At 41.9% G+C, this 42595-nt stretch carries 22 protein-coding genes, 1 tRNA gene and 1 pseudogene (1 of these 24 only partly in view); 20 read left to right on the top strand and 4 right to left on the bottom strand.

The features are described 5' to 3' along the window. Positions 1-196: pseudogene (locus tag A9970_RS17530) on the bottom strand (hypothetical protein); the annotation flags it as partial. Positions 197-482: 286 nt separating this feature from the next. Between A9970_RS17530 and A9970_RS17525 the strand changes: the two are divergent. The 9 genes from A9970_RS17525 to A9970_RS17485 all read left to right on the top strand — a co-directional run bounded on the left by A9970_RS17525 (position 483) and on the right by A9970_RS17485 (position 16439). Next, positions 483-1493, top strand: a complete 1011-nt coding sequence (locus A9970_RS17525) for a LacI family DNA-binding transcriptional regulator (protein WP_182983228.1) — start codon at positions 483-485, stop codon at positions 1491-1493. A 195-nt stretch (positions 1494-1688) separates the two neighbouring features. Next, on the top strand, positions 1689-4274 hold the full coding sequence (locus tag A9970_RS17520) for an alpha-amylase family glycosyl hydrolase (RefSeq protein ID WP_182983227.1): 2586 nt from the start codon (positions 1689-1691) through the stop codon (positions 4272-4274). Between the two features lie 11 nt (positions 4275-4285). Then, on the top strand, positions 4286-7255 hold the full coding sequence (locus A9970_RS17515) for a SusC/RagA family TonB-linked outer membrane protein (RefSeq protein ID WP_182983226.1): 2970 nt from the start codon (positions 4286-4288) through the stop codon (positions 7253-7255). An 11-nt stretch (positions 7256-7266) separates the two neighbouring features. Continuing rightward, on the top strand, positions 7267-8862 hold the full coding sequence (locus tag A9970_RS17510) for a RagB/SusD family nutrient uptake outer membrane protein (protein ID WP_182983225.1): 1596 nt from the start codon (positions 7267-7269) through the stop codon (positions 8860-8862). Positions 8863-9028: 166 nt separating this feature from the next. Beyond that, on the top strand, positions 9029-10048 hold the full coding sequence (locus A9970_RS17505) for a SusE domain-containing protein (protein ID WP_182983224.1): 1020 nt from the start codon (positions 9029-9031) through the stop codon (positions 10046-10048). A 6-nt stretch (positions 10049-10054) separates the two neighbouring features. Continuing rightward, the gene (locus A9970_RS17500) at positions 10055-11914 is read left to right on the top strand and encodes a glycoside hydrolase family 13 protein (protein WP_182983223.1); all 1860 of its coding nucleotides are present in this window, start codon (positions 10055-10057) and stop codon (positions 11912-11914) included. 33 nt (positions 11915-11947) lie between these two features. After that, a complete protein-coding gene (pgmB, locus tag A9970_RS17495) occupies positions 11948-12595 on the top strand; it encodes a beta-phosphoglucomutase (RefSeq protein WP_182983222.1) in 648 nt (215 codons plus the stop codon). Between the two features lie 108 nt (positions 12596-12703). Further along, the gene (locus A9970_RS17490; RefSeq protein WP_182983221.1) at positions 12704-15013 is read left to right on the top strand and encodes a family 65 glycosyl hydrolase domain-containing protein; all 2310 of its coding nucleotides are present in this window, start codon (positions 12704-12706) and stop codon (positions 15011-15013) included. A 100-nt stretch (positions 15014-15113) separates the two neighbouring features. Continuing rightward, positions 15114-16439, top strand: coding sequence for an MFS transporter (locus A9970_RS17485; RefSeq protein ID WP_182983220.1), 1326 nt, complete (start codon positions 15114-15116; stop codon positions 16437-16439). A 225-nt stretch (positions 16440-16664) separates the two neighbouring features. Here the strand turns inward: A9970_RS17485 and A9970_RS17480 are convergent, their stop codons facing one another. Further along, positions 16665-20621: a two-component regulator propeller domain-containing protein gene (locus A9970_RS17480; RefSeq protein ID WP_259655427.1), complete on the bottom strand. Its 3957-nt coding sequence runs from the start codon at positions 20619-20621 to the stop codon at positions 16665-16667. 434 nt (positions 20622-21055) lie between these two features. On the opposite strand from A9970_RS17480, the gene A9970_RS17475 reads away from it, so the two are divergent. The 9 genes from A9970_RS17475 (at position 21056) to A9970_RS17435 (ending at position 40527) form a co-directional block, all read left to right on the top strand. After that, positions 21056-24040 (top strand): SusC/RagA family TonB-linked outer membrane protein, encoded by a 2985-nt coding sequence (locus tag A9970_RS17475; protein WP_153845044.1) that lies wholly within the window; start codon positions 21056-21058, stop codon positions 24038-24040. 184 nt (positions 24041-24224) lie between these two features. Next, positions 24225-25796: a RagB/SusD family nutrient uptake outer membrane protein gene (locus tag A9970_RS17470; protein WP_075994688.1), complete on the top strand. Its 1572-nt coding sequence runs from the start codon at positions 24225-24227 to the stop codon at positions 25794-25796. A 422-nt stretch (positions 25797-26218) separates the two neighbouring features. Continuing rightward, complete coding sequence (locus A9970_RS17465) at positions 26219-26746, top strand: RNA polymerase sigma factor (protein ID WP_075991636.1); 528 nt, start codon at positions 26219-26221, stop codon at positions 26744-26746. A 66-nt stretch (positions 26747-26812) separates the two neighbouring features. After that, the gene (locus tag A9970_RS17460) at positions 26813-27850 is read left to right on the top strand and encodes a FecR family protein (RefSeq protein WP_182983219.1); all 1038 of its coding nucleotides are present in this window, start codon (positions 26813-26815) and stop codon (positions 27848-27850) included. 4 nt (positions 27851-27854) lie between these two features. Next, entirely contained in the window at positions 27855-30953 is a 3099-nt protein-coding gene (locus A9970_RS17455) for a TonB-dependent receptor (protein WP_120336755.1), read from the top strand. Between the two features lie 26 nt (positions 30954-30979). Beyond that, on the top strand, positions 30980-32548 hold the full coding sequence (locus A9970_RS17450) for a RagB/SusD family nutrient uptake outer membrane protein (RefSeq protein WP_198386053.1): 1569 nt from the start codon (positions 30980-30982) through the stop codon (positions 32546-32548). A 72-nt stretch (positions 32549-32620) separates the two neighbouring features. Continuing rightward, positions 32621-34105, top strand: coding sequence for an aryl-sulfate sulfotransferase (locus tag A9970_RS17445; RefSeq protein WP_182983218.1), 1485 nt, complete (start codon positions 32621-32623; stop codon positions 34103-34105). Positions 34106-34267: 162 nt separating this feature from the next. After that, a complete protein-coding gene (locus A9970_RS17440; RefSeq protein WP_182983217.1) occupies positions 34268-37273 on the top strand; it encodes a glycoside hydrolase domain-containing protein in 3006 nt (1001 codons plus the stop codon). A 194-nt stretch (positions 37274-37467) separates the two neighbouring features. Then, positions 37468-40527 carry a DUF5107 domain-containing protein gene (locus A9970_RS17435; RefSeq protein WP_182983216.1) on the top strand — a complete coding sequence of 1020 codons (3060 nt, stop codon included), beginning with the start codon at positions 37468-37470 and terminating at the stop codon, positions 40525-40527. A gap of 46 nt (positions 40528-40573) precedes the next feature. Here A9970_RS17435 and A9970_RS17430 read toward each other — a convergent pair. Then, a tRNA-Pro gene (locus A9970_RS17430) sits at positions 40574-40647 on the bottom strand. A 160-nt stretch (positions 40648-40807) separates the two neighbouring features. Next, complete coding sequence (locus A9970_RS17425) at positions 40808-41371, bottom strand: porin family protein (protein WP_088160652.1); 564 nt, start codon at positions 41369-41371, stop codon at positions 40808-40810. Positions 41372-41726: 355 nt separating this feature from the next. On the opposite strand from A9970_RS17425, the gene A9970_RS17420 reads away from it, so the two are divergent. Next, entirely contained in the window at positions 41727-42260 is a 534-nt protein-coding gene (locus tag A9970_RS17420) for an RNA polymerase sigma-70 factor (protein WP_182983215.1), read from the top strand. Next, positions 42257-42595: the beginning of a FecR family protein gene (locus tag A9970_RS17415; RefSeq protein WP_182983214.1), read on the top strand. The gene runs 630 nt beyond the window's last position; only the first 339 of its 969 coding nucleotides appear in the window; the start codon lies at positions 42257-42259; the stop codon falls past the right edge of the window. Before A9970_RS17420 ends, A9970_RS17415 begins: the two co-directional genes overlap by 4 nt.

The raw sequence follows: 42595 nt of genomic DNA, 5'->3' as shown, positions 1-42595 counted from the left end.
GCTCCAGATTGCTTTCCCACTGCTGGTACCATTTCATAAAATACCGCGGAGTGGCTTCCCCCGGAAGATTGTACTTCTGGGCAAGTTGCGAATAACTCAGCTTGCCCGCAAGGTATTCTCTGGAAACGAGGATTTTGAAGCTATCGCTGTAAACTTGCTGTCCCCCTGATTTACGTTTTGTCATACGCTTTTTCATAATATTAAATTTAAGATTTTAATATTCGGTTTTTGTAAACCTTTTTCAGGAATGGACAATATAAAACAAGTTTTTCTGTTAACGGAAAGCGGATGAAAGCAAGCATATTGGAATGATCATTTACACGATTTGATCACTAGATCGCTTTTCTTATCGGGAGATAAAAAAAACATGGCCCGCTGATTTAAAACAAAGAGGACAAAAAGAAAATTTGCTATTCTGGATAGATAATTGCTTTATTTGTATCCAACAATTATTACATTCGAACAGCAAAGGGAATCTTGATATGTCGCAATTAACAATAGTAGATCTGGCCAAAAAGCTCGGCTTGTCAAAATCGACCGTTTCCCGTGCATTTCGGGATAACGTGGACATTAATCCAGCGACAAAAGCTCGGATTCTGGCTATGGCCGAAGAAATCGGTTTTTCGCCGAATGTTTATGCAAGTAGTCTAAAGGCAAATAAAAGTCTGACCATTGCGATTATTATTCCCGAATTTGGCAATAAATTTTTCTCGCAAGCCATCAAAGGAATTGAAGCTGTGGCGCGTTCCAAGGGCTATCATACCTTAATTTATGTGACGGATCATCTGGTGCAAAATGAAGCCTCAATCGTACGTTCACTTTCTAATGGGCGGGTGGATGGCGTTATCATTTCGGCTTCGGGTGAGGGTAAAGACCATTCGCATTTACAACTTTTGGCAGAGCGGGGCATTCCGGTCATGTTTTTTGACCGTGCATACGACGATTGGAAGGGGGGGTATATTACGGGTAATGACTTTGATTCGGCTTACCTGGCAACCAAACACCTGATCGATAATGCCTGTAAACGGATCGCTTACCTCGCGATTAATCCGAATGTCTCCATCGGTAAGGTACGTAAAGATGGCTACGAAAAGGCCTTGCAGGAAGTGGCGATTCCGATCAGACCGGAGCTTATTTTGGATACGGTCAATGATGCTGATCAGAATATGAAAGATATCGCCGACTTGATCGAACAGGAGAAACCCGATGCCATATTTGCCTCGGTAGAACGTCTTGCTATTTCGAGTATACGAGTCGCCAAGCAGCTCGCAATTCGTATTCCTGAAGATCTTAAAATTATTTGTTTTTCTTGTTTGGATATCGCCGATCTGATTGACCCGGCACTGAGCGTAGTGAAACAACCAGCCTATGAAATGGGGCAATTAGTAACAAAATACCTATTGGATAAGATGGAAGACCCCGAAAATAGTAAGTTTGCTAATTCGGTTTACCTTGATTCCCAGCTTATTTTTCAAAAATCTAGCCTGAAATAAGAAAAAAAATATTTGTTTTTTGTAATCCCATTATTTAGCTTTGATTACTTTCGGGAACATTCCCGAAAGTATTTAAATAATCAATTTTTATAAAATATTGGATAGGGAAATCCAGCAAATCGCCACAAGCGATTTCTTTTTACCTTGATTTCGGGAACGTTCCCAATTTCAGATTCCAAGTAAAGCTAATTATCGATGGGGAAGCATATCTCTCGTTTAATAGGGTATCTCTGGGTGATTGTCCTATTATCATCATGTGCAAATAAGAAAGATATCGTGGATGTCGAGCAACCTCCTGTTATTGAACAGCAGGGATCTGGTTTGCTCAATCTTTCCGCCCCATTTATCTATTGGGATCAGGAAATTACGTTGCAATTTGATCTTTCGAAAGGAAATGCGGCTTTAAAAGGTAGTACTACCGACCTTTACCTACACGCCGGATTGATTCCTGTGAATGGGGGCAGCTGGCAACATGTAGCAACAGATTGGTCAAAGAATGACAATGCTTATAAACTTAAATTTGTTTCTGCTGGTTTATATTCATTCACATTTATCCCCTCCAAATTTTTTAACCTGACTAATGGCGGAGAATTTGGTCAGATGGCACTTTTAGTCCGCAATGGTGACGGGTCGCTGGTCCAACGAAACAAAAATAATTCAGATCTATTTCTTCCTCTTGTAACGAGCAATACACAGGCCATTCGTTTTGTTTCGCCTACGCTGCAACCCACAGATCCAATTACCCTGGAGCAGATGTACACCGTTGGAGATAATCTGAAGCTAAAAGTACAGGCAACGCAGTCCGGAAAAATCAGTATCTGGGACAATGGTTTATTGCTTGTTGAATCTTCTGCTGGGCTGTCATTAGAAAAATCGCTCAGCCTACAGAGCAATGGCCTGCACGAGCTTGAAGCACGTCTTGAGGCTGGGGGCAAAATATATTTCAGTAAAGCACAGTTATTTGTGCAATCAAAACCTGCCATCGCTGCACTCCCGATAGGCATCAATGCAAACGGAACAACCATAAACAGGGAAAAAGGAGAGGTCAGTTTTGCGCTCACAGCGCCATTAAAAACGAGTGTGTATGTCTTGGGCGATTTTAATAACTATAAAGCATTACCAGCCTATGCGATGAGCCAGACACCGGATGGCAAAACCTGGTGGGTTACCGTATCGAATCTGGATTTCTCTAAAAAACAGACTTATCAGTTTTTGGTGGACGGTCAGCTGAATATCGCCGACCCCTATGCTGAGCTGATTCTTGATCCGCAAAACGACGCGGCACTCGGACTGACCGCGGCGGCTGTACCCGCTTATCCCGCTGCTGCGCAGGGAGTAGTTGGCGTATTGGATCTCCCAGCCAAGTCTTACTCATGGAAAACCACGCTATTTAATAAGCCAGCTCAAGGTGATTTAGTTATTTACGAACTCTTGGTCCGTGATTTTGTCAAACAACATCAATATACCACATTGAAAGACTCTTTGCCTTATTTAAAAAGGCTGGGTGTAAATGCGGTAGAGCTTATGCCTGTACAGGAATCGGAAGGGAATTCGACCTGGGGGTATAATCCTTCTTTCCACCGCGCTTTGGATAAATATTACGGCTTAAAAAACGACTTGAAAGCATACGTAGATGCTTGTCATGAAAATGGTATTGCCGTGATTTTGGATGTTGTTTTTAATCATGCTTTTGGTCAATCCCCGCTAGTACAGCTTTATTTTGAGCAGGGCAACGTCGCTGGCAATAGCCCTTGGTTCAATACGGTTGCCAAGCATCCGTTCAATGTTGGCTTCGACTTTAACCATGAAAGTAGTTATACACAGACTTTTGTCAAGGATGTTTTGACCTATTGGATGCAGGAGTACAAGATTGATGGGTTCCGATTTGACTTGTCTAAAGGGTTTACACAGAAAAATTCGGGTACCTCAGAAAGTGATTTAAGTGCATGGAATGCTTACGATGCGTCACGTGTGGCTATCTTGAAGCAATACCAGCAGCATATTCGCAGCATCGATCCCTCGTGTTATATTATTCTCGAACATCTTGGCGGAGATCAGGAAGAGGCCGAACTTGCGCAATCGGGGATGTTGCTATGGAACAACATGAATGCGGTCTTCAATGAGGCCGCAATGGGCTGGAATGCCAACAACGGCTCGGATTTAGGCAGATTATTCCCTTCGAGCCACGGCATGACACAACCCTCGTTTGTGTCTTATATGGAAAGCCATGACGAACAGCGGTTGCTGTTCAAATGCCTGAATTACGGCAATTCATCAGGTACCTATAACATCAAGGACCTCAGCACCGCATTAAAACGTATGGAACAGGCCGCCGTGTTTTTATTGGCTTCGCCCGGACCTAAGATGATCTGGCAGTTTGGTGAATACGGCTATGATGTGTCTATCGATGAAAATGGGCGCACAGGCGAAAAACCATTGTTGTGGAGTTATCTACAACAAGATGATCGCAAAAAGCTCTTTGAGACCTATGCCAAACTCACACGTTTCAAAACCAAAAATAGCATTTTCCAAAACGGGACGATTATCACATCGGCTATGAAAGATGCCGTTAAATATTTTGTTCTCGAAAAGGAGGGACAACAAGTAGGGGTACTTGGCAATTTTGGGGTAGAAAGTGTGGACTTTGCCTTGCCGGCAGCTTTGCAGGGGCAGTGGGTCGATAATTTTACGGGAAAAGAGCTCAATTGGTCAGGCCAGTCAAAATTGAGTCTCCTACCTGGGCAGTACCAATTGATAAGCAAAACAAAACTAAATAAATAAACAGTTATTTTATGAACAAACAGCTATCACGTCCATTTTGGGCTCTGAGCATGCTACTCGGTGTAAGTGCTTCGGCATTCGCGCAACAGGCAACGCTAAAAGGGCGAGTAATGGACCAGAAGGGGAGTTCCTTGGTCGGTGCTACACTGCGCTTCGAGGAGATTAAAAAATCACTGTCTACCAATGCGAATGGGGATTTTAGCTTGGATAGACTACAAATAGGGAAATTACGTCTGAAAGTAAGTATGGTCGGATACGCGACCCTGGATACCTTGATCCAGGTCAACGATGGACAGCATCCGTTAAACCTTTACCTTAAATCCAATACCAGTGCACTGGAAGAGGTTGTGGTGATTGGTTATGGTACACAAAAGAAAAGTGAACTGACGGGTTCAATCAGTACAGTATCTGCAAAAGATTTTCAAAAAGGACAGATCTCCTCGCCGGAGCAACTCATTATGGGCAAAGTTCCAGGCGTACAGATTACAACAAGTGGGGGGCAGCCGGGCGCAGGAAGCACCATCCGTATCCGTACCGGAGCTTCATTGAACGCCAGTAACGATCCGTTAATTGTCGTAGATGGAATTCCATTGGCAGGTGGTTCTGTATCTGGGGTAGCTAACCCATTAAGTTTGATTAACCCAAATGATATCGAGACATTTACAATCTTGAAAGATGCCAATGCAACAGCCATCTATGGTTCGCGGGCGTCGAATGGGGTTATTTTGATCACGACAAAAAAAGGCAGTCGCTCAGGAACACAGATCAACTTCTCTACACAGAATTCATTGGCTACCGTAGCCAATAAAGTAAAGTTGCTCAACGCCGATCAAATCCGCGATTATGTCAATACAAATGGTAGTGACGCCATGAAAAAGTTGTTGGGAACAGCAAATACCGACTGGCAGGATGTGATTTATGGCAATGCATTTACAACGGATAATAACGTTAACATTGCTTCCAAAGCGGGCAATATGCCTTACCGTATCGCTGCGGGCTATATGAACCAGGATGGGGTATTGAAAAATGATAACTTAAAACGAACTACTGCTGCATTGGCATTAACGCCAAAATTTCTGGATAACCATCTTTCATTGGATGTAAATGTTCGTGGTACCTGGTCAAAATCGAAATTTGCGACGCAAGACGCAATCGGAGCTGCCATTCAGTTCGACCCGACCCAACCTGTCTATGTGGATGATAAAAATAGTTTTGGTGGGTATTATGAGTGGATTCAGGGGGGGAAACCTAATCCCAATGCACCACGAAATCCTTTAGCCTTGTTGGATTTACGCAAAGATAATGGCGATGTGTTTAGAAGTATCGGAAATGCAAAGGTGGATTATAGTTTTCATTTCCTGCCGGAGTTGCATGCCAACTTAAACGTTGGATACGATCTGGCGCGTTCGAAAGGGAACACATTTACACCTGCGATAGCTGCACGTAATTTTAATGAAGGGGGTGAAAGAACTCAGTATAAAACCGATATCAACAATAAAACGCTGGAGTTTTATTTAAAGTATGATAAGGAATTACCTACAATCAAAAGTACGATAGACGCGACATTGGGCTATGGCTACTATAAAAATAGCAGTAAGGTTTATAATTTTAACCGTACAAATGCGGAAGGTGATAAGATCCTAAATGAACCAACGCGACCTTTTGATAAACCCGAAAACCTGTTGATCTCTTATTATGGGCGTCTGATTTATACCTATGACAATCGGTATGTTCTGTCGGGAACCTTGCGGTCGGATGGTTCTTCCCGTTTTAGTCCTGATAACCGTTGGGGATATTTTCCTTCTGTCGGATTTACCTGGCGCACCAAAAATGAAGGCTTTTTAAAAGATATAGCTGCAGTATCCGAACTGAAGCTCCGTCTAAGTTATGGAAAAACCGGGCAGCAAGATGGCATCGCTAACTATTCTTATTTGCCTAATTATACCATCAGCGGCAACGAGTCGATGTATCGCTTTGGTGATGAATACTACTATTTAAATTCACCTGTGGCCTACGATAAAGACATTCGTTGGGAAAATACAACAACCTATAATGCCGGCGTTGATTTTGGCTTTAGCAACAATCGGGTCTATGGTAGCGTGGATTATTATTCGAAAAAAACCAAAGACCTGCTCAGCACGATTCCCGTTCCTGTAGGCTCTAACTTTAGCAATTTCCTGTTGACCAACGTGGGTAACATGGAAAACCAGGGGCTGGAGTTTAATGTACACTTCGTCCCGCTAAAAACGGATAATTCGACTTTGGACATCGGTTTTAACCTAACTTATAATAAGAGTAAAGTAACCAATCTGACACAGAGTGATGATCCAAACTTTATTGTAGAGACAGGTGGTATCCGTGGTGGTACAGGCGGAAATATCCAGGCGCATAAGGTTAATTTCATGCCAAACAGTTTCAATGTTTTCCAACAGGTATATGATGAACAAGGGCATCCTGTCGAAGGTGTCTATGTTGACCGTAATGGAGATGGCGTTATCAGCGATAACGATCGCTATCTGTATAAATCACCGTTACCGAAATATCTTTTGGGTTTTACGGCGGCATACAGCTACAAAAAATGGTCGGCAACAACGGTATTACGCGCAAATCTGGATAATTATGTCTACGACAATGTTTCCTCTAATTTGGGAAGCGGGGCAAATATCAACGATCAGGCTGTTTTGGTGATCAATAATGCACCTGTGGATTTTTTTAATACCAATTTTCTGCTCAAACAGCTAAGAAGTGATTACTACATCAAGAACGCTTCGTTTTTGAAAATGGATAATGTCAACCTGAGTTATAACCTTGGAAAATTTATCCGGAATAGTAACGCTTCAATGTCGATTTCTGCAACTGTACAAAATGTATTTACGATCACCAATTATAAAGGTGTTGACCCAGAGATATCTAACGGTATAGACGATCGCTTTTATCCGAGGCCAAGGACTTATGTATTGGGTGTAAATGTGAGTTTTTAAACGATATAACAATGAAAAAATTAAATAAATATATAGGTGTATGCTTGCTGGCTATAGCACTGAGCAGCTGCCATAAGGATTTGGATCTAAAACCGACCAACGACGTAACTGCAGATGTGGCCTACAAAGATTTTAATGGCTATACCTCATCTTTCGCAAGATTATATGGATCATTGACCTTAACGAGTACATCGGGGCCGAATAACTCTGATCTGGGAGGATTGGATGCCGGTACATCGGATTTTTTACGCCTCTTTTGGAACGCACAGGAACTTACGACTGATGAGGCCGCCTGTGCCTGGCTCAATGATTCGGGGATTAGCGGACTGGATTACCTCGATTTTGACGATAGCAATCCCATGCTCCGCGGTCTTTATACCCGCTGTGTCTATAGTGCCACACTTGTCAATGAATTTTTAAGAGAAAGTACAGATGCTAAGTTGGCTGAACGCGGTATTTCAGATGCCGATAAAAAAGAAATCGCTTATTATCGTGCCGAAGCAAGATTCTTACGTGCTTATAATTATTGGGTGCTGCTTGATTTGTTTGGAAATCCACCATTTGTAACCGAAGAAACTCCTGTCGGAAAAGTATCGCCGCCTCAGATCAAACGACCTGAACTTTTTGCTTATGTAGAGAAAGAGCTGTTGGAAGTTGCAGGCCAGCTAAAAGGTGCCAAACAAAATGTATATGGTCGTGTAGATCAAGTTGCGGCATGGGGGCTGTTGGCTCGTTTATACCTCAACGCAGAAGTTTACCTGGGTGCTGGTAATAAGAAATATACCGAAGCGATTACATACGCAGAAAAAGTACTGAACTCGGGCTATAGTTTGGGAACAAATTATCGGGAGCTCTTCTACGCAGATAATGATGTGAACAACCCCGAATTTATTTTCTATCTGCCTTATGATGGAACCAAAACACAGAGTAAGGGTGGTACAACTTATCTGATCAATGCAGCTATTGACGCAACCATGGATCCCACTTCTTTCGGTGTACCCGGCGGCGGTTGGGCCGGAAATCGGACACGTGACAATATCGCAACGATTTTCGGTGACTACACTGGAGCAACGGACAAGAGGGCAATGTTTCACTTAAATACAAGCGTGAAAATTGAGGATATCGCTGTCTATAAGCAAGGGCTGGCGGTTACCAAATTCCGCAATGTGAACAAGGACGGAAAAACTGCTCCTCCGGCAGCTGAAGGTTTCGTTGCTTCGGTGGATTTCCCGTTGATTCGTTTGGCAGAGATGAACTTGATCTATGCTGAGGCTACCCTGCGTGGCGGCTCTGGCGGCAGCTTGGCCAAAGCACTGGACTATGTCAATAAACTGCGTGTACGTGCCTATGGAAACAACAGTGGGAACTTAACGAATCTTTCTTTGGATGATATTCTCAATGAGCGTGTGAAAGAATTATACTGGGAAGGATTTAGACGTTCGGATTTAATCCGCTATGGCAAATTTACGGGTGATAATTACCTCTGGCCTTTTAAAGGTGGTGTGCTTGCAGGTCAGGCAGTTGCCGGGTATAGGACGCTGTTCCCACTTCCTGCTTCGGATATTATTGCGAACTCCAATCTTGTACAGAATCCAGGCTATAATTAATCAGCATCAGACAGGAAGAACGGCGAGTCTCTTCCGGTCAATGTTGCCTTACCTGTAATAAGACAATTGTTGACAGATGAAACCGGGCAATATCTATTGTTCGACGCATTGGCGAATGGTCAGTTACCTGGGCTTTCATCAGCTATTGAAAACAAAAATTAAACAGATGAAAATTAGACACTATATCGGAATCATGCTGCTATTTATAGTGGCGTTCCAAAGTTGTAAAAAAGACGAGACGCGCGCTATATTGGCTAGCGGGGAGACCATAAAGCCTGCAACTTTAAGCCTCGATAAAACGAATGTAACCTTGTCAAAAGATAACGCAAAGGATACAGTACTGCACCTCAATATGATTCAGCCTGACTTTGGTTTTCAGGCCGCAGTAACCAACGTCCTGCAGTTTGGACTTAAAGGAGACAATTTTAAAACAGTAAAAGAAGTTGTCATTCCCAACGGCCGGACAAGCCTTGGATTTACAGGCTATGAATTGAACAGCTATTTACTTTCTCTTGGTGTTCCGACGGGAACGGCTTCGGACTTTGATGTACGCCTCAAGTCGAGTATCAATACTAAAATTACGGTGGTGTTTTCTGCGTTAGCTAGTCTTAAAGCAATCCCTTTTGCTTCGACCAGCTATTTGTACGTTCCGGGAGCTTATCAGGGATGGGATCCGGCTACTGCTGAATCGATAGTCTCCCCAACAAGCAACGGCATCTATACGGGCATTATCTCCTTTCCGGAAGCGAATTCGGAATTTAAGATAACGACAGAGCGCAACTGGGCGAATTCCTATGGACAGACTGCAGATGGTAAACTCGCTTTTAATGGCGGTGGAAATATAAAAGCTCCTCGTGCAGGAAATCTGGAAATAGAAGTCAATACGACGGCAAATACCATTTCATTTAAAGATCACAATTGGGGCATTATTGGTAGTGCCACGCCTAAGGGCTGGGATGCCGATACGGATATGAAATTCGACAATGCCAATCAGGTATGGAAGCTCACAGTGAGTTTGACTGCAGGCGATATCAAATTCCGTAAAAACCACGATTGGGGGACGAATTTCGGCGGAGCTAACGGCAGTTTGATTGCCGGCGGGGCCAATATCGCGGTTGCCAATGCCGGTACGTATGATATCGTCGTGGATTTCAATGCAAATACATATACGTTGACGAAGAAATAAAAAACGATGTTTAAACGAAATAAAAAGATTACCACAGTATTCGTGGCACTAACGGTGTTTGGATGGAGCCCCCTAATGGGGCAATCCATCCAACGCGTAGAACCTTTAAACTGGTGGGTAGGAATGGAAAATCCGACCTTGCAGCTTGTTGTGTATGGACCTCAGATAGGGAAAAGCGAGGTACAGGTGGAGGATAAAGGGATAGAACTTGTCAAAGTCAATCGCGTAGAAAATCCCAACTACCTGTTTTTGGATGTCAAGGTGGCTGCTTCGGCCAAAACAGGATGGTCAACTTTTACCTTTAGCCAAGGAAAGAAAAAACTAACCTATCGTTATGAGTTGAAGCAAAGGGATCAAAAAGTAAAAGCACAGGGTGTGAACAATGCTGATTTGATCTACCTGATTATGCCCGATCGTTTTGCCAATGGAAATAAAGAAAATGATCAGGTGAAAGGCATGTTGGATATGAGTTTAAACCGAGACTCGATGTATCTGCGTCATGGCGGTGATCTGGAAGGTATTATCGGAAAGCTGGATTACCTACAAGATCTTGGGGTGACATCATTGTGGTTGACTCCTGTGTTGACCAATGACATGCCCCAGGCTTCATATCATGGTTATGCCAACACCGAAACCTATCATATTGATCCCCGTTTTGGTAGCAACGATACCTATGTCCAATTGGGTGAACAGCTGCATAAACGTCAGATGAAACTGATTTTTGATGTGGTGCCCAATCATATCGGAAGTTATCATTGGACGGTAAAAGACAAGCCGATGGCCGACTGGCTCAATGAATGGCCTAACTATACGCAGACATCTTACAAAGACCAGACAGTTTTTGATCCTTATGCCTCGGCAGATGACAAAAAGAAAATGGTCAAAGGCTGGTTTGTTCCCACAATGCCCGATATGAACGAACAAAACCCATACGTTCAACATTATCTGACCCAAAGCCATATCTGGTGGATAGAGACTGCGGCAATAGATGGATTCCGAATTGATACCTATCCGTACAATGATCTTGATTTTATGGCAAAATGGACAGATCGCATTCTGCAGGAGTATCCAAAATTCACCTTTTTTGGTGAAACATGGGTACATGGTGTGGGGAACCAGGCCTATTTTCTGGGTGGAAAACGAGTTGGTCAGGAGGTCGATTCCAAGCTGATGGGTGTGACGGATTTTCAGCTTAATTATGCCATAGGTGATGCACTCAACCAAAAGACAGAATGGACCGCCGGAGCCAATAAATTGTATTCAACCCTCGCTTCAGACTTTCTGTACCCACATCCCGAGCAAAATGTGCTTTTTTTGGATAACCACGATAAAGATCGTTTTTTCTCCGTTGTCGGTGAAAATGTGCAGAAATATAAATCGGCAATGGCTTGGCTTATGACAACAAGGGGCATCCCACAATTGTACTATGGGGCTGAAATTCTGATGAAGAATTTCTCCAATCCAGATGGCTTGCTACGGGAAGACTTTCAGGGTGGTTTCGCGGGTGACAAACTGAACAAGTTTACCGCAGACGGAAGGACTAAAGCAGAGCAGGATATGTGGACTTTTGTTCAAACGCTAGCCAATTATCGTAAACAACATGCTGTATTACAAACTGGTAAAACGATGCAGTATGTGCCCGAAGATGGTGTGTATGTGTATTTCCGCTACAACGAGCAACAGACGGTTATGGTCGTGATGAATTGCAATGATTCGATGAAAGAGATCAAACTGGATCGTTTTAAGGAAAGAAACAGCAGGGTCAGATCCTATGTTGATATTATCCAAAAACAGGAAACCGCTCCAGCTGACAATACCTTGAAACTGGAAGCTTATGAGACTAAAGTGTTGGAGCTTAAGTTTTAATACAATTTAAAATTCTATAGAATTCATTTTTCAATGATTAATTATACTACTGTAAAAGCCGTAATATTTGATTTGGACGGTGTGTTGGTGGATACGGCAATCTACCATTTTCAAGCTTGGCATAGATTGGCCGAAGACTTGGGCTATTCGTTTTCCATTGTTGACAATGAGCAGCTGAAAGGTGTCAGCCGGATCGAATCCCTGGAGCTTATTTTAAAATGGGCCGGGGTGGAAAAGTCCGAAGCTGAAAAAGCGGATTTACTGGTGCTTAAAAACCAATGGTACTTGGAGTTGATTGAACAGCTGAGTCCTGACCACGTGCTTTCCGGTAGTTTGGAACTTTTAAAAAAGCTACAGGAAAAGGGAATTAAGATTGGACTTGGTTCGGCCAGCAAGAATGCAATGGGGATCCTTGAAAAAACCGGAATTATACCCTATTTCGATGCGCTGATCGATGGGAATGTAGTGCAGCTTTCTAAACCTAACCCGGAAGTTTTCCTTAAGGGGGCCGAGGTTCTGGAGATTGCGCCGGCCCACTGCCTGGTGCTGGAAGATGCGCAGGCTGGAATAGATGCAGCACGGGCAGCCGGTATGCAGGTAATAGGTATAGGCCTGGAAGAACATCTCAGGGGAGCGGATTTGGTCGTAGCAGATTTAGGGACCTTAGTCGATAAATTTTAAAATTTAGGAGAAATTCAATAGCGGAAAGCATGCTGTAGATGGTATCGGTAAATAGGGCAATCATTTATTTGCCTTCGATTCCGAGCATGCAGTGAAAAAAATAAAAAGATGAAAACATATATCAAACATAACCCTTGGCAAATTATCGAAGATACATTTCGCCCCGAACATAATGAATTTTCGGAAAGTATCTTCGCTATTGGTAATGGTCGGATGGGGCAGAGGGCTAATTTTGAAGAAGAATTCAGCGGGAAATCCTTGCAAGGGTCGTATTTGGCCGGTATTTATTATCCGGACAAAACACGTGTAGGCTGGTGGAAAAATGGGTATCCGGAATATTTCGCCAAGGTCATCAATTCCGTCGATTGGATAGGCCTGTATATTTTGGTCAATGGGCAGGTGCTGGATCTGAACAAAGTTACGGTCAAATCTTTTGAGCGCCGACTGGATATGCAGCATGGCGTTTTGTACCGCAGTTTTATCGTGGAAATGCCAGACGGAGCACAGCTTAAGGTAGAAGCAAGCCGGATGTATCATCTGTTTGCTTCCGAAACAGCTTCATTGCAGTACAACATCCAGACGCTTTCTGGTTCAATTACATTGGAGATCAGGTCGCAGTTAAATGCTGAAGTCGTTAACCGTGATAGTAACTATGACGAGCAATTTTGGGAAAGTACAGCGCAGGGTAGGGATGGTGAAAATACCTTTGTGGTAGCGCGCACTAAGAAAACGGGGTTTGAAGTCTATGCCATGCTTACAACGAGCGTAACTGGTCCAACAGCGGTCGTGGAAGTGCAAGATACCGTCGCAAGCCCGGGCTGTATGACGGAGATCTATCAGACAGATCTTGCCGAATCTCAAATTTGTCGTGTTGAGAAGCGCGTTGCCATTGTCACCTCGCAGAATCACCTGCCGGCTCAGCTAAAAGAGGCTGCTTCGGTTAATCTACACCAATTGAATGGGCTGATTTATGAGCAGTTAAAGGCTCAACAGGCAGCAGCCTGGCAAGCGATCTGGGCAGAAAGTGATATTGAAATTAGTGGTGATGTCGCAGCGCAGCAGGCAATACGCTATAATATTTTCCAGCTTAACCAGACTTATACCGGCGAAGATGAGCGCCTCAATATTGGTCCGAAAGGTTTTACAGGTGAAAAATATGGTGGTGTTACGTATTGGGATACCGAAGCATATTGTATTCCATTTTATCTCGCAACACAGTCACCAAAGATTGCCCGTAATTTGTTGATTTATCGTCATCAGCAATTGGAAAAGGCAATCGAAAATGCCGCTAAACTCGGCTTTAATCGGGGCGCTGCACTCTATCCCATGGTTACGATTAATGGTGAGGAATGCCATAATGAATGGGAGATTACATTTGAGGAAATTCATCGCAATGGAGCCATAGCATTTGCGATCTATAATTATGTCCGTTACACCGGAGATCAGGATTATATCTGGTCACATGGATTGGAGGTTTTGGTTGCGATAAGCCGTTTCTGGGCACAGCGTGTCAATTGGAGTGCCGATCGCCAGCAATATGTTATGTTGGGCGTGACGGGACCAAACGAGTATGAAAACAACGTAAACAATAACTGGTACACCAATCGTATTGCTTCATGGTGTCTGCAATATACACTGGACTGTTTAAAAAAGCTGGCTCAGCTGAGCGACGGGAATGCTGACGTACTGAAAGCGAAGTTGGCCGTAGCATCGGAAGAACAACAAAAATGGCAGCACATTGTCGATAACATGTATTATCCTTTTGATGTGCAACGGAATGTGTATTTGCAGCAAGATGGCTTTTTGGACAAAGAGCTGATTCCTGTGGCAGAACTTGATCCATCGCATCGCCCTATTAACCAGCATTGGAGTTGGGATAGGATTCTGCGTTCCTGTTATATCAAACAGGCCGATGTATTGCAAGGTTTTTACTTCCTTGAGGATCAATTTGACCTGGAGACCCTAGGTCGACATTATGAATTCTATGAGCCTTTTACGGTGCATGAAAGTTCGCTATCTCCCTGCGTACATGCGATATTGGCCGCTAAATTGAACAAGCCCGAAAAAGCGTATGAATTCTATCTGCGCACCTCACGTTTGGATCTGGACGATTACAATAACGATACCGAAGACGGTTTACATATTACGTCGATGGCGGGTACCTGGATGACAATCGTAGAGGGCTTTGCAGGAATGCGGATTAAGGACGGACAATTGTATTTAAATCCGATGTTGCCCAAAGAATGGGAAGGATATAAATTCCGTGTGTTATTTCGTGGAGCGACTTTACTGATTGCAGTAGATGCCGATGGCTATACGATCGAAAATGTCAGTGATACTGCAGTCCATATCCAGACGGCAACCGAAGCTTTCGTGCTGCCTGGGAAAAGCAAAAAACAGGTGCTTCAGCTGAGATAAACCTCAGTTTTCAGCAGTGAAAGAACCTATCTTATGCTGCTGAAAATAGGGGTTAAATGGTAATTAAATTGTATTTTGTCTTAAATTTTGATAGCCTATTATGGGAAATAAACCTGAATTAAGCATTAGCCAGGTCATCAATATGAGTTTTGGATTTCTGGGGATACAAATGGGTTTTGCTCTGCAAAATGGCAACGCCTCCCGTATTCTCCAAACATTTGGTGCTGATGTGGAGCATCTTTCACTTTTTTGGCTTGCAGCTCCGATTACAGGGATGATTGTACAGCCAATTATAGGCCATTATAGCGATCGAACCTGGAATAGATTGGGCCGGCGGCGACCTTATATTTTGGTGGGGGCACTGTTGACTACCCTGACTTTATTTTTAATGCCCAATGCGGCATTATTGACAACATTATTGGCGCCACTTTGGATCGGTGCAGGCTTATTGATGTTTATGGATGCTTCCATCAATGTGACGATGGAGCCTTTTCGGGCGCTGATCGGTGATAATCTGCCGAGCAGTCAGCGGAGTCTGGGCTTCTCGGTACAGACCTTTTTAATCGGGATTGGCGCTGTCCTTGGCTCGCTACTTCCCTTTATGTTGACGAAGTATTTTCATGTAGCAGGGACTTCTGAAGCCGGGCAGGTACCGAGTAATGTTATCTACTCCTTTTATGTAGGCGGTTTTGTCCTGCTTCTAACGGTGTTATGGTCTGTGTTCAAAACAAAAGAGTACTCACCAACAGCGCTTCAGACTTTTTCGGATACGGTTGCTATTGAACAGGATGCGGCACCAAAGTTTGGTTTGCGTTCTATCTTTAGTGATATCGGTAAGATGCCATTGATCATGCGCAAGTTGGGCTGGGTCCAGTTTTTCTCCTGGTTTGCCCTTTTTATGATGTGGGTGTATACAACTCCTGCTATTGCTGATTCGGTTTTTTACCTGCGGGAAGGAAATCGGCAGGATCTCTATATGGAGGCTGCCAATTGGGTAGGTGTGCTTTTTGGTATTTACAATGGAGTCTCGGCCTTGTATGCCTTGTTTATTCCGCGGATAGCTAAACATTTTGGGCGTGGAAAAACACATGCTCTTGGGCTTTCCATTGGTGGGCTTTCGTTAATTTCATTATTTCTGATCAAAGATGCCAATCTACTGATTCTTCCTATGATCGGTATTGGTATCGCTTGGGGAAGCATTTTGGCAATGCCTTATGCAATTTTGAGCGATCATTTGCCTACGGGTAAAATGGGAGTTTATATGGGGCTATTTAATTTTTTCATTACCCTACCTCAGATTGTGTGTGGATTTTTTGGCGGAATGATCATCAAATATTTTTTTCATAGCCAATCCATTTATGGCTTGTTGTTGGCCGGCATATTTATGTTACTGGCGGCATTCTTTGTTCCAAAGAGTAAGAATTAAGTTCATGCCATTATCGTAGACGTAGGCTAAACCCGCTACGTCTACGTTTTTTTTCTTCGCTAGCGTCTTTCAATAAGATTTTCTAACTTCTTGTGTTTTTCCCCGATTCTTTCTTTACCTAGGGACGATTTCTTTCTTTATCATTGCCGATATTCTTTCGGCATCTCGGCAACAGTTTTTACGCCATTGGAATAATCTTCTTCCTGGTACTAGAACTGGTGTTCATCACTTGCTGTTTTCAAGAATATAGCTGCTTGGCGACATGCCATAGTGCTTATGAAAGTCCCTTGAAAAATTGGATTGTACAGTATAACCGACCATCGTTGATACCTGGGTGATGTTATATTCTTTTTGGGTGAGTAGTTCTGCCGCCTTTTTCAATCGTGAAATATTGATCAATTCATTGGGCGTTAGGTCGGATAGTCCTTTGATTTTACGATAAAGGGTTGGACGGCTCATATGCATCAATTTGGCCAGTTCATCCACATTGAGATCTATCGTTGAAATATTCTCATAAATAACCGTATTCAGCTGACTGATAAAATCTTTGTCGGGTGCTGAAACGTTAATATCCATTAAGTTGGAGCTGGAAGAATTGGTTAGGTAATTCTTGATAATTTTACGGTTTTTGAGGATGTTGCGTATCTGTACCATGAGGAATTCAAGCGAAAAGGGTTTTTCGATATAGGCATCGGCACCATTTTTTAATCCCTGAATTTTTGAATCCAGCGCATTTTTTGCCGTTAGAAAAATAACGGGAATATGGCTATACAGAATATCTGTTTTGATGCGTTTGCATAGCGCCAGACCATCCATAATGGGCATCATAATATCTGTTAGTACAAGTTGTACATTCTCTTGATCTAATATTTCGAGGGCCTCGGCACCATTCCCTGCCCGTAGAATAGTGTAGCTGGTTTTCAATTCTTTATTGAGGTAGGCCAATATTTCTTTATTATCCTCGACGAGCAGAATCACCGGCTTTTCTTCCTCCTGTTCATCGGATCTATCATTCAATACATGATCGTCGTTATCTTCCTGAAAAGATTTGATGTCGAGCGACTGTTCCTGAAAAATTGGGATCGATAGCAGGAATATATTGCGGTTTTCCTCCAGATGTACAAGGGATAAGTTTCCTTGGTGTAATTCGACCAAGGAGCGAGATAAAGGAAGGCCAATGCCCGTCCCCGTATCTTTATCGGATTCATTTAAGCGATAAAATGGTTCAAATATTTTCTCTCTTTTCTCAAAGGGAATGAGCTCACCATCATTCTTAAACTCGATATTGAACATAATATCATCGCTATTAAAAGGGAGGAGTTTGACATAGACTTCTTGATCCGCATATTTGATAGCGTTGTGAATCAGGTTGGTAAAGATTTTTCGAAGGGCTTCCTCATCCACATAAGCCGTGAGACTGATACGCGGGAGACTGAGGTCATAGTGCAGCTGTTTATCTTTTGCGAGATAATTTAAATCGTGAAATACTTCGGATAGGAGGGCATTAATATCCGTTTTAGTAAAAATAAGGCTCATATTGTTGGTTTCTGCTTTTCTAAAATCCAGTAATTGGTTGGTGAGGCGAATTAATCGCGCCGTGTTTTTTTCAATCAGAGCAAGGTCTTTGGCTGTGTCGCGATCGGTAAATTTATGGTTATTGATTATTTTCTCAAGGGGCATTTTGATCAGCGTGAGTGGCGTACGAATTTCGTGGGCCAGATTGGTGAAGAATTCCAGCTTGAGGTTATATATTTCCTGTTCTTTTTTTCGTTCATAACTATCCATCTTTTGGGCATTGTTGGCCTTTATAAGGAGAAAGTAATACCGTAATACGAGCAGTGCAATGGTGCCGAAGCTCAAAAAATAAAGTAAGTATGCCCAACCTGACTGCCACCAGGGGGGCGAAACGATGATGAGCAGTTTTTTTTCATCCGGATTCCAGACGCTGTTGTTATTTGCACCTCTAAACTTAAACGTATAAGTGCCCGGAGGAAGTTTATTGTAATAGATTTTTTGATTGCCTGTAATATCGGTCCAGTCTTTATCGTAACCTTCCATGATATAACGATAAGGATTGCTCTTTGGGGAAACAAAGCTCAAGGCGGCGATATTGAAGCTAATATTGGAATTGTCGTAGGTCAGTTGGATCTCTTCTGATAGGGAGATGGATTCTTTCAGTATGCCATTTTCACGAACCGGTACGCTCACATTGTTAATCTGAATGCCGCTGATGAATATAGGTGGAATAAAGCTGTTCTTAATGGATTTTGTGGGGTTGAAGCTAACCATTCCTTTAATCGTCCCGAAATATAAAGTCCCGTCGCTATCTTTGTAAGCCGAATTATAATTAAACTGATCTGCAGGAAGCCCGTCTCTCGATGTATAGATGACCCTACGCGGAACACCTTCGTCCAGTCTGACCAGTCCACCACCGGTAGATATCCAGATGCTCCTGTTGTCGTCTTCCAGGACCTTGAATACCTGATTGGAAGGTAAGCCGGATTCGGTCAGATAATTGGTGAAGCGCCCATCACGACGGTATTTTGAGAGGCCGCTTTCGGTGCAAAACCACAAGTTATTTTTGCTGTCTTCAAATAGACCGTTGACGTAATTATTGACAAGTGTATTTTGTTTACCTTGTTCGGATAACAGATGCTGAATTTCTCCCGAACTGCGGTTATATTGGTAGACCCCACTACCGTAGGTGTTGATCCAAAGTATACCATATTCATCTTCATAAATGCCTTGTATCCATGCGGTAATTGGAAGGAGGTCAAAGCTATCGCTATTTTTGTTGTAGCGGTATAGTGCGCGGTCTGTCCCGACAAACATGCTGTTGTCTTTAGATTTATAGAGGCATACGGCAAAGCTGCTTTGTAAGGGGCCTTTGCCGATACGATCATAGTGTTTTTTCAGTTTTCCGGTTTTTACGTTGAGAATGTCTAGTCCATGTGTTGTGGAGCCTACCCAAAGATCGTCGCCGATTGTTGCCAGGCCATGAACATTGTTATGCGCTATACTTCCCTTTTTTCCATTGGCAAGGAAATGCTGAATCTGTTGTGTTTGAGCATCTATTTTGTTCAGGCCGCCATCTTCTGTTCCTATCCAGAAATTTCCATAGCGATCTTTTTTGATATCGTGTACAATATTGCCTGATAGGGCCGATTTTCCGAATCCGGATAGATACTTTTTGAAATTGTCGAATTGGTTGCTGTATTGGTTAAAGCCGCCGAAAAATGTTCCAAACCAGATATTATCTTCACGGTCCCGATAGAAATTCAGGACAGCATTGTCAGATATGGCAAATGGATTGAGCAGATCTTTTTTGATGTGCTGGCTCTGACCCGTGTGAATATCATAGGTATATATTCCAGTTTCTGTTCCGATCCAGTATACTGACTCCGTTTGTTGAATAATACAGTTTGCCTGGATGACTTTATTGGGGTAATGACTTGCAAATAGATTTTTTAACCGGCCATTTTTGAAATCAAACAAATAAGCCGAATTGATTGTCCCGACCATCAATAGGGAATCATTGATGGCGTAAACGGTTTTTGTATTTGCCAATGCTTTCCGATCGATCTTTTTAAGGTCAACTTCGACAAATTTGCTCGTATTTACCTGATACCGTTGTATGGTACTGTTATTGTCCGTTGTCCACAACCCGCCTTTTTTGCTGCTGGTAATCGCTACAATGGTATTTTTGTTCTGATCAAATGGAATTATTTCTGTTGTATAAGAATTATAGCGATAAAGTTTTCCGTTCGAAAGCAGCCAGATAAAACCGGCGTATTCGTGTATGGCATTTACTTCACCGATTGGTACACCCCTGAATGGTGTAAAATTTTCTTTAATAGGATCGTAACAATAGGTACCGCGTGTGGTTCCCACCCATAGCACTCCTTTACTGTCTGTGAGAATACTTAAAATGGACGAACTTCCGATACTTGTAGAGTCTGAAGCATTGTGTCTAAATATCTTAAATTGATTGCCATCAAAGCGATTGAGACCATTCCTTGTCCCTAACCATAGAAAACCCTGAACATCCTGTGTAATACATTTGACCGTGCTATTGGAGAGACCGTCGTGGGTTTGATAATTTTTAAAATAGATCGATTGTGCCTGCACGTTAATACATGCTAGCAAGATATATAAAAGGAGTATGGTGGTTATTCTTTTCAAAACTGATTACGTTGAACTAAAAATAGTCAATTAAAAGATAAAAAAGAGTTTTACTGATACGCTTTGATATAAAATTGAGACGCTCTGATTGGACTAGCTACAAGGATTTACGCATTTTTATAAAACAATAATAACCAAATATAAACGTATGTTTCGCCCTAGAATTATGACAGGTAAGTCCTGTGTCCTTGTTTTTCAGTTTGTTAGGTTTTTGTTTTTACATGTGAGACATTATGTTCACGATGCTTTGGTTTTGAATTTTGGCTTTAAAGGCCTTGATACCGAACGCTACGTCTTTGCCATTATTGGAAAAGGCTATACGCATTTCAAAAGGGCTTTGGAGCCTAAAAAATACCATTAAAAATCACTTAGTATCATTTGTGTATCCTAGATGCACGATATAAAAATCAATTAAACCACCAATCAAAAAGCGTATGAAAAATAAACTACTTGCACAATGCGTAATGACGCTTACATTTTTGCTTGTATCTTTTATTGTAGTTGCCCAGACGAAAGTCTTGAAGGGAAAGGTTGTAGATGAGACTCAAGGTCCATTGGCAGGAGCTACAATTAAGGTAAAAGGGGGAACCGCGGCTACAACAACAGACACGGAAGGTTCCTTTACATTTACTGTTCCCAGTGAAGCGAAAACGCTGGAAGTATCCTTTATTGGATACACTTTAAAAGAAGTACCCATTGTGGGAAACGATATCACCGTAGCGCTGGAACCTAGTGCCGGTCAGGGCCTAGATGAGGTCGTTGTGATCGGTTATGGTACCGCCCGTAAAAAAGATCTAACGGGGTCGATGGTCACTATTGGAGCGAAAAACTTCAATAAGGGGATCATGACGAGTCCCGATCAATTAATACAAGGAAAGACACCAGGGGTTATGGTGATTAATAATACGGGGCAACCTGGCGGATCAACCACAGTACGTATCCGTGGAAACTCATCGATCCGGGCCAGTAACAACCCGTTATTTGTGCTGGATGGTGTGCCTATGTCGGGTAATTCGCCTCTGCCCGAAGGAAGAGGAGGCTTTTCTTCCGACAGAGGAAATCCTTTGACTTACTTGAATCCGGGTGATATTGCTAGTATGGACATCCTTAAAGATGCATCGGCTACGGCAATTTATGGTTCACGTGGGGCAAATGGCGTTGTCATTATTTCGACGAAAAGAGGTAAAGTAGGGCAGCCCGAGGTTTCTGTAGGAGCCTCAGCAGGAGTTTCTACCATGCGGGAATATCCTGATGTGTTAGATGCTGCTCGATTTAGAGAAGCGTTGAAATATTATACACCATCTGAAGTCGCAAATGCTGATTTTGGTGGCAATGAGGATGCCTTTAAAGCGATCACAAGAAAAGCGATCACGCAAAATTACTATGCTGATGTAGCTGGCGGAACCGAGTATGGTAAGTATCGCCTTTCAGGTGGATATTTAAACCAAAACGGTATTATTCGTGGATCACAGCTGAAGAAATACACAGCCAATTTTAACGGGAATTTCCGTTTTCTGGAAAACAAACGATTGGGATTGGATTTTGCAGTCTTTTTGACGCAAATGGATAATAAATACGCACCGATCAATGCGATGGTAGGTTCGGAAGGAAATGTGATTTCCCAAGCCTTACAATGGAATCCGACACGACCATTACGGGACGATCAAGGCAATTTAACCTTTGTCAGTTCAACTACGCGAAACCCATTGACAAGTATTGACGCCTTTAAAGATTTGGCGACAACAAATACCATGGTAATCAACTTGGCGCCATACTATAAAATTACAGACGATTTGGAATATCGCTTTATCTATAGTGCAATGCGACAAACTGGAAACCGTGAAGGTATGTACCGCGCAGGACTTATTGATCCTTCAGCTGTGAACAATGAGCAGGCCTTTATTTCCAATAACGGAGAAACCAACTTGCAAATGACGCATATGCTCTCTTACAATAAACAAATCAATTCAGATTGGAGTGTCAATGCGGTAGCAGGTTACGAGTATTTGGATTATAACTACAACAACAACATTTCCTTTGGCGGTGGATTTCGTTATATGGGACTAGATTATTTTGACTATCTACAATATACACCTGTTTCCACGCGTGAAATATCGTCGTATAGAAGTCCAACCAACCAATTGCAATCACTTTTCTTGCGTGGCGGATTCAATTACTTGGATCGCTACTTATTGACTGCAACAGTAAGAAGGGATGGCTCAACGAAATTTGGTTCAAACAACAAATACGCCATGTTCCCTTCATTGGCCGTAGCCTGGAATGTGAATCAGGAAGAGTTTTTGAAATCTACCGGTATTTTTGATCAGTTGAAAGTAAGGGTAGGCTGGGGAAAAACAGGTAACCAAGAATTCCCATCTGGGGCATCGTTAAATAGATTGGTTTTTGGTAACCAAAGTGTAAGCCAGGCAAACTATGGTAATCCTGATTTGAAATGGGAGACTTCGACCACGATCAATGCAGGTATTGATTTTGGAATTTGGGGTAACCGTCTGTATGGATCCATTGATTATTTTAATAAGAAGACCACAGATGCACTATTTGAGCAAACTCTTGCACAGCCAGCTCCAGCAGGGCGTATCTGGGTGAATTTGGATGGCGAGATTGTCAATAAAGGGGTAGAGGTCGCGTTGACCGGTACAATTATTAAAAATGACAATTGGACTTGGGATTTGACAGGTAATGCAACTTTCCTGAAAAACAGTGTAAGTGGTCTAGTGGGCTATTACGAAACAGGGGCATTGCGTGGACAAGGTTTTTCAGGTGTATTGGGACAACGTATGACCAATGGACAACCATTGAATGTATGGTACTTAGCCGATTACCAAGGTATTGATCCGCAGACAGGCATGAGCATGTATCGCGGACAGGATGGTAGTATCAGTACGGCCAACGACCCTGCAATTAATAAATTCTATATGCACAGTCCAAATCCGACGACTTTATTGGGTATTTCTACCAACGTAAATTACAAACAGTTTTCTTTGGCTGCCAATATGAATGGTGCTTTTGGACATTATCTATTCAATAATACGGCAGCGACGACTTTGGGATTGAGTAATCTGTCATCACGTAATATCGGTTCAGCATTCTTTAATACGGCTGTAAAAGAGTCTACTTCCAATTCAGCAGCGCCTTCGACGCGATTCCTTGAAAAAGGTGATTATCTAAAAATGGCCAATCTTACTTTAAGCTATCGTGTTGGAAATGTAGGTAGAACACTTAAGAATTTAAATGTATCCCTTACTGGACAGAATCTTTTCATCATCACGAAGTATACAGGATTTGATCCTGAGGTGAATACAGATGGTGCAACAAATGGTATTCCTTCGTTGGGTATCGAATATTTACCCTATCCACCGGCAAGAAATATCCTATTGGGGGTTAACTTCTCACTTTAAGCGTATACTGTAGATCATTAGATAATAAAAAGAGGAGAGCGTCAAGATGGATTTAAACGTATTAGTGAATGAATAAAAATGAATAAATCTGATCGCCCCATTACGAATGAAACACCAAAGGCAGTATGAATGCCTTACAGTCAAAATGGATGAATAAATAATCAAATTTAGACGGATGAAAAAGATGAAATTAAGAACTTTATTATATATCGGAATAATTGGCTCCATTGTAACAAGTACATTTTCTTGTACTAAACTAAAGGAGGAATTTAAAGGAGAATTAGAGGAGGGGACATCCAATGTGGATCCTGGAAGCTTGTTGATCACAGCTTATAATTCATTGAATACCCCTTATCAGCAGGAACAGCGCTGGGTGATGCAGGAAATATCAACGGACGCAGCCATGGCCCCTACACGGGGTGGCGACTGGGATGATAATGGTATGCATCGTGCGATCCATTTACATACCTGGAATGCAGATAATGGCTACATGAACAATACTTTTGTCAGTTTGGGTACAGCCATCTATAATGCAGGCAATGTGTTGCGGTACAATCCGAGTGCGCAACAAGGCGCTGAAGCGAAGTTTATTCGTGCGTTGGTCATGTTTGATATGTTGGATCTCTATGGCGTAGTACCCGTCCGGGAAGGAGCCTCTTTTGAAGATTTTAGAATCGCACCAGAGGTGTTACAGCCACAGGCGGCTATTGACTATATGGTGAAGGATCTCAACGAAATTATAGCGAGTTTGCCTGCAAACGGGCCGAGAGCGGCATATGTAGCCAATAAAAATGCGGCGAAAGCATTATTGATGAAGATTTATTTGAATAAGGGAACATTTCTAAATAGACAAGCTCCTTCTTTTGCTGCCGAGGATATGAATAAGGTAGTGACCTTAGCCAAAGAAATTACCGCTTCGGGATCCTATACTATTTCTGCGAAGGGCAAATACTTTGATAATTTTGCGCCGGATAACGACGAGAAGTCTACCGAAAATATTTTCACTTTATACAATAAAAATGGAGATAGAGGTGGAAATGTGGACCGTACCTGGAATACCGTTGCTCACTATAATATGAATCCAGGGGGTTGGAATGGCTGGTGTACCTTATCAGATTATTACGATAAATTTTCGGATACCGATGAAAGAAGGGGAATTTATTATAATTATCCAGCTGATACGACTTCTAACAGAACAAAAGAATTCAAACGTCAAAATGTTGGTTTTTTTGCTGGACAGCAATACAATTGGAGTACAAACAAACCTTTAATGGCGCGGAACCCAGCGAATGCGCCTTTGGTCTTTACGCGTGAAGTGACCATCCGTACCTCGGGTGCAACCCTGGAAACAGCTGGTATCCGTCCAATGAAGTATGCTTTTGATTATGCCGTCACTGGTCAACGAAACAACGACTGGGTTGTATTTCGTTATGCCGACGTATTGCTGATGCAAGCAGAGGCTATTCTGAGAGGTGGAACAGGGACAGCAACAGAGGCACTCGGTTTGGTCAATACTATTCGGACGAACCGTGGTGTTAATAACTTGACGGCATTGACGCTCGATAATTTATTGGATGAGCGTGCTCGCGAGTTATATTGGGAAGGCTGGAGAAGACAGGATTTGATTCGTTTTGGTAAATTTTTATTGGCCTGGCAAGAAAAGGCTGCGGATGCCGATCCCAAAACATTGGTTTATCCAATCCCGAGCCAACAGATTGCCGTCAATCCAAATTTGAAGCAAAATACGGGTTATTAATTTGCTATATAAGCATCAGTAAAACAAGCAACTTCACGAAGTTCGTTTTATTTTGAAAGGTATTTAGCTGATAGGAACTTATTCTTATCAGCTAAATACCTTCTTTTTTTGAAACAGATCGTTTCTTACAATTCGTTTCTTTTGACCAGAAAGAACCAGCAGTTTACTTTCATGACAGTTGGTTCTTGTGAAACTAAAAAGCTTTTAGGAAAAAAGGTGCTTAAAATGGGGATTGAAGCAATTGCTCTATTGAAAATATTATCTTGTTTTTTTGATAAAAAATAATCACTTTAGAGGTGGATAACTAGCCAAAAAGCATGGGTCATTTTGACGGATCAAATTGAAATTCTGTCAGATACCAATTTCGATATTCTTTGTAAAGAGGATAACAGCATTGAAACAAGACTATCTAAATGTAGATTATGATTAATAAAATCCTACAGCGGGCACCTACTAACGAAAAAGAGTTTTTTTTAGCTTATCGTTATTGGTACAGGAAATTATACTATTTTCTGTATCAGAAGACCCAATGTTCGAATCTTGCTGAAGATGTCGTCCAACAGACTTTTTTAATTGTTTGGGAACGCAAAAATAATGCGAATCAGCAAATCCAATTCAGTACCCAGCTCTTCCAGATTGCGCGCACAAAATTGATTGATGAATTGCGCCGGCGTGCATTGAATAGAAAATATGTAGCGTTTGAGAAACCATTTGTACTGACCCAATATGAAGATCTTGAACGACAAATTGCCTATAAAGGAGAGTTAGAATACGTAAAAGAGCTGATTACACAAATGCCTTTTATGCGGCAACAGGTGTTTTATCTTCATAAAATTGAAGAATTGAGTTATAAAGAAATTGCCGTCAAATTGTCTATCTCCCCGAAGACTGTAGAAAATCACGTTAGCATTGGCCTGAAATTTATTAAAAAATTTTTTAAGTTGTCTTAGGGGACAAGCCCATCACTATTCGTATAACAGTTATATACCTATCCCGCTAAAAGGATAGAAACTGTTATGAATCGCAAATCCTTATTAAATAAATTCCTGGCGAATGAATGTTCTGCTGAGGAAGCGAAACTTGTGTTCACCTGGCTGAATGACGATCCGACATTATTGGACGATCTCATTTCGGAAGATGATTGGGTATCCTATATCAATCAGGAAAATAAGTCAAAACGTGGTGGCGATAGCCTGTTGAGAATTATTACTGTATTCGTCCTGTTTGGTTTCCTGTTCGTTTTATTCAATCTTTTGAGCACATCAACCGATAAACCTATACAAACAGCAAGCTTCATTCATGAAATTTACTACAACCCTTCTGCTCAGCCTAAAGAAATTATTGCAGCAGACAATTCGATTTTAACCTTGGAACCCGGTGCACTGATTCAGCTAGGTATAAAACCGGATCTTGATTTTCGGCGGGTTAAACTATTCAGTGGAAGAGTCAATTTTAAAGTAGCAAAGGATCCTTCAAAACCTTTCATCGTCGAAAGCGGCACGTTGATGACCACAGCGCTGGGAACAGAATTCATCGTGGATTATAATGCGGCAGTTGAACATGTTCTGATCCGATTATTTGAGGGGAAAGTTCGCGTTGAATCTATAGAACCGTCCGTAGTAGAGACAAGCATTTTGAAACCTGGCCAACAGATTTATTTTGGCGGGGCGAACAAGATGCTTGTTTCAAATTTTAAAGGTACGCCAAAAATGAGCGCCAGGGAAAGTCTACCAGCCCAGCTTATGCTTTCCGCAACGGAAAAACCGTACCGCAATCCGGCAACAATTCACCAGAGCGCCAATTGGCTCCAATTGGAAGAAACCGCTGTATCCGATATTATTCGATATATCAATCATGAACTTGATGTACCTATATCCTATGATTCATTAATCGTTAAAAACTATCGGATAAAGGGGCGGTTTAGCAAGAATCCAACAATGGACCTGAAAGACAAAATGGATCTTGCGGCGTCTATTCTGCAGTTGATTGTTGAGGTGAATCCGTTTATTCTTGAAAAACAACATAATACATATATACTCAAACCTAAAAAATAGAATCATGGTAAATTTCAACTTAACCAAGAAACCATTTTTTGTTTTTCTTGTCTTGACACTGTTATCTTTTCGATGTCTAGCGGGAACAATAAATGGTGTAATCAAAAACTCGTCGGGGCAACGGCTGGCAGGGGTAAGTATAATTTTGAAAAATCCCGGCAGCAGTTTTTCAACAGCAGCTTCGAGTGCGAGTGATGGGAGTTTTCGTTTTGCTGATGTACCGAATGGAAAGGGGTATGAACTGACTTTTTCATACATCGGGTATCAAAGCTATGTGGAACGAAATGTGCAGGTTTCCGCTGATGGAGCCACCACTCTTTCCATTATTTTGGAGGATCAGGTGAATCAGCTAGAAGATGTTGTCGTGATCGGATACGGTAAACAAAAGAAAAGCGATCTGACAGGTGCCATTGCATCGCTTTCCAGCAACGAACTAACGAAAGGAGGAGCAGTGAGCAATGTAGGTCAGGCTCTACAAGGTAAAGCTTCCGGTGTCGTTGTAACCCAGAATTCAAAGGCGCCGGGTGGTAGCACGTCTATTCGGATTCGCGGAACCAATTCGATTAGTGGAAGTAATGATCCACTCTATGTGATCGATGGATTTCCAACAAATAATGGAATCAACATCAATCCTGATGATATTGCTTCCATGGATATCTTAAAGGATGCTTCGGCAACGGCTATCTACGGTTCCAGAGGTGCCAATGGTGTTATTATCATTACCACAAAACGTGGTCTTACGGATAAAAACAACATTACCTATAGTGGCTATGTGGGAACACAGAAACCGATTATACCGTTCACCTTTCTCGACGGTAAGCAATATATGAATCTTGCCAATGCACTTTATAAGGAGATTCAGGGGCAAGAAAATCAGGAATATGCAGTCTACACCAAATCACAGCTCGAGTCTGATGTCAATACGGATTGGGTAAAGGAGACCATGCGGAACGGCATTTTGCAAAACCATAATTTACAGTTTTCCGGAGGTGGTGAGAAAACCAAAGTGTTGACGAGCATAGGTTATTTTGATCAAAAGGGTGTTTTGAAGACGACAGACTTTAATCGAATTTCGGGACGTATCAACGTGGATCAAAAGGTAAACGATTATATCCGCACTGGGGCGAGCCTATCCGCGCAACGGGAAAAATCGAATATGCAGGTGTATGACGGAAATATCCTCAATTCAAATGTTTTGTATAGCATATTGACCTATGATCCGACGGTACCTGTTTACAATGCAGACGGTAGTTTTGGAAGACCTCCAGGAGGGCAGGGGGACAATCCCTTGGCCAACCTGATGTCACGGATCAATGATGTGCAAAGGGACAAGTTGAATGGAAATATTTTTCTTGAGGTAAATCCGATCAAGGAACTGACCTTACGCATGGATGCAGGAACGGAAATAACACATGATCAATTGGGCAGTTATCTGACTAGAGACTCTTATCAGGGTGGGATAGATGATGGTGTGGCAAGTCAGGCCGATTATAATGAAACCCATAACCTGATTGATTTTTATGCTACCTATGCAAAGGTGTTTAATGAGAAGCACAATTTGAGTGTGATGGGGGGCTATTCGTATGAGAAATACGTGCGCAACAATAAGGGGATCAATGTGAAAGGTTTTTCAACGGATCTGCTGGAATACAATAATTTAGGAATGGCCTCTAGTATTACGGGAGTAAATTCTGCTAAAGCAGAGAACTTGGTCATCTCTTTTTTCGGGCGGGTAAATTACGCCTATGCTGATAAGTACCTGTTGACTGCAACCTTACGTCGTGATGGATCATCGCGCTTTAGTCCCAACCATCGTTGGGGAACCTTTCCTTCAGCAGCTTTTGCATGGAAGGTCAACAATGAGGATTTCATGAAAGAGCAGCAGTTATTTTCGGATCTAAAATTTAGGTTGGGTTATGGACAGACGGGTAATGATCGCGTTGCGGATTATGCTTCTTATGGATTGATGGATAATGGGCACTATACGTTTGATGGTGTGACCAATTCGGGTGGCGTTAAACAAAACCCCACTTATCCTGAAAACGATAAATTAAAATGGGAATCCACGACGCAATATAACGTCGGACTTGATTTTTCATTTTTTAAGAATCGATTAGCCTTTACCGTAGATGCCTATTATAAGAAAACCAATGATCTTTTGATTAAGAGTATATTGCCTTATTACACAGGATATACCTCCGGACAGCGCAATCTAGGTACGATGAATAACAAAGGGTTGGAGTTTTCGGTAACCAGTAAGAATATGACCGGAGCGTTTACCTGGGAGACAAAATTGAATTTAACGATGAACCGCAATAAGGTGTCAAGCTTGGGTGGAGAGCCTGAACAATTGTTGACTTCGTCAAAACCAATGGGTAATGTTTCTGAAGAAGCTTATTCGGTTATTCGTGTTGGGGAATCGTTGGGCTCTTTATTTGGCTATAGATACCTGGGGGTTATTCAACAAGGAGAAAACTATGCGCCACAGCCAAATTCGAAACCCGGCGATCCAAAGTTCGCGGATGTGAACGGCGATGGTACAATCAATTCAGCGGACCGGACGATCATCGGTCGTGGTTATCCGAAGTTCAATTTTGGTATGACCAATACATTCGCTTATAAAAACTTTGATCTGACGGCCTTCATTTATGGAAATGTCGGAAACGATCTCCTTAATATGACACGCATGAATCTGGAGTGGAAACGTACCACAGAAGCTTTAAATCGATGGACACCGACAAACACCAATACGGATATTCCAAGAAACGGATTCTACTACATGAACTATGGTGGCTATATCAATGACCATTTTATTGAGAATGCTTCTTTTTTGCGGTTGCGTAATCTGACACTCGGTTATACCATTCCATTGAAAACAAAAGCGGTTCAATCGATACGGGTATATGGTATGGCGGAAAACTTATTTACGATTAGCAATTATTCTGGATGGGATCCTGAGGTGGATACCAAGGGATATGAAAATGATGCGCTGGTTAAAAATAGAGCTGGAAATAATCAGAGTGCCAATGCAGGGGTAGGTCTGGATTTTAATTCATATCCTTCGATGCGCTCGTTTACTTTTGGTGTAAGTGCAACATTTTAATAGCTAATATCTAAATCAGAAATGACATGAAGACGTTTAAAAATAATATAAAATATATCTTGGGTATGGCGGGTTTGGCCGCTGTATTGGGCCTCAGCTTGAATAGCTGTACCAAGCTTGACCCTAAATTATACAGTGATCTGACGACAAAAAATGCCTACTCAACCGAGAGCGATATCAATGCTGCCTTGACGGGTGTCTATACGAGTTTATCGCCTTATCCGGGGGATGCTTATTTATACTATGCGGGTTATTTGGTGATGATCACCGATTACGCAACGGATATAGGCTTTTCTACAGCGGCAGGTGATCCTACACGGATGAGTAACTTTACATATGATGATAATAACAGGTATTTTAAATTTAATTATCAGAATATGTACCAGGTGATTAGCAATGCCAATATGTTGATTGATCGTATTGAGAGTGTAACTATTCCCGACGATCGCAAGAAGAAAATTATCGCACAGGCCAGGTTCTTGCGGTCATTATCTTATATGGATCTTACAGATGCCTGGGGACCGGTACCACTGATAACGACAGTCAAGAATCCGACGGAAAGCTACAATGAACCCTTGGTTGCTGTAGAGAAAATTGATGCACAGATTGCTGAAGATTGTCAGTATGCAATCGATAACTTGCCGGAGAAATGGTCGGACGAACTGGGCATTGGCCGTGCTACAAAAGGCGCCGCGTTGACCTTAATGGGAAAGATGTATATGCGTTCGCACAATTATGAAAAAGCAAAAACGTATATCGATCAGGTTTTAGCGTTACGTGATAAAGGTGTATACACGCTGAATCCGGATTTTAAGAAGGAGTGGTCCGACAATAATAAAATGGATATGGGGCTGATATTTGGCATCTTGCATGAGCCTACATTAAATGGAGGCGAGATTACCAATCACTTTGGTCCGACCGACAACCCTGAAGTACCGGATAGATGGCAGTACTATGGTGTTTCCCTTGATTTTTGGCGAAAATATAGTGATCTCGATCCGCGTAAAAAGTTTTTCTATTATAATTACACCGGAAAGGCTGCACGGGACAAAAATACAAAGTATGGATTTTTTTACATGTTGCCTGCTAAAGGACAGACTACTCCGCCAAGTGATACCGTAAAATTCCTGCAAAATGTTGCGACGAAAAAGTATTCTTATGATATGGTTAATAACTCCTATCTGGATGGGCGCACGATTCAGGTTCTCCGTTTGGCGGATGTTATTTTGTGCAAGGCTGAGATTGAAAATGCACTGAACGGACCCGCTGCAGCATTGCCTTATATCAATGAAGTCCGGAAGAGAGCTGGAGCACCTGAATATGGTAAGCATCCTGATTTTCCTAGTCCTGCAAGTAAGGAGGCTATGATCGATGCGCTTGTTGACGAACGTGGTTTTGAGCTTGTCTTTGAATACAAAAGACGTCAGGATCTGATCCGCCTGGGCCGCTATGAAAAAGTAAGCAACGCTTATTTGAAAGGCCGCGGACTGAAAGAAAATGTCACTGAAGCCATGCGCTATTTCCCTTATCCATTGGAAGAAGCACGTTTGCATCAAGAAATGACGACGGCCAATCCATCGCGATTGCCTAAATAACCCAAACTAAAGCGCATTATATTCGGTAATGCGCTTTGTTTGATAGACCAGTGGAATTGAAATTATTTACAGATGAAACCAATTAAAGCAATTATTGCACTGATTGTGGTAGCTATAGCGGTATTTGCTGCTTACTATTATTATGCACATCAGGTTGACATTGAAAATATTGAGGTGAGCTCACCCAATAATTTGCCGCTCAACGCTGCTATTCAGGTGAAACTAAATAAGGCAGAAGCCGTGTATGTGGAGTATTGGAAAGAGGGGGATAAACAGTCTTATAAAACAACTGTTTCAAATGCTGCTGTTCAGCATAAAATTCCGTTAATGACGCTTGAACCAAATACAAGTTATAAATTTAGGGTTATCATAGACCGGATTATTCCCATAAAATCGAGCGAACAATCTTTTAAAACAAGAGCGCAATCGCCATGGATGGTGCACGACTGGATCAAGGCCGACCATCCTCATGATGAAAAGGCCCTAGGTAATGGTATGGTATTATTATGTTATCGCGGATTTCCGGGCTACATGGCCATGGTGGACGGTAAGGGGACGATTCGTTGGTATTGGCAGGACGAAAAGCTGGGCGTGCGTCTTGCTTCTTTGACACCAAGGGGTACTATCCTTGCCTTATTGGCTCCAGCGAGTAAAGATGAATTCAACAAACCCAATCAGCCAAGCAAGAAATCGACCAATGCAAGTTATTATTTAAGAAGCGGCCGTATCGGATTTGTCGGTGGGACGGTACTTGTTGAAATTGATCTTACGGGTAAAGAAATAGCACGTATCGATTTGGATAAAAAAGGGATCATCATGCACCATGACGTGCAGATGGATCACAACAATAATATTGTCGGTATCGTGCGGGATTTTAGGATCGACGATCGGCCCAACCATCCAAAAGATACCCTCTGGGGTGATGCTATTTTGACGATGGATATAAAAGGTAATATCTTGAAGAAATGGTCTCCCTGGGAAAAATGGGATATTCAGCAGGATAAAAAATTAGACAGCCTGAAGCATGACCGATTTCATTTAAATACGATCTCCTTCGATCGTGATAACAATTATTTGACTTCTTCGCCAATTGAAAATCAGGTCTGGAAAATTGATGCCAAAACTGGTGATATTCTCTGGAAATTGGGAAAGGGTGGCGATTATAAATTAAAGGACCAGGAACTATTTTATTTCCAGCATGCACCGCATATCACAAAAACTGGTGAGCTGTTGCTTTTTGACAATGGTGATTTTTCTCCGCGTGACAGTACAACAGCCAATAAGCAATCACGGGCGATCGCTTTTAGGCTTGATCAAAAGAATAAAACGGCAACAGTAGCTTATGCGGCTCCAATTCCTAAAAAGCAGTTTACAGCAAGAATGGGCAGTGCCTATGAACTGGATAATGGTAATTTACTGCAGACTAGCTCGAAAACAGGTAGTGTACTGGTGACGGATAAAAGGGGGAAAGTTCTTTGGGAATTAAACGCTTATTTTATTCCGTATCGCGCTATTTATGTGCCTGAGGAAACCTGGCATAAATACAGACAAAACTAAGTTAAGATGTTAGGAATAAAACTTAATTTTAGTCCTCTTATTGACCAATAAAAGTAGCTGCACTACGGACTCATATTGGGGAAGCAGTGCAGCTTGTAAATCGTATCAGGCTTATGGAAAAGCTTGGTAAAGACAAAAATATTTTGAATAAATACTATTCGCATGAAAAAAAGAACAGCCTCTTATAAGCTAGCAATTATCCTTGCCGTATCCTTATGCGCAAACTCGGCCCGGGCGCAATTGACCTATCCTCCGGAAACACAAAAGTGGGATGCGGACCAGCTGGGTAATCATCGAGCAGTGCTGCAGGTAAACACGGATCAAAAGGAGGTGCAGGTTACTATTCCGTGGCGAAATCGCTGGGTTGAGGCAAATCAGCAAGTTATTATCGTCGACAGTGCCAGCAATAAGCAAATCGCACCCAGCTCTTATCTTTGGATGAATACGGAATCTGGTGGACTACGGTTTAAGCCGATTTCCGGAAAGGGCGTTTACTATGTCTATTATTTACCGTATCAGATGGGTGGCCGCAGCCGCAATTATCCGGATGCAATTTATCTTAAAAATGCCGTTTCAGCACCAGCGAAAGTTGCACAGCATGCGGCAGGAAACTCAAAAGGAGTTACTGTTGCACGCTTTGATGCCGTAGATAAATACAATAGTAATGATCCGATGGAACTGATCGCGAGTGCCGAAGAAGTGCGAGGCTTTGTGAACAGAAATGCGAATGCCGCTTATTATCTTTTTCCTGAATTGCGAGAGTTTCCGATTAAAATGGAAAGCAATCTTCCGCAACGCTGGCTTATGAAAGGTAAAGCCATGAATAAGTTGCAGGGCACAGGGCAGAAAGGTGAATTTTATGCATTTCAACTCGGGGTATGGTCTCCAAAGCAGGACCTCCATGAAATTCAAATTTCTTTCTCGGATTTTAAAGCAAGTGATGGGGCTATTATTCCCGCGAATAGCCTGAATTGTATCAATACCCAAGGTACGGATTATACCGGAAAAGCAATGGCACTCCAGGTTGATATACCAAAAGATAAGGTTCAGGCTCTGTGGTGTGGTATACAGATTCCGGAGGTCACTGCAAGCGGAACTTACCATGGCGTGGTTACCGTAAAGCCAAAAAATGCAGTAGCGAAACAGGTCAATGTGGAAATAAGGGTTTCAGATGCTTCAGGTGATATATCCGGTGTTGATCAACCATGGAAAATGACGCGACTACCATGGCTCAATTCGACATTGGCTCAAAAAAATACAGTGGTTGCGCCTTATACAGCTATTGAATTAAAAGCGGACTCTACCTTACATATTTTAGGCCGCGAGGTGAAACTCCATGCGAGTGGTTTTCCAAAACAGATCAGCACGTTTTTTACGCCCGAATTGACTGAAATATCGTCCAAGGCGAATAACCTCTTATTCGAACCGCTTCATTTTCATTTTTATAGTGCTTCAGACGGAAAGGAAATTCAACTTAAACCAAGCGGGATCCGATTTGAAACCAAAAGTGACGGTGAATATAGTTGGACGGCCAAAAATGAGTCTTCCGATCTGACAATGGAAGTAGAGGGTAAATTGGAATTTGATGGTTATATGCATTATGTGGTCAAGCTGACGGCGCTAAAGGACCTGTCATTAAAAGATGCCACGATGCATATCCCGATGATGCCCGATAAGACGGATTATTTTATGGGACTCGGGCAAAAGGGAGGAAAGAGGCCCGAACAGCTTACCTGGAAATGGGATGTAGCCCATAAAAATCAGGATGGTGGTTGGATAGGTGCTGTAGATGCCGGACTCCAGTTTTCACTCCGTGACGAGCATTATTCTCGGCCACTCAATACGAATTTTTATCTTCAAAAGCCGCTTGTGCTGCCACAGTCCTGGGGTAATGAAAATAAAGGGGGAATTGATATTGGCCTGAAAGGAAAATCGGTTTTGGTCAATAGTTACAGCGGAGCCCGTGAACTCAAAAAAGGCGATGTGCTTTATTACAATTTTAACCTGCTAATTACCCCTTTTCACCCGATCAATACGGAAGCGCAATGGAATGAACGGTATTACCATGCCTATAAACCCGTTGATTCTGTTGTTGCAAGTGGATCTAATGTCATCAATATCCATCATGGAAATGAAATAAATCCATATATCAATTATCCGTTTATTGCGACAAAAGAAATGAAGCAATATATCGATCAGGCACATGATAAGGGGTTAAAGGTCAAGATCTACAATACCGTTCGTGAGGTTTCAAATCGGGTTTATGAGCTCTATCCATTGCGTAGCCTGGGCACTGAGGTGTTTTCACCTGGAAAAGGAGGCGGATATTCCTGGTTGCAGGAGCATGTGGGTAAAAATTATATCGCTGCATGGTATGTTCCCCAATTTAAAGACGCGGCTATTATCAATAGCGGAATGAATAGATGGCACAATTATTACGTCGAAGGCATGAATTGGCTGGTAGATCATATCGGTATCGATGGGATTTATTTGGATGATGTTGCCTTTGATCGGGTAACCATGAAAAGAATAAAACGTGTACTGACAAAAAATGGCAAACCTGGTCTGATCGATTTGCATTCGGCAAATCAATATAATAAAAGTGATGGATTCAATAATAGCGCGAATCTGTATCTGGAGCATTTTCCGTACATCAATAGATTATGGTTTGGTGAATACTTTGACTACGAGAATAACCAACCTGATTTTTTCCTTACCGAGGTGAGCGGCATTCCGTTTGGTTTAATGGGTGAAATGCTACAGGATGGTGGAAATCCTTGGCGGGGTATGCTCTATGGCATGACTAATAGGATGCCTTACCAAAAATTGACACCTGCTGATCTATGGAGAGCGTGGGATCAATTTGGTATCAAAGGGAGTAAAATGATAGGTTATTGGTCGCCAAATATTCCTGTTAAAACCGATCATGATAAGGTTCTTACAACTGTTTATAGCCGTGCGGGCAAGGCGATGGTAGCTATCGCTAGCTGGGCGGATGGTGATGTGGATGTAAAATTGGCCATTGACTGGGAAAAATTGGGGATTGATTCTGGAAAGGCAAAATTATCCGCACCATTAATCCCTAATTTTCAAAAGGGAGCGCAGTATAAATTGGGCGATGCGATTCCGGTAGAAAAGAATAAAGGACTTTTGTTGATTATTGAATAGCAGTACGATAGCACTACAAGGTGCAATTTATCATAGGCTTTTTGTTGATGTAAAGATGCAAATAACCTATGATAGATTAATTTATTTTGAAATTCGGTGAAGTAATGGCTTACATGACGGATTTAATCACATCGGACAAATCAACGATTTGGGGAATGCCATTAAAATTGTGAAATTTTTAAATTAAAACGCCAATGAAAAAGTGGATTATGTTATGGGCAATGGGCAGCTGTGTGCTAGGAGTTTTTGCACAGCATCCGGCAAAGGTTTCTGAGGTTAAGAAACGTTATGTAACCTATCCCTTTACGGATCCGGATCCCATAGCTTCAGCTCAAAAGTTGTATCCTTATTTCCGCTTTGACGGTTTTACAAATACGGCTATTGAAAAGGACTGGAAAACCGTTATCCTGGAAAACGATTATATTCGGGTACAGGTGATGCCAGAGATCGGTGGGAAAATTTGGTCGGCCTATGATAAGGTCAATAAGCGGGACTATATTTACAACAATGGCGTTGTGAAATTTAGGGATATTGCCATGCGGGGACCATGGACGAGTGGTGGTATCGAAGCTAATTATGGTATTATTGGACACACGCCCAATACTTCTACACCGGTGGATTACCTTACGCAGGAAAATGCGGATGGAAGCGTAAGTTGCTTTATCCACGCTTATGATATGCTGAGCCGTAGTAACTGGACCTTGGAGATCCGATTAGAAAAAGACAAAGGTTATTTTTCTACACGCTCCTTTTGGTATAATGCCAATGCGGTTGAACAACCTTATTATACCTGGATGAATCTGGGTGTTGCTGCGGGACAAGATCTGAAGTTTTTGTATCCCGGAAATCAATATATCGGTCATGATGGCGATGCGCATGCCTGGCCTATCGATAGCCAGGGACGGGATCTTTCTAACTATAGCGAGAATGCTTTTGGTAGTTCTAAATCATATCATGTATTGGGCGCGCATAGCAATGCTTTCGGGGTTTACTATACAGATCATAATTATGGAATGGCCCGTTATGCCCTCCGTGAAGATAAATTAGGGAAAAAGATATTTCTTTGGTCGCAGGCTGGAGATGGCAAGATCTGGGAAAATTTACTGACTGATCAGAGTGGGCAATATGTGGAAATCCAAAGTGGACGTCTGTTCAATCAAAATGTTCCTTCCAGCAGCCAGACCCCCTTTAAACAGCTTGGTTTTGCGCCTTATCAAAGTGACAGTTGGACGGAATACTGGATGCCATTTTCAGGGATAGGAAAACCGAAGGAGATACAACTGTCAGCAGCAATTCAGATAAAACGTGAGAACAATACGCTATTATTGGATCTTGATCCAAAGCGACCTTTAAAAGATAGTATATATGTGCTTGATAGCATAGGTACTGTATTAAATCGAAGTTTTATTGAAGCCCAATTGGGCGAACCTACCAGATTATCCTTGGTTGTAGCAACCGACTCAAGACCTCGCTATCTGAAATTGGGACAGGATTATTTTAATCTCAGAACGGATACATCTTGGTCAAAACTGAATAGACCCACTGTAATTTCAGCGGAAGTAAGCTTAGATACGGGGCAGACCAAATTATTGGAGATACGTGATCTCATTCGTTTTAGGCAATATACGCTTGCGGAAGTAAAATTAAAGGAACTGATCCAGCATGGCGCTACTTCGCAGACCTACCTTGAAATGGCCAAACTGGCCTGGTTTAAAATGGAATATGAGCAATGTTATGCCTATGCCCGGCAAGCATTGTCTATGGATACTTATGATGCACAGGCAAATTATTACTATGGTTTGGCAGCAATTAAGCTAAAAAAAGATAACGATGCTTTAGATGGTTTTGAAGTCGCTTCATTAAATCCAACTTGGCGAAGTGCTTCCTTTGTGCAAATGGCCAAATATTACTATCGGATTAAACAATATGAACGTGCAGGAGATTATATCGCAAAAGCTGTGGTTGCCAATCCGCTAAATATAGATGCCTTGCAGATGGACGTGTTGGTTCAGCACAAAAAAGGAGCTGTAACAGATCGTCTTTCCCATCAGACAATTCTCCAATATGATCCGTTTAATGCTTTTCTCCAATTTGAGGAAAAGAAGACATTTTCATCCAGGCAAGAGTTTGCCGCTGAAAAGCTGATGGAACTGGCGATATGGTATGCTGATCTTGGAGAATCTGAATCTGCCACCGATCTACTCCGCTCGGGACAGAAGAATACGGAAGCTTTAATTTGGCTAGCTTGGCTGACGCGATCGAATAAGTCGATCAGTCAGGAATGGTTAAATCGGGCAACGCAAAGTAAGCCCGCTTTTGTCTTCCCATTTCGAGAAGAAAGTAATCAGGTATTCCAATGGGCAAAAGAGAACAGTAAAAGTTGGACTATCGATTATCTGACTGCACTATTGTATCGTTTCAGGAATCAACCCCAAAAAGCAAGAGAGATTTTGTCGGCAGTAGCGCAGGAGCCAACAGATTTTGCGGCCTATTATGCACTGAAATCAAGTTTGCAAGATACGAGCCGCATAGATTTGGCGGTACAGATGATGCAGCAGGCAACCTTGATGGAACCACAAGAATGGCGATATGGGCTACATTTGGTGGAGCTCCTAAACAATAGTCAGTCTTATAAAGAAGCGCTTAAGGTGAGTACAGCATATCATCGCAAATTTCCGAAGAATTATATACTAACCTTGACACAGGTACGTACATTGTTATTGGGGAAAGAATACATGCGGGCTGAGAAAGAATTGGAAGAGGTGACGATACTTCCATTTGAAGGCGCAACTGAAGGCCATCGGTATTATGTACAGACCAAATTAATGTTGGCCTACCAATTTATCCTTGAAAAGAAATATAAAGAGGCAAAATTGAAAATTGCGGAATCGAGATTATGGCCTATGAATTTGGGCGTTGGTGAGCCTTATGCCGATGAAAAAAATGAAATATTGGCCGACTGGCTTGAACTGCATTTGCAGCAAGGGAATAATCAGGGAAATCCAGATCTTTTGAAAAAAATTGCCCAGAGTAAACCTTCAAAAAACAGGTATGAACTGATGCTTCGTGAACTTGCAGAAGAACAATTAAAGCTGTCGAAAGGGGAAGGATCTGCCGCGAAGAAGGATGATTTAAAAGGAATTATTCCTTCGGATCATGATCTTCTCAAGCAGATTAAAGAAGGAACCCTTGCAAGTTATTGGCCGGTATTGATCCGAAAAATCTATTTTGAACAGGATCAACGTTTATTCTGATGACAGAAGGGAGAATGAAACAGACGTTAATCATAAAGGAAAAAAGTCGGGATGGCCGGATTTGAACCGACGACCTCCAGCACCCCATGCTGGCGCGATACCGGGCTACGCTACATCCCGTTTATTCCAATTTGATCGAAAGTCGTATTTAAATAGGACGATTAGCTGGAATAATTTTTTGGTAGGGCTAAAATAATAATTATTGACAAAAAATAAAATGTAAATACGAAAAAACGCCATTTGATTTAGAATGGCGTTTTTCTTCGCTAATAGATGCTGATTAGAACTTATAACCGACCATAATGCCGATAGTTTTATTTTTTGCATCTAAGGTTTTGTCGATACTCGTAAAACCATGGCTGTAATAAGCATCTAATGTAAGGTGACTGATATCTACACCGATCCCCACTCTGCCATCGAATGAAAATTTCTTATAATCGGTATTTGCGCTGGACTTCACTGTTTTTACATCATAGTTTAACTGCGGCCCCAATAGCCCACGGAGGTTGAAGTCGCCATTTTCCAAAAATTTATAGCCGACCTGTAATGGTAGATTTATTTGATAGAATTTAGGTGTTTTCTGCACATTTTCGAAGGTATATTCTTTACGCAACAGACTGGCACCGATTCCAGGCTGGAAGAAAACGCGATCTCCTATACGGGCAAATCCTGCTACAGATACGCCGACTTTGCCATTATTATCTTTGACAGACTTGTTACCAAAGGAACTCATATGATAGTTGCTTCCGACCTGTAAACCATAAGTGATATCTTGCGCTTGTGTAGTACCTGCAATTCCTAATAATGTCAATCCCAACAGGGCTACTTTGAATGTTGTTTTCATTGTCAAATTATTTTTTGTGATCAATTGTATGTTGTTCTTTCCTTTATGACAATGGAAAATCCGTATACCCTTAGAAAAAAAAATATTTTATAAAATAGATGGCTTACCTTTAGTCGTCACAGACGCCTTTTTATAAAGTTTCTTGGGTAAATATCATTTGACAGATGGGAGGATGTACCGTACTCACCATAGCATCTATATGAAAAGAAATACGAATAGGGATAAATAAGGGATTTGAAATCATATGGTGCATGTATTGAAGTTGAAATTAAAAAAAGTGAAAAATTTGTAAGGGTAATAGTCTATTGGGGTGTCTTACTAATAGAGCGGATTATTTAAACAATAGAATTGATCAATGTCGGAAAATAAAGAGAAGAATTTTGAGCAGCTATTTCGGGCGCACTACAAAGAGTTACATCGTTATGCCTACCGGTATCTAGGCGATAGTGATGTGGCGGAAGAGGTTGTGCAACAGGTGTTTTTGCGGCTTTGGGAACGCGATTGGGAGGAGCAGATACATACTTCATTAAAAGCGTATTTATATCGGGCTATTTATAATGAAAGTATGAATGTGCTGAAAAAAGAGCAACGCAAGCTAAAATATCAATCCCACGAACAGCATAGACAGGATTTTGTACCTGCGGTTGATGAAAGTACGCGGGATTTGGACGAAAAGCTACAGGTGGCATTGGCGGAATTACCTGAAAAAAGCCGGACGGTCTTTGAGTTAAGCCGTTTTCAGGAAATGAAATATAAGGATATCGCAGTAACCCTGGATCTGTCGATAAAAACTGTTGAGGGACATATGAGCAAGGCACTGAAGCATTTGCGTGTCGAACTTATGGATTATTTAACATTGATTATTTGCTTTCTTATCTATACGCTATGAATAAGGAACTGTTAGAAAGATATATCATTGGTGAGACCAATGAAGTAGAGAATATCATGATACAAGGTTGGTTAGAAGAAGACGCTAACAATAAGGAGGAGTACATAAAAATGAAAAAAATGTGGGATAGTTTGCCCAAACCCCTGGATGTTCCTGATGTGAACGTGGATAAGGCTTGGGCTGACTTCAAAATTGTGCGAGATAAAAGAGCGGCAGAAGCTGCGGTAATCCCCCTAAAAAAGACTTCTGTAATTCAATGGAGCTGGTGGTTAGCAGCCAGTATCTTGGTCTTTTGTGCAGTAGGATTCTATGTGTTTGATCAATCTCATCGTGAG

It is taken from the genome of Sphingobacterium sp. UME9 (genome assembly GCF_014170215.1).
GTDB classification, from domain to species: domain Bacteria; phylum Bacteroidota; class Bacteroidia; order Sphingobacteriales; family Sphingobacteriaceae; genus Sphingobacterium; species Sphingobacterium paramultivorum.
This window is presented reverse-complemented; position numbering and strand designations above follow the sequence as displayed.

Bases quoted from the DNA above. Each gene is read 5' to 3' on its own strand.
- A9970_RS17525 (WP_182983228.1), top strand. From the start codon at position 483: ATGTCGCAATTAACAATAGTAGATCTGGCCAAAAAGCTCGGCTTGTCA.
- A9970_RS17520 (WP_182983227.1), top strand. From the start codon at position 1,689: ATGGGGAAGCATATCTCTCGTTTAATAGGGTATCTCTGGGTGATTGTC.
- A9970_RS17515 (WP_182983226.1), top strand. From the start codon at position 4,286: ATGAACAAACAGCTATCACGTCCATTTTGGGCTCTGAGCATGCTACTC.
- A9970_RS17510 (WP_182983225.1), top strand. From the start codon at position 7,267: ATGAAAAAATTAAATAAATATATAGGTGTATGCTTGCTGGCTATAGCA.
- A9970_RS17505 (WP_182983224.1), top strand. From the start codon at position 9,029: ATGAAAATTAGACACTATATCGGAATCATGCTGCTATTTATAGTGGCG.
- A9970_RS17500 (WP_182983223.1), top strand. From the start codon at position 10,055: ATGTTTAAACGAAATAAAAAGATTACCACAGTATTCGTGGCACTAACG.
- pgmB (WP_182983222.1), top strand. From the start codon at position 11,948: ATGATTAATTATACTACTGTAAAAGCCGTAATATTTGATTTGGACGGT.
- A9970_RS17490 (WP_182983221.1), top strand. From the start codon at position 12,704: ATGAAAACATATATCAAACATAACCCTTGGCAAATTATCGAAGATACA.
- A9970_RS17485 (WP_182983220.1), top strand. From the start codon at position 15,114: ATGGGAAATAAACCTGAATTAAGCATTAGCCAGGTCATCAATATGAGT.
- A9970_RS17475 (WP_153845044.1), top strand. From the start codon at position 21,056: ATGAAAAATAAACTACTTGCACAATGCGTAATGACGCTTACATTTTTG.
- A9970_RS17470 (WP_075994688.1), top strand. From the start codon at position 24,225: ATGAAATTAAGAACTTTATTATATATCGGAATAATTGGCTCCATTGTA.
- A9970_RS17465 (WP_075991636.1), top strand. From the start codon at position 26,219: ATGATTAATAAAATCCTACAGCGGGCACCTACTAACGAAAAAGAGTTT.
- A9970_RS17460 (WP_182983219.1), top strand. From the start codon at position 26,813: ATGAATCGCAAATCCTTATTAAATAAATTCCTGGCGAATGAATGTTCT.
- A9970_RS17455 (WP_120336755.1), top strand. From the start codon at position 27,855: ATGGTAAATTTCAACTTAACCAAGAAACCATTTTTTGTTTTTCTTGTC.
- A9970_RS17450 (WP_198386053.1), top strand. From the start codon at position 30,980: ATGAAGACGTTTAAAAATAATATAAAATATATCTTGGGTATGGCGGGT.
- A9970_RS17445 (WP_182983218.1), top strand. From the start codon at position 32,621: ATGAAACCAATTAAAGCAATTATTGCACTGATTGTGGTAGCTATAGCG.
- A9970_RS17440 (WP_182983217.1), top strand. From the start codon at position 34,268: ATGAAAAAAAGAACAGCCTCTTATAAGCTAGCAATTATCCTTGCCGTA.
- A9970_RS17435 (WP_182983216.1), top strand. From the start codon at position 37,468: ATGAAAAAGTGGATTATGTTATGGGCAATGGGCAGCTGTGTGCTAGGA.
- A9970_RS17425 (WP_088160652.1), bottom strand. From the start codon at position 41,371: ATGAAAACAACATTCAAAGTAGCCCTGTTGGGATTGACATTATTAGGA.
- A9970_RS17420 (WP_182983215.1), top strand. From the start codon at position 41,727: ATGTCGGAAAATAAAGAGAAGAATTTTGAGCAGCTATTTCGGGCGCAC.